This is a genomic window from Flavobacterium sp., from assembly GCF_036405015.1.
In the GTDB taxonomy this organism is placed as follows: Bacteria; Bacteroidota; Bacteroidia; order Flavobacteriales; family Flavobacteriaceae; genus Flavobacterium.
Map to the genome: position 1 here is coordinate 1 of NZ_DASWYK010000263.1, position 57,671 is coordinate 57,671.

Annotated in this window: 51 protein-coding genes and 1 tRNA gene (1 of these 52 running past the window's edge); 33 read left to right on the top strand and 19 right to left on the bottom strand. The window is 31.9% G+C overall.

Annotation, left to right across the window (positions count from 1 at the left end; translation table 11 throughout):
- Positions 1–201, top strand: a 201-nt coding sequence (locus VGE71_RS22900) for a hypothetical protein (protein WP_331140401.1), incomplete at its 5' end; no start/stop codon positions are given.
- Positions 202–258: 57 nt separating this feature from the next.
- Here the strand turns inward: VGE71_RS22900 and VGE71_RS22905 are convergent.
- A tRNA-Val gene (locus VGE71_RS22905) sits at positions 259–333 on the bottom strand.
- 263 nt (positions 334–596) lie between these two features.
- On the opposite strand from VGE71_RS22905, the gene VGE71_RS22910 reads away from it, so the two are divergent.
- Complete coding sequence (locus tag VGE71_RS22910) at positions 597–2,387, top strand: ABC transporter ATP-binding protein (protein WP_331140402.1); 1,791 nt, start codon at positions 597–599, stop codon at positions 2,385–2,387.
- Positions 2,388–2,505: 118 nt separating this feature from the next.
- Here the strand turns inward: VGE71_RS22910 and VGE71_RS22915 are convergent, their stop codons facing one another.
- On the bottom strand, positions 2,506–3,678 hold the full coding sequence (locus VGE71_RS22915; RefSeq protein ID WP_331140403.1) for a proline dehydrogenase family protein: 1,173 nt from the start codon (positions 3,676–3,678) through the stop codon (positions 2,506–2,508).
- A gap of 237 nt (positions 3,679–3,915) precedes the next feature.
- On the opposite strand from VGE71_RS22915, the gene aroB reads away from it, so the two are divergent.
- The 5 genes from aroB (at position 3,916) to recQ (ending at position 10,448) form a co-directional block, all read left to right on the top strand.
- The gene (gene aroB, locus VGE71_RS22920; protein WP_331140404.1) at positions 3,916–4,983 is read left to right on the top strand and encodes a 3-dehydroquinate synthase; all 1,068 of its coding nucleotides are present in this window, start codon (positions 3,916–3,918) and stop codon (positions 4,981–4,983) included.
- Positions 4,984–5,288: 305 nt separating this feature from the next.
- A complete protein-coding gene (locus VGE71_RS22925; protein WP_144212632.1) occupies positions 5,289–6,692 on the top strand; it encodes an arginine decarboxylase in 1,404 nt (467 codons plus the stop codon).
- A gap of 106 nt (positions 6,693–6,798) precedes the next feature.
- Positions 6,799–7,767, top strand: a complete 969-nt coding sequence (locus VGE71_RS22930; protein ID WP_057117936.1) for a deoxyhypusine synthase family protein — start codon at positions 6,799–6,801, stop codon at positions 7,765–7,767.
- Positions 7,768–7,775: 8 nt separating this feature from the next.
- Positions 7,776–8,192, top strand: coding sequence for a DNA primase (locus VGE71_RS22935; RefSeq protein ID WP_331140405.1), 417 nt, complete (start codon positions 7,776–7,778; stop codon positions 8,190–8,192).
- Positions 8,193–8,333: 141 nt separating this feature from the next.
- Complete coding sequence (gene recQ / locus VGE71_RS22940; RefSeq protein ID WP_331140406.1) at positions 8,334–10,448, top strand: DNA helicase RecQ; 2,115 nt, start codon at positions 8,334–8,336, stop codon at positions 10,446–10,448.
- 47 nt (positions 10,449–10,495) lie between these two features.
- Here recQ and VGE71_RS22945 read toward each other — a convergent pair whose 3' ends face one another.
- From VGE71_RS22945 to VGE71_RS22960, 4 genes are all read right to left on the bottom strand, one after another.
- Complete coding sequence (locus VGE71_RS22945) at positions 10,496–11,011, bottom strand: DinB family protein (protein WP_331140407.1); 516 nt, start codon at positions 11,009–11,011, stop codon at positions 10,496–10,498.
- A 29-nt stretch (positions 11,012–11,040) separates the two neighbouring features.
- Positions 11,041–13,626, bottom strand: coding sequence for a phosphoenolpyruvate carboxylase (locus tag VGE71_RS22950; RefSeq protein WP_331140408.1), 2,586 nt, complete (start codon positions 13,624–13,626; stop codon positions 11,041–11,043).
- A gap of 91 nt (positions 13,627–13,717) precedes the next feature.
- Positions 13,718–14,197, bottom strand: a complete 480-nt coding sequence (locus VGE71_RS22955) for an Lrp/AsnC family transcriptional regulator (RefSeq protein ID WP_008468989.1) — start codon at positions 14,195–14,197, stop codon at positions 13,718–13,720.
- Positions 14,198–14,274: 77 nt separating this feature from the next.
- Positions 14,275–15,429 carry a M14 metallopeptidase family protein gene (locus VGE71_RS22960; RefSeq protein ID WP_331140409.1) on the bottom strand — a complete coding sequence of 385 codons (1,155 nt, stop codon included), beginning with the start codon at positions 15,427–15,429 and terminating at the stop codon, positions 14,275–14,277.
- A gap of 311 nt (positions 15,430–15,740) precedes the next feature.
- On the opposite strand from VGE71_RS22960, the gene VGE71_RS22965 reads away from it, so the two are divergent.
- A complete protein-coding gene (locus VGE71_RS22965) occupies positions 15,741–16,184 on the top strand; it encodes a helix-turn-helix transcriptional regulator (RefSeq protein WP_331140410.1) in 444 nt (147 codons plus the stop codon).
- An 84-nt stretch (positions 16,185–16,268) separates the two neighbouring features.
- Here the strand turns inward: VGE71_RS22965 and VGE71_RS22970 are convergent, their stop codons facing one another.
- Positions 16,269–16,820 (bottom strand): 1-acyl-sn-glycerol-3-phosphate acyltransferase, encoded by a 552-nt coding sequence (locus VGE71_RS22970; protein WP_331140411.1) that lies wholly within the window; start codon positions 16,818–16,820, stop codon positions 16,269–16,271.
- 64 nt (positions 16,821–16,884) lie between these two features.
- On the opposite strand from VGE71_RS22970, the gene VGE71_RS22975 reads away from it, so the two are divergent.
- The 6 genes from VGE71_RS22975 (at position 16,885) to VGE71_RS23000 (ending at position 21,630) form a co-directional block, all read left to right on the top strand.
- On the top strand, positions 16,885–17,550 hold the full coding sequence (locus VGE71_RS22975) for a fused MFS/spermidine synthase (protein ID WP_331140412.1): 666 nt from the start codon (positions 16,885–16,887) through the stop codon (positions 17,548–17,550).
- A 4-nt stretch (positions 17,551–17,554) separates the two neighbouring features.
- The gene (locus VGE71_RS22980; RefSeq protein WP_331140413.1) at positions 17,555–18,232 is read left to right on the top strand and encodes a peptidoglycan DD-metalloendopeptidase family protein; all 678 of its coding nucleotides are present in this window, start codon (positions 17,555–17,557) and stop codon (positions 18,230–18,232) included.
- Positions 18,233–18,238: 6 nt separating this feature from the next.
- The gene (locus VGE71_RS22985; protein WP_331140414.1) at positions 18,239–18,715 is read left to right on the top strand and encodes a hypothetical protein; all 477 of its coding nucleotides are present in this window, start codon (positions 18,239–18,241) and stop codon (positions 18,713–18,715) included.
- 9 nt (positions 18,716–18,724) lie between these two features.
- Positions 18,725–19,246 carry a hypothetical protein gene (locus tag VGE71_RS22990; RefSeq protein WP_331140415.1) on the top strand — a complete coding sequence of 174 codons (522 nt, stop codon included), beginning with the start codon at positions 18,725–18,727 and terminating at the stop codon, positions 19,244–19,246.
- A 47-nt stretch (positions 19,247–19,293) separates the two neighbouring features.
- A complete protein-coding gene (locus tag VGE71_RS22995) occupies positions 19,294–19,764 on the top strand; it encodes a nuclear transport factor 2 family protein (protein WP_331140416.1) in 471 nt (156 codons plus the stop codon).
- Between the two features lie 123 nt (positions 19,765–19,887).
- Entirely contained in the window at positions 19,888–21,630 is a 1,743-nt protein-coding gene (locus tag VGE71_RS23000) for an APC family permease (protein WP_331140417.1), read from the top strand.
- A gap of 303 nt (positions 21,631–21,933) precedes the next feature.
- On the opposite strand, the gene VGE71_RS23005 is transcribed toward VGE71_RS23000, so the two are convergent.
- Entirely contained in the window at positions 21,934–23,421 is a 1,488-nt protein-coding gene (locus VGE71_RS23005; RefSeq protein WP_331140418.1) for an aminotransferase class V-fold PLP-dependent enzyme, read from the bottom strand.
- A 182-nt stretch (positions 23,422–23,603) separates the two neighbouring features.
- Between VGE71_RS23005 and msrA the strand changes: the two genes are divergently transcribed.
- Together msrA and VGE71_RS23015 are read left to right on the top strand one after the other, a co-directional pair.
- Positions 23,604–24,137: a peptide-methionine (S)-S-oxide reductase MsrA gene (gene msrA / locus VGE71_RS23010; protein ID WP_331140419.1), complete on the top strand. Its 534-nt coding sequence runs from the start codon at positions 23,604–23,606 to the stop codon at positions 24,135–24,137.
- A gap of 119 nt (positions 24,138–24,256) precedes the next feature.
- Positions 24,257–25,825, top strand: coding sequence for a protein adenylyltransferase SelO (locus VGE71_RS23015; RefSeq protein WP_331140420.1), 1,569 nt, complete (start codon positions 24,257–24,259; stop codon positions 25,823–25,825).
- Positions 25,826–25,906: 81 nt separating this feature from the next.
- Here the strand turns inward: VGE71_RS23015 and VGE71_RS23020 are convergent, their stop codons facing one another.
- Positions 25,907–26,875, bottom strand: a complete 969-nt coding sequence (locus VGE71_RS23020; RefSeq protein ID WP_331140421.1) for a YpdA family putative bacillithiol disulfide reductase — start codon at positions 26,873–26,875, stop codon at positions 25,907–25,909.
- A 1-nt stretch (position 26,876) separates the two neighbouring features.
- Complete coding sequence (locus tag VGE71_RS23025) at positions 26,877–27,350, bottom strand: CYTH domain-containing protein (protein WP_331140422.1); 474 nt, start codon at positions 27,348–27,350, stop codon at positions 26,877–26,879.
- Between the two features lie 186 nt (positions 27,351–27,536).
- Here VGE71_RS23025 and VGE71_RS23030 point away from each other — a divergent pair, with 186 nt between their 5' ends.
- A complete protein-coding gene (locus VGE71_RS23030) occupies positions 27,537–28,448 on the top strand; it encodes an OmpA family protein (protein WP_331140423.1) in 912 nt (303 codons plus the stop codon).
- 20 nt (positions 28,449–28,468) lie between these two features.
- Positions 28,469–29,017 carry a hypothetical protein gene (locus VGE71_RS23035; protein WP_331140424.1) on the top strand — a complete coding sequence of 183 codons (549 nt, stop codon included), beginning with the start codon at positions 28,469–28,471 and terminating at the stop codon, positions 29,015–29,017.
- 95 nt (positions 29,018–29,112) lie between these two features.
- Here the strand turns inward: VGE71_RS23035 and VGE71_RS23040 are convergent, their stop codons facing one another.
- The 7 genes from VGE71_RS23040 to menD all read right to left on the bottom strand — a co-directional run bounded on the left by VGE71_RS23040 (position 29,113) and on the right by menD (position 37,797).
- Positions 29,113–30,147: an o-succinylbenzoate synthase gene (locus VGE71_RS23040; RefSeq protein ID WP_331140425.1), complete on the bottom strand. Its 1,035-nt coding sequence runs from the start codon at positions 30,145–30,147 to the stop codon at positions 29,113–29,115.
- A gap of 100 nt (positions 30,148–30,247) precedes the next feature.
- Positions 30,248–31,483: a hypothetical protein gene (locus tag VGE71_RS23045; protein ID WP_331140426.1), complete on the bottom strand. Its 1,236-nt coding sequence runs from the start codon at positions 31,481–31,483 to the stop codon at positions 30,248–30,250.
- A 216-nt stretch (positions 31,484–31,699) separates the two neighbouring features.
- Positions 31,700–32,377 (bottom strand): metal-dependent hydrolase, encoded by a 678-nt coding sequence (locus tag VGE71_RS23050; protein WP_331140427.1) that lies wholly within the window; start codon positions 32,375–32,377, stop codon positions 31,700–31,702.
- Positions 32,378–32,406: 29 nt separating this feature from the next.
- Positions 32,407–33,369, bottom strand: coding sequence for a 1,4-dihydroxy-2-naphthoate octaprenyltransferase (menA, locus tag VGE71_RS23055; protein WP_331140428.1), 963 nt, complete (start codon positions 33,367–33,369; stop codon positions 32,407–32,409).
- 110 nt (positions 33,370–33,479) lie between these two features.
- Entirely contained in the window at positions 33,480–34,313 is an 834-nt protein-coding gene (locus tag VGE71_RS23060) for a 1,4-dihydroxy-2-naphthoyl-CoA synthase (protein ID WP_012024845.1), read from the bottom strand.
- 818 nt (positions 34,314–35,131) lie between these two features.
- Positions 35,132–35,986: a CvfB family protein gene (locus VGE71_RS23065; RefSeq protein ID WP_331140429.1), complete on the bottom strand. Its 855-nt coding sequence runs from the start codon at positions 35,984–35,986 to the stop codon at positions 35,132–35,134.
- Positions 35,987–36,135: 149 nt separating this feature from the next.
- Complete coding sequence (gene menD / locus VGE71_RS23070) at positions 36,136–37,797, bottom strand: 2-succinyl-5-enolpyruvyl-6-hydroxy-3-cyclohexene-1-carboxylic-acid synthase (RefSeq protein ID WP_331140430.1); 1,662 nt, start codon at positions 37,795–37,797, stop codon at positions 36,136–36,138.
- 176 nt (positions 37,798–37,973) lie between these two features.
- Between menD and VGE71_RS23075 the strand changes: the two genes are divergently transcribed.
- Positions 37,974–39,149 carry a thioredoxin family protein gene (locus VGE71_RS23075; RefSeq protein WP_331140431.1) on the top strand — a complete coding sequence of 392 codons (1,176 nt, stop codon included), beginning with the start codon at positions 37,974–37,976 and terminating at the stop codon, positions 39,147–39,149.
- A 15-nt stretch (positions 39,150–39,164) separates the two neighbouring features.
- Positions 39,165–39,662 (top strand): N-acetyltransferase family protein, encoded by a 498-nt coding sequence (locus tag VGE71_RS23080; protein WP_331140432.1) that lies wholly within the window; start codon positions 39,165–39,167, stop codon positions 39,660–39,662.
- Positions 39,663–39,784: 122 nt separating this feature from the next.
- Here VGE71_RS23080 and VGE71_RS23085 read toward each other — a convergent pair whose 3' ends face one another.
- A complete protein-coding gene (locus tag VGE71_RS23085; RefSeq protein WP_331140433.1) occupies positions 39,785–40,363 on the bottom strand; it encodes a glutathione peroxidase in 579 nt (192 codons plus the stop codon).
- A 945-nt stretch (positions 40,364–41,308) separates the two neighbouring features.
- On the opposite strand from VGE71_RS23085, the gene VGE71_RS23090 reads away from it, so the two are divergent.
- From VGE71_RS23090 to VGE71_RS23100, 3 genes are all read left to right on the top strand, one after another.
- Entirely contained in the window at positions 41,309–41,839 is a 531-nt protein-coding gene (locus tag VGE71_RS23090) for a sigma-70 family RNA polymerase sigma factor (RefSeq protein ID WP_331140434.1), read from the top strand.
- The gene (locus tag VGE71_RS23095) at positions 41,839–42,627 is read left to right on the top strand and encodes an anti-sigma factor (RefSeq protein WP_331140435.1); all 789 of its coding nucleotides are present in this window, start codon (positions 41,839–41,841) and stop codon (positions 42,625–42,627) included. Before VGE71_RS23090 ends, VGE71_RS23095 begins: the two co-directional genes overlap by 1 nt.
- A gap of 106 nt (positions 42,628–42,733) precedes the next feature.
- Entirely contained in the window at positions 42,734–43,468 is a 735-nt protein-coding gene (locus tag VGE71_RS23100; RefSeq protein WP_331140436.1) for a DUF3667 domain-containing protein, read from the top strand.
- Positions 43,469–43,537: 69 nt separating this feature from the next.
- Here VGE71_RS23100 and ccsA read toward each other — a convergent pair whose 3' ends face one another.
- Entirely contained in the window at positions 43,538–46,759 is a 3,222-nt protein-coding gene (gene ccsA, locus VGE71_RS23105; RefSeq protein WP_331140437.1) for a cytochrome c biogenesis protein CcsA, read from the bottom strand.
- A 288-nt stretch (positions 46,760–47,047) separates the two neighbouring features.
- Between ccsA and VGE71_RS23110 the strand changes: the two genes are divergently transcribed.
- From VGE71_RS23110 to VGE71_RS23155, 10 genes are all read left to right on the top strand, one after another.
- Positions 47,048–47,809, top strand: a complete 762-nt coding sequence (locus VGE71_RS23110) for a Rossmann-like and DUF2520 domain-containing protein (protein WP_331140438.1) — start codon at positions 47,048–47,050, stop codon at positions 47,807–47,809.
- Positions 47,793–48,320 (top strand): KdsC family phosphatase, encoded by a 528-nt coding sequence (locus tag VGE71_RS23115; protein ID WP_144212559.1) that lies wholly within the window; start codon positions 47,793–47,795, stop codon positions 48,318–48,320. Before VGE71_RS23110 ends, VGE71_RS23115 begins: the two co-directional genes overlap by 17 nt.
- Positions 48,321–48,448: 128 nt before the next feature.
- Positions 48,449–49,336 carry a geranylgeranylglycerol-phosphate geranylgeranyltransferase gene (locus tag VGE71_RS23120; protein ID WP_414656186.1) on the top strand — a complete coding sequence of 296 codons (888 nt, stop codon included), beginning with the start codon at positions 48,449–48,451 and terminating at the stop codon, positions 49,334–49,336.
- On the top strand, positions 49,329–49,913 hold the full coding sequence (locus VGE71_RS23125; RefSeq protein ID WP_331140440.1) for a Maf-like protein: 585 nt from the start codon (positions 49,329–49,331) through the stop codon (positions 49,911–49,913). Before VGE71_RS23120 ends, VGE71_RS23125 begins: the two co-directional genes overlap by 8 nt.
- A gap of 11 nt (positions 49,914–49,924) precedes the next feature.
- The gene (locus VGE71_RS23130) at positions 49,925–50,455 is read left to right on the top strand and encodes a mechanosensitive ion channel family protein (RefSeq protein WP_331140441.1); all 531 of its coding nucleotides are present in this window, start codon (positions 49,925–49,927) and stop codon (positions 50,453–50,455) included.
- A gap of 104 nt (positions 50,456–50,559) precedes the next feature.
- Positions 50,560–51,660: an AI-2E family transporter gene (locus tag VGE71_RS23135; RefSeq protein WP_331140442.1), complete on the top strand. Its 1,101-nt coding sequence runs from the start codon at positions 50,560–50,562 to the stop codon at positions 51,658–51,660.
- Positions 51,661–51,738: 78 nt separating this feature from the next.
- A complete protein-coding gene (locus VGE71_RS23140; RefSeq protein ID WP_331140443.1) occupies positions 51,739–53,571 on the top strand; it encodes a hypothetical protein in 1,833 nt (610 codons plus the stop codon).
- A 188-nt stretch (positions 53,572–53,759) separates the two neighbouring features.
- The gene (locus VGE71_RS23145) at positions 53,760–54,269 is read left to right on the top strand and encodes a hypothetical protein (protein WP_331140444.1); all 510 of its coding nucleotides are present in this window, start codon (positions 53,760–53,762) and stop codon (positions 54,267–54,269) included.
- Positions 54,270–54,485: 216 nt separating this feature from the next.
- Complete coding sequence (locus VGE71_RS23150) at positions 54,486–56,108, top strand: hypothetical protein (protein ID WP_331140445.1); 1,623 nt, start codon at positions 54,486–54,488, stop codon at positions 56,106–56,108.
- 171 nt (positions 56,109–56,279) lie between these two features.
- A protein-coding gene (locus VGE71_RS23155; RefSeq protein ID WP_331140446.1) for a PIG-L family deacetylase crosses the window boundary here: on the top strand, positions 56,280–57,671 show its 5' portion. 1,140 nt of this gene lie beyond the right edge of the window; only the first 1,392 of its 2,532 coding nucleotides appear in the window; the start codon lies at positions 56,280–56,282; its stop codon lies off the right edge, out of view.

Below are 57,671 nucleotides of genomic sequence, written 5' to 3' on the forward strand. Positions count from 1 at the left end.
AAGTTAGTAGGTTCTGAAAAAATTATCTATTGTGCCGATACTGGCTCAACTGAAATTATAGAGTGTTGGGCAACAGAAGGAATGACGATTGAGTCAGTACTAGATCTTGCCATAACAGAATTTGGAATACCTTCTACAGTAGTGGAGGAAGCAATTGATAAAAGATTTATAATTGAAGATGTTCAAAATCCTATTTATTGAAAAAGTTAAGATAAAAAAAAACTCCAAAATCATAAGACTTTGGAGTTTTGGAATTTGTGGGCGATGAGGGGTTCGAACCCCCGACCCCCTCGGTGTAAACGAGGTGCTCTGAACCAGCTGAGCTAATCGCCCTATTTTACTAGGTTGCTATTGTTTGTGATTGCGAGTGCAAATATACAGCTAGATTTTATATTTACAAGTCTTTTTTTGAAAAAAGTTAAAAATAATTTCATTAGAACATTTAGAAATCTATTTTTCAGCAATTTAAAAATATAGAAAAAAACACGTTTTCTTAATTTTAGTTAAAAATTGAATATAGAAAAGCTATTTCGCAATAAACCTTTTGCAGTAATTTGCTATAATCATACCTTTGCTTACCTTAATTGTATATTCAAATGGCAAGATTTCAAGAAAATGATTTACCAAAAGCTAAATTAAACGCTAACTCTCTTCAAAAAGCACTTCGAATTTTTAAATATGCTAAAAGCCACAAATGGAAATTTTTCCTTGGTTTGATTTTTTTATTTCTAACAAGCGCTACTGCCCTAGCCTTTCCTAAATTAATGGGAATGCTTGTAGATTGCGTTACAAACAAAGATCTTTCTAAAGCAAACGAAATCGCATTGGGATTAATGGCCATTTTAGTGCTTCAGGCCGTTTTTTCTTTTTTCAGAATTTCATTATTTGTAAACTTTACAGAAAATTCCCTTTCAAACATTCGCTTTGCGTTGTATGAAAACCTGATCAAATTACCAATGTCGTTTTACTCTCAAAAACGTGTTGGAGAATTAAACAGTAGAATCAGTGCTGATATTTCTCAATTACAAGATACTTTCAGTACGACAATCGCTGAGTTTTTACGTCAGTTCATTCTAATAATTGGTGGTTTTGTAATCTTAGGAAGCATTAGTCCAAAATTAACTTTAATGATGTTGGCAATTGTGCCTGTTGTAGCGGTTGCTGCCGTAATCTTTGGAAGATTCATTCGTAAATACGGAAAAAAGACACAAGATAAAGTTGCCGAAAGCCAGGTAATCGTTGAAGAAACTTTACAAGGAATCAGCAATGTAAAAGCATTTGCTAACGAATGGTATGAAATTCAACGTTATAAAAACAAAATTAGAGAAATTGTAAAAATTGCTATTAAAGGCGGTCAATACAGAGGTTATTTTGCTTCATTTATTATTCTTTGCCTTTTCGGATGTGTTGTAGCTGTAGTTTGGTACGGAATTACATTAACAATAAAAGGTGAAGTTGAAGGTGTTGGAGATTTGATCTCATTCGTATTATACACAACTTTTATTGGTGCTTCTTTTGGAGGAATTGCCGAAATGTATGCACAGATTCAAAAAGCGGTTGGAGCAACAGAACGTGTTTTTGAATTATTGGAAGAAACTCCAGAGGAAATTAATGCGAAACCTAGACTTACAGCTGTTGAAAAAATAAAAGGGAATGTAGCATTCAAAAATGTTGCTTTCAGTTATCCTTCAAGAAAAGAAGTTCAGGTTTTAAAAGACGTTAATTTCAATGCCGAATTCGGACAAAAAATTGCCATCGTTGGGCCAAGTGGTGCTGGAAAATCTACTATTTCTTCTCTTTTATTGCGTTTTTACGATATCACTTCAGGAGAAATCTCGGTTGACGGAAAAAATATTTATGATTATGATTTAGAAGATCTTCGTGGAAATATGAGTATTGTTCCTCAAGACGTAATTTTATTTGGAGGAACAATTAGAGAAAATATCGCTTACGGAAATCCAAATGCTTCAGAAGAAGAAATTATTGCAGCAGCAAAACAAGCCAATGCTTTCAACTTTGTCGATGGTTTCCCAGAAAAATTCGAAACTTTGGTTGGAGAACGTGGTGTTAAACTTTCTGGAGGTCAGCGTCAACGTATTGCCATTGCAAGAGCATTGCTTAAAAACCCAAGTATTTTGATTTTAGATGAAGCTACATCTTCTTTAGATAGTGAAAGCGAAAAATTAGTTCAGGAAGCTTTAGAAGTTTTAATGGAAGGAAGAACGAGTATTATTATTGCTCACCGACTATCGACGATTAGAAATGCTGATAAAATCCTAGTTTTAGACAACGGAAAAATCTCTGAAGAAGGAACCCATCAAGAGTTAATAAATCTTGAGAATGGTATTTACAAGAATTTAAGTAATCTACAGTTTAGTAACTCTTAATTAAATTCCAAATTTTGAAATTCCAAAATCCAAAACAATAAAAAAACTCCAATCGAAAGATTGGAGTTTTTTGTTCTATCCTGTAAACTGAGACTGAGACTGAGACTGAGACTAAAAACTACTCCTTCCCTTTTCTACGTTTACGTTCTGCTTTAATCATCGATAATTCGCGGCTTGTTTGTCCGGCAACTGAAGTGTTTTCTTCAGCACGACGAATCAAGTATGGCATAACATCTTTAACAGGTCCAAACGGAAGATATTTGGCTACGTTATAACCATTTTCAGCTAAGTTGTAGCTAATATTGTCGCTCATTCCATATAATTGTCCAAACCAGATTCTGTTATCGTTTTTAGCAATTCCTTTCTGTGCCATCATTTCCATAAGTTTGTATGAACTTAATTCGTTATGAGTTCCAGCAAAAATTGACATCGTTTCGATATGATCTAACATATAATTTACAGCAGCATCATAATTATCATCGGTAGCTTGTTTAGAAACACAGATTGGAGAAACATAGCCTTTTTCTTCTGCACGTTTATTTTCTTTTTCCATGTAAGCACCACGAACTAATTTCATTCCGATAAAGAAACCTTCATTTTTCGCAATTTCGTGCAAACCTTTTAAATAATCCAAACGATCCCAACGATACATTTGCAATGTATTGAAGATAATTGCTTTTTCTTTATTGTATTTACGCATCATTTCGGTAACCAAATCATCAGCTGCGTCTTGCATCCAGCTTTCTTCACCATCAATTAACAACGCCACATCTTTTTTGTGAGCCTCGCTACAAACTTCGTCAAAACGTGCTACTACTCTATTCCATTCTTCTTGTTCAGCAGGATTAAGAGTTTGTTTCTCTCCTAATTTTTCATACAATTCAAAACGTCCTAAACCAGTCGGCTTAAATACTGCGAACGGAATTGCTAAACGTTCTTTGGCAAATTCGATAGTTTTTAGGGTCATTTCCAAAGCGGCATCAAACTGCTCTTCCTCTTCTTTTCCTTCAACTGAATAATCCAATACAGACGAAACACCTTTAGTAAACATTTTGTCCACCACGGTCAAACAGTCGTTTTCGTTTACACCACCACAAAAGTGATCAAAAACGGTAGCACGGATTAATCCTTCAACTGGAAGGTGTGCTTTTATTGCAAAATTAGTGACAGCAGTACCAATACGAACCAAAGGCTCGCTATCAATCATTTTAAAAAGAAAATAAGCTCTATCAAGTTCTGTATCACTTTTTAGTGAAAATGCAACCTGAGTGTTATCGAATATTTTTTCCATTAAGTTTAGTTTTTATGCAAAGATAGAGAGTGTTTTGAATATTCTTCACAAAACAGGACGATATTTTTGAGTATCTTTAAATAATAACATAATAAAGCATTCGATTATAAAGCAAATGTTTTATCCTTAATTATAATGTGGATAAATTAGGTACATTTTAAACAAATTAGAGATAAAGTTTGAATATTAATTAGTTTAAAATGCCTTATTTTTGCGCTTTCAATTAACTAAAGAATTATGCAATCTATTCAGGCCAATAATTATCTAGTGCATTTCAACCAAAATGCATACGAAGCTTTAAATAAACATTTAAAAGAGAATAAATACTCCAATATATTTATTATTGTTGACGATCAGACAAACGAATATTGTCTTCCAAAGTTTATTCCGCATTTAGAAACAGATTTAGCGATCGAAATTATTGAGTTTGAAGCTGGAGAAGCAAATAAAAATATCGAAACTTGCATCGAAATCTGGAACATTCTAACAGAGCTTGGAGCAGATAGAAAAACCCTTGTTATTAATGTTGGTGGCGGTGTAGTAACTGATTTAGGTGGTTTTGTCGCTTCTACTTTTAAAAGAGGTGTAGATTTCATCAATGTTCCTACAACATTACTATCTATGGTTGATGCTTCTGTTGGAGGGAAAACGGGTGTTGACTTAGGAAATCTTAAAAACCAGATTGGTGTAATCAATGTGCCGCAAATGGTATTAATTGATACAGAATATTTAGAAACTTTACCACAAACCGAAATGCGATCTGGTTTAGCCGAAATGCTTAAACATGGTTTAATTTACGATGCGCCTTATTGGAGACAGTTTTCAGAGTTAAAATCTATTGTTTTTGATGAATTGGATCAATTGATTTATCGTTCTGTTGAAATTAAAAATGAAATCGTTATTCAGGATCCAACAGAAAAAAACATTCGTAAAGCCTTAAATTTCGGACATACTCTAGGTCATGCTATTGAAGGATATTTTTTAGAAAGTGAAGAAAAAACAACTTTATTACATGGAGAGGCTATTGCTGTCGGAATGATTTTAGAAAGTTATATTTCATTGAAGAAAAATTTAATTTCTGAAGAAGAATACAGAGAAATCAAAACCATTATTAAGGGGATTTATGATGATGTTATTTTTGAAGAAAATGACATCAATCCGATATTAGAATTGCTTATTCATGACAAAAAAAATGAATATGGTTTAATTCAATTTGCGTTGATTGAAGGAATCGGTAAGATAAAAATTAACCAATCCGTTGAAAATAAATTAATTCTAGACGCGTTTCAAGATTATAAATCTTAAACTTTTTTTAATCGAAAGCGTTGCATTTGGTATATTTTATTTTTTACATTTGCCCCATGAAAACAAACAAGCAGCAAAGAAATTTTAGCTCTTATCGAAACCGTCTCAACAGTTCTTTATTAAGAATGTTGAATCGTTTTTACAATAGTAAAAGTCCGCTTTGTTTTGATGTTTTCCAATGTTCAAAAGCCGAGCACGAAAAACTGCCGATTATATTCGCCAATATTAGAGTTTGAATTTAAGATTTAGTACCTTAATATCTAAATTACAAGTAAAAATTACAATCTCTAAAAATTGACAAATAAATGAATACAAAATATTCGGATCTAATAAACCAAACATACTACTTTCCACAAGAGGAATTTAAACTAAACAAAGACAACTTATTGTTTCACAATATCGATTTGATGAAATTGGTTGAACAATACGGAACACCGTTAAAGTTTACTTATTTGCCTCAGATTTCTGAAAACATCAATAAAGCGAAAGCTTGGTTCAGAAAATCGATGGAAAAAAACAAATACGACGCAAAATACTACTATTGTTATTGTACAAAAAGTTCTCATTTTGAATATATTATGAATGAGGCATTTAAAAACAATATTCACATCGAAACTTCATCTGCATTTGATGTAAACATCGTAGAGAATTTGTTGGAGAATGGTAAAATCAATAAAAGTACTTACGTAATCTGTAACGGTTTCAAAAGAGACGAATACATTTCTAATATCGCAAGATTAATCAACAACGGACATAAAAATACTATTCCGATTATTGATAATTATGAAGAGTTAGATTTACTTCAAGCAGAAATTAAAGGAAAATTCAAAATTGGAATTCGTATTGCTGCTGAGGAAGAGCCTAAATTTGAGTTTTATACTTCAAGATTAGGAATTGGTTACAAAAACATTGTTTCTTTCTATAAAAAACAAATCCAGGAAAACGATAAATTAGAGCTTAAAATGCTTCACTTCTTTATCAATACTGGAATCAACGATACATCATATTACTGGAATGAGCTTGTAAAATGTATTAAAGTATACATTGCTCTTAAAAAAGAGTGCCCTACTCTTGACGGTTTGAACATTGGAGGTGGTTTCCCAATTAAAAACTCACTTGCCTTTGAATATGATTATCAATACATGATTGATGAAATTATCAATCAAATCAAAATTGCTTGTGATGAAGCTGAAGTTGATGTTCCAAATATTTTTACGGAATTTGGATCATTTACTGTAGGCGAAAGCGGTGGTGCAATCTATCAGATTTTGTATCAAAAACAACAAAATGATAGAGAAAAATGGAATATGATTGATTCTTCTTTCATTACCACTTTACCAGATACTTGGGCTATAAACAAACGTTTTATTATGCTAGCGGTAAATCGCTGGAATGATACCTACGAACGGGTTCTGTTGGGAGGTCTGACTTGTGATAGTGACGATTATTACAACTCAGAGCAAAACATGAATGCCATTTATTTGCCAAAGTATAACAAAGAGAAACCTTTATATATTGGTTTCTTTAATACTGGAGCTTATCAGGAGACAATTGGAGGATACGGAGGTTTACACCACTGTTTAATTCCACAACCAAAACATATTCTAATTGACAGAGACGAAAACGGAATTCTGGCAACTGAGGTATTCTCAGAACAACAGACTTCAGACGACGTTTTGAAGATTTTAGGATACAAAAAAAAGTTGTAAAAAAACGGCAAATTAAGTAATGGATATCTTTAGAAAATTCTTAATTTGCATTAACATCCAAAAAGGTTAAACTTTTTAATTCAAAAAAAAAACAAAAACAAAAGAAATGAAAGGACCAATCAGTCAGTTTATTGAAAAACATTATTTGCATTTTAACTCTGCTTCATTAGTTGATGCTGCAAAAGCATACGAGCAGCAATTAGCCGATGGTGCAAAGATGCTTGTGAGTATGGCTGGCGCAATGAGTACAGCTGAAATTGGTAAAATTTTTGCCGAAGTAATCAGACAAGACAAAGTACATATTATTTCATGTACTGGTGCGAATCTAGAAGAAGACATCATGAATTTGGTAGCTCATTCTCACTATGAAAGAGTTCCTAATTACCGTGATTTAACTCCGGAAGACGAATGGGCTTTATTAGAAAGAGGATTAAACCGTGTTACAGATACATGTATTCCTGAACATGAAGCTTTCCGTCGTTTACAAAAACACATTTACAAAATTTGGAAAGATGCAGATGATAAAGGAGAACGTTATTTTCCGCATGAATTCATGTATAAAATGTTGTTGTCTGGTGTACTGGAAGAATATTACGAAATTGATTTAAAAGATAGCTGGATGTATGCAGCTGCAGAGAAAAATTTACCGATTATCGTACCAGGATGGGAAGATAGTACAATGGGAAATATCTTTGCTTCATACGTAATTAAAGGAGATTTAAAAGCATCTACCATGAAATCTGGAATTGAATACATGACTTTCCTTGCGGATTGGTATTCTAAAAACAGTTCAAACGGAATTGGATTTTTCCAAATCGGTGGTGGTATTGCTGGGGACTTCCCTATCTGTGTTGTACCAATGTTGTACCAAGATATGGAAATGCATGATGTTCCGTTCTGGAGCTATTTCTGCCAAATTTCAGATTCGACAACCAGTTATGGTTCTTATTCTGGAGCAGTTCCAAATGAAAAAATCACTTGGGGTAAATTAGACATCAAAACCCCGAAATTTATTATTGAGTCGGATGCGACTATCGTTGCTCCGTTAATTTTTGCATATTTATTAGATTTATAAAATAATTTATGAAAAGAGTTATAGTAGACTACGCTAAACTTACCAATGAAATTTTGAACCTTTTGGTGGAGAAATTTCCTGATGGTTACGATGATTCGGATGTAATCCGTTTTAGAAATGCTAAAAACGAATTGGTTGAAGCTGTTGAAGTTCGTACTGAGGATACTATTTATTTAGTAAAAATTAGTACTAAATTGGCTGACAGAATTGAAAACTACGATGAAGATGATGATTTAGATGTTGACGTAGATGCAATTGCACCAGTTAAAGGTATGGATCTTGATGACGATATCAGCGACGATGACGATGATGATGATAATCAAGACAAACCTGATACTGACGGAGGTGATGACGATGACGATGATGATGACAACGATAAAGCAGATACAGATTACGATGATGAAGATGAGGACGATGAAGATTAATTCATTTTCTTAAAATATTAAAAGGAACTCTATTTGGGTTCCTTTTTTTTATTTTGAATTAAACTTTAAACGAAATTTATATTTTTATGTTTTGTAAGATTATTTTTAATTTTATATTTATAACATAAAAATTATACGCCTATGACTTCAGAAATTTTACACGCTACTCTAAAAGAAAACTTTGGTTTTGAGAAATTCAGACCAAATCAGGAAACGATTATCAATACCATACTTTCGGGGCAAGATGCATTAGCCATTATGCCGACTGGAGGAGGAAAATCAATATGTTTTCAACTTCCTGCTTTAATTCTACCGGGAATTACAATTGTAATTTCTCCGCTTATCGCATTAATGAAAGACCAGGTTGATAGTTTAAAAACCAACGGTATATCAGCTTGTTATATTAATAGTTCGCAATCTTCGCAAGAACAGCAATATTATATAGATAATCTAAAATCAAACACTTTTAAATTAGTTTATATTGCTCCCGAAAGTTTATCTTATTTAGATATGGCTTTTAATGAGCTAAATATTAGTCTGATAGCAATTGACGAAGCACACTGTATTTCGTCTTGGGGTCATGATTTCAGACCTGCTTATACCAATTTGGGATATCTCAAAAGTCGCTTCCCTTCTACTCCAGTTTTGGCATTAACAGCTACAGCTGACAAAGCAACCCGTACAGATATTACAAAACAATTAAACTTAATAAGACCTAAAACTTTCATTGCTTCTTTTGATAGAAAAAATTTAAGTCTAGAAGTACGTCCTGCTTTGGATCGAGTTAAACAGATTGTCGATTTTATTGAAGATAGACCTAACGAATCTGGAATTATTTATTGCCTCAGTCGTAAAACTACAGAAGAACTTGCTGAAAAATTAAAGAAAAATGGAATTACAGCAAAAGCATACCACGCAGGATTAGATACTGAAACTCGTGCAAAAACTCAGGATCAGTTTATTAATGATGACTGTCAGGTAGTTTGTGCTACAATTGCTTTCGGAATGGGAATCGACAAATCGAATGTTCGCTGGGTAATTCACTATAATCTTCCAAAAAATATTGAAGGATATTATCAGGAAATCGGAAGAGCTGGACGCGATGGACTTCCAGCAGAAACTGTCCTTTTTGAAAGTTATGCTGATGTAATCCAACTTCAAAAATTTGCCTCAGAAGGATTGAATGCTGATATCCAGCTGGCAAAATTGGATCGTATGAAACAGTATGCAGATGCTGTAAGCTGTCGTAGAAAAATTCTGTTATCTTATTTTGGAGAATTGGTTACAGAGAATTGCGGAAACTGCGATATTTGCAAAAATCCTCCAACTTTTTTCGATGGTACGATTCTCGCGCAAAAAGCATTGTCTGCTATTGTACGTTTAAAAGAATCCGAACCTTTAGCCGTAATTGTCGATTTTTTGAGAGGCTCGAGAAATGCATATATCTACGAAAAAAATTATCAAGAGCTAAAAACGTACGGAATTGGTGCTGATGTTTCTTGGTATGATTGGAATCAATATTTAATTCAGCTCATCAATTTAGGATATTGCGAAATAGCCTTTCATCAACACAACAAAATATTACTTACTCCTTTTGCTAAAAAAGTCTTGTTTGAAGGAGAAAAAGTAAAATTGACAACAGTCGTTAAGAAAACTGTTGATAAAAACGAAATCAAACAAGAGAAAGTCAAAGTGGCTAAAAATTCTCTTTTTGAAACCCTACGAAAATTGCGCTACGAAATTGCTCAGGAAGAAGAAGTTCCTGCTTACGTTATTTTCAGTGACGCTTCGTTACGTCAAATGGAAATTTTAAGACCAATGACAGATGAAGATTTCCTTGCCGTTGAAGGTGTTGGTAAAGCAAAACTAGAAAAATACGGATCAGAATTTATCAATGCGATAATTGAATTTTATAAGAATAAATCGGTTGTCAAAAAAGAAAAAAAAGAAAATACGTATAAGAAAACTTTAGAATTATTTGAGAGCGGAATCTCTGTAGAGGAAATAGCTGAAAGCCGAAATTTAGGACGCACCACAATTATTTCTCATTTAGCGAAACTATATGTTGATGGACACCAGATAGATTTAAGTCAATTTGTTTCGGAAGATGAAATTTCAAAAATTGAAAAAGCACAAATAGAACTTGAAAAACCAGAGACTTTGAGACCTTACTTCGAATATTTTGAAGAAAAGATGTCTTATGATAAAATTAGATTTGGCTTAGCTTTTATTGAACGAAAGAGTCAAACCATCTAAAATAAAAAAATCCTGTGAATCAACTTCACAGGATTTTTTTTTATCTCTTACAAATATCTTTCTTCAAAAACTTTTTGATGATGTTTTTGATGTCCGATTATTACAAAACCTAATGCACGAACAGAAATTTGATTACCAGAAGCAGTTCCAATTCTTTTAAGCTGTTCATCAGATAGACTTTTGTAAAACAATAAATTTGAATGTCTTACAGCAGAGAATTCAGTTAGCAAATCCTGAATACTTCGAGAATTTGCATCAGTATTATCAGCATAATCACTTTCTTCAAAACTTGGCAAAGGTGTTTTATCATTTCTTGAAAAACGTAAAGCGCGGTAAGCAAAAATCCTTTCAGTATCTATTACATGCTGAATGATCTCTTTAATCGTCCACTTCCCTTCTGCGTAGCGATAATCAAATTTATCCATCGGAATATTTTGAACAAATCGGATAAATTCATGAAGAGAAATTTCTAATTCTTCGATTAATTTTCCATCACCAGCTTCTTTAAGGTAAGTGCCAAAATGACCTGCGTATTCGTTTTCTAAAATATCACTGACATTCATATTTAATGAATTTTAAATTTATAATTCGGTTAAGCTGAATTTCTACTAGCATTTGTATTTCCGAAAAGTGATCTAGTTACGATTTTTTCATAAACTTTAATCAATTCTTCGTTTTGAACTTCTTCTTTATTCAATTCATTAATTCTCAATAAAGCATATTGCTGAATCGTCAATAATGGCAATACAATACGCTCTCTAATTTGAATTGAAGCAATACCATCAGGATAATTTTCCATCAAAGTTTTGTGACCTGCAATTTTCAAAAGCAGTCTTTTCGTTTCAGAAAATTCATCGTGAATGATATTCCAGAACTCGCCAAATTCAGGATCTTTACTCATGTAAGCTGTTAATGGCAAGAATGATTTTGCCAATGACATCATACTGTTTTCAAGTAAAGTTTTGAAAAATAATGAATTATGATATAAATCACTTACTTTATCCCATTGTCCGTTTTCTTCAAAATGTTTTAAAGCCGAACCCACTCCAAAGAATCCAGGAACGTTTTGTTTCAATTGGCTCCAAGAACCTACAAACGGAATCGCTCTTAAATCAGCAAAATCTAAAGATTCAGATTTGCTTCTTTTTGAAGGACGGCTTCCAATGTTCGTTTTAGAGTAATATTTCAACGTACTCATCTTTTCCAAATAAGGAATAAACTTTGGATGATTTTTAAAACTTAAATATTTTTGGTATCCTAAGTCAGCTAACTGGTTCAAAATCTGAGTTTCATCAGCTGACAATTCATTTTTATCTTTACTAAAAACCTGATTAGTAACACCAGCAGTTACCAAGTTTTCAATATTATAACGGCAAGAATCTAAAGTTCCGAAATTAGAACTAATTGTTTGTCCCTGAACAGTGATTTGAATTTCTTTGTTTTCAATTTTCGGTCCTAAAGAAGCATAGAATTTATGTGTTTTTCCACCACCACGAGCAGGAGGTCCACCACGTCCATCAAAGAAAATAGCTTTGATTCCGTATTTTCTAGAAATTTCAGTTAAAGAAATTTTAGCTTGATAAATACTCCAGTTAGCCATCAAATAACCACCATCTTTAGTTCCATCAGAGAAACCAAGCATGATAGTTTGCTCATTTCCTCTAGATTGTAAATGTTTAGAATATTCTGGATTAGTATACAACTGCTCCATAATAGAATGTGCATTTTGCAAATCATCAACAGATTCGAAAAGTGGAATAATATCTACTGACGGATTTTCCCAATTGTTCAAACGAATCATGGCAAAAGTCTCCATCACGTTCAAAGCACTTTCGTTATTACTGATAATATAACGATTAGCCCCTTCTTCACCATTATTATGCTGAATTGTTTTAATTGCCTGAACAGATTCTAAAGTAGATCTTGTGATTTCATCTTCAAAATCAGCAGGATTTAAATTTCCTTTTACTTTAGATAAAACATCAATTTTTTGATCTTCTGTTAATTCATAGTAGTTTTTAGGAAAAATATCAGAACCTGCACTTAAGTAATAGTTTACAACATCTTTAAAAACTTTGTTGTGAATTTTACTGTTTTGACGAATATCCAAAGTTGCAAAATGGAATCCGAACAAATTGATTTTTACCAAAAGTGCTTCTAATTCATCTAAATATAAAGACTGATGTTTTTCAATTATGATTGCTCTAATTTTGTTTAATTGAGTCAATAATTCTTCCAAAGTAATAAAAATATCACCTTTAGAATAAAAAACAGAACGGTAAAGTTTATGTTCAAGATCGGCTACTAAAGTATCTACACCTGAGAAAGTTAGCTTACGTTTAAGATTTCTCATTTCAACATAATAACACTTTAAAATTGAAGTACGTAAACGATCTGCAACTTTAAGTGTGATTTCTGTAGTAACGAAAGGATTTCCATCACGATCACCTCCAGGCCAGAAACCAAGTTTGATCAACTGATTTTGAATCTGATTTCCTTCCATAATATTCTTCTGAAGATAATGTACAATTTCTCCAGCTGTAGCGTAGAATACATTCTCTAAAAACCAAATTAAACTCACGGCTTCATCGTAAGGATTTGGTTTTTCATGCTGAATAAAAGGAGTTTTTCCCAGCTGCGCCAATAATTGTTTTATCTGTAATAAATCGTTTTGGCGAATTGCTTCAGTCAAATCATTGATAATTCCTAAAACTGGTCCAGGATAAAATTGAGTTGGATGCGCTGTTAAAACCGTACGAACATTGAAGTTTTCTAAAAACTCTACCAATTCGTCATCTTTTTCTTTAGCATCAGATTTTTCTTTGATGTCACGCAAAGATCCGCGTCCTTCCATGTTATTTACTTCTGGAAATGCAGCATCTTCAATAGCATCAAACAATACAATTTGACGTTCGATATACTGAATAAATCGGAACATTAAATCGACTTTTTCAGTTTCAGAAGCGTTGTTTAAGAATTTATTTGAAAAGAATTCAAAGATTTCTTTTGGTGTTTCTTGTTTTTTAAAGCCCGTTTCGCAAGTTTCTGTAAATAAAGGAAGTAAAACTCCTGTATTATCTATAGAATCAAAAGGTAATGTTATAAAAACACTATTATAAATGTGGTATTTTGAGAGAACGTCTTGATTAAAACGTTCAATTTTTGGCAACGTATACATAATTGTGTTGTAGTTGGTTGGTTAATTAGTCATAAAAAAACCCCAAGAATAAACTTGAGGTATATTTTAATATAGCATTCAAGAAAAGTTCTTACATATTTTTGAAAATAGTATGCATCAAACGCTTCTTATCGTTTATACTTTCCTCTAAAGAGATCATAGTTTCAGTTCTGTACACACCATCGATATCATCAATCATGAAAATAACTTCTTTTGCGTGTTTAGTATCTTTTGCTCTAATTTTGCAAAAAATATTGAATTTCCCTGTAGTTACAGAAGCTACAGTAACGAATGGAATTTGGTTAATTCGCTCTAATACAAATTTTGTCTGAGAGGTATTATTCAGAAATACACCCACATAAGCAATAAATGAATACCCTAATTTATCGTAATCCAAGGCTAAAGAAGATCCCATGATAATACCGGCATCCTCCATTTTTTTAACTCTAACGTGTACCGTACCAGCAGATATCAAAAGTTTTTTTGCAATGTCAGTAAACGGAACTCTCGTGTTGTCTATTAACATATCTAAAATCTGGTGATCTACTTCATCTAAACGAAATTTACTCATAATTGTTTAATTAATATTACTAATTGCTATTACAAAGTATAAAATTATATATAAAAAACAACAAATTCACATAAAAATTAACTTTTTATTAATCCGTTAACAAATTTAACATTTTTGTTTAAATAAAAATTTGCTTTTTGACCCACTTTTGGAAAATTTGAGAAATCATCCGAATATTCTTCGCCTTTTGCGTCATATTCATAATGTCCAAAGAAATTTTCCAACTCACCTACTTCAGCAATGTAAGCGTTAAAATGAATCTTATTTTCGATTAATTCTTCTTTGTATTGAGCGACAAAATTCGTAATAATTTCGATACCATCATAATTTATTTTGACATTTTTATACATAAAATCATAAAAAACCACATTATTTTGTGAAATATTCAAATATTCACCAAATCGATTATCAACTAAATCGTTTTCGGAAATTTGTTTGAAGCTTAAAATTAACGCGAAAAAGATGTATTTGCGTGTAATTTCCCTGTCGTAGTCACCTGGATAATGACCTGCCTCAAATAAGATTGTTGGAACTCCCAAATATTGAAAAGTGTCTCCAATACAATTAATATTGAACGAATCATCAAAACGTCCAACCTGACCTGGAATAAATTCTTGAAGTACTTTATTGATTTCTGCAATAATGTTTATAGCTTTTAATCTATTCTCGTTAACTTCTCTTTCTTCATTATAAGAAGGTGCCAAAAAAGACACTGTTGCAGGTTTTCCTGTAGTTCCAGCACCAAATATAGTACGCTGGTCATGAAGATTGAAACAATAATGAGGTTTGAAATTCTCAAAAACATTACGTAAAACATTGCTTTCAGGCTGTGTTAAATCTTGAGAATCACGATTTAAATCTATTTCATTGGCATTAGCTCTTGTGTATAATCTTGCGCCGTCTGGGTTTAAAATAGGAATAGAAAGAAAGGTAAATGTCTCCAACATTCTTTTAGCAAAATCAGTTTCTCCGTTTAATAAATTGATAAAATCAAATAATGCCTTTGTAGTAGTACTTTCGTTTCCGTGCATTTGTGACCACAAATAAACACGAGTTGGACCAGTTCCAATTTGATAACTATATATAAGTTCACCTAAAACAGATTGCCCAACAATTTGAACCTGTTCGTTAGTATTTAGTTTATCTAAAAGAGGTTGAATATGATCTAAAGTTAGATATCTTCCTGAGATGGTTGTCTCTTTATATTGTGTAAAAAGTTGTTCTAAATTCATTGTGTTTTGATTAGTTTACAAAAGTAAACATCTTTATTTTTACAATTGTGAAAGAGTAAAAGCTTTAACAATTTAATATTGTAAACAAATTTTTAAAACAGAATGATAGGTTTAGTATTGTTTGTGTTTTTAAAAACAAAAAGTGTTAAATTTAATAGCTATTTAATTGTAAATCAAATACTAAAATTGTTTTGTTTAAATTTAAAATTTAAGTAAAAACTGATTTATTATTATACTAAACTAATTGAAATTGCTTTACTATTTCTTTTTGTTTACATTTGTAAATAGCTGATTTTAAACTATTTTTCACAATGGTAAACATAGACGATTTTGTTAAAAGACTTGAAATGGTGCTAGACTATTATGGTTTAAATGCTTCTTCATTTGCAGATAAAATTGGAGTTCAACGTTCGAGTATGTCTCATCTTTTATCTGGAAGGAATAAACCTAGTTTAGATTTTATATTGAAAATTCTGGAAGTTTTTCCGGAAGTAGATTTATATTGGATTTTGATTGGAAGAGGAAATTTTCCTGATAATGATAAAAAAATTGAAAAATTAAAATCTCTATCTCCTACTTCGCATCATTCGAACACAGACGAAAATTTATTATCTCCTATAGAATTTTATAAAGACAAAAAAACTGAAAAGAGTTTTTCAGAATTACAGAACAGGAATATAAATCTCAATGATGACGAAATTGAGAAAATTGTTCTTTTTTATAAAAATGGGACTTTTAAAGCCTATTTGCCGTAATTCAAAAATTAGCGCGTATTTGGAGTTTGGTACAGAAAATTTTCAAATACGCGATTCTCACGCGTTTGAAAAAATTCTCAGATTTTACAATTTGACTCCATTTTCTGGAATTTTCCCCAAAACTCCTTTATAGTGTTTCTTTAAAATTTCGAAATCTGCTTCGTAATTTCCAGTTGGGTAAAATGGTTCGCCAAGATTTACTTCTTTTTTGCCCCAATCAAAAGCTACGGGAACAATTGGTACTTTCGCTTTAAGCGCAATAAAATAAAATCCAGTTTTAATTTCTTTTACTTCTTTACGAGTTCCTTCGGGGGCAACCGCAAGACGAAAGACTTCTTTACGTTCAAAAATGGCAGCAATAGAATCAACTTTATTTAAGCCACCTGAACGATCTAGAGGTTCGCCTCCCACATTTCTGAAATAATATCCAAAAGGAAATCGAAACAATTCTTTTTTTCCAACCCAATTCATTTGCAGTCCAGAAATGCCACGAGTAAAAAGTCCGATATAAAAATCATGATTGCTTGTATGCGGCATTACCATCAAGATACATTTTTTTATTTCGGCATTTTTCAATCCTACTATCTTCCAGCCCATTAGCTTAAAAAATAAGAATTTGTACAATAGTTTTTTCATTAAACACTTATTATTTGGTGCAAAATAAAAGATTTAATGGTAAATTTGAGTAAAAGCATACAAAATGATTCAAAAATTTTTCAGTTATATAATCCCCATAAAAATATTTAAAAAGAAATCTGCAAGAAGCAAAACAATTGAAGTCACATGGGCAAATGGTGAATTAGTTTTAGATACTGAAAATACTAATTATTCGTATGGAAGTCTGCAACGCATATTAAGATATGGACTTCGAAATATTGGCTATGATAACATTTTAAAAATGGATCATATTTTGTTGTTGGGTGTTGCTGGCGGAAGTGTAGTAAAAACGCTGGTTGATGAAATTAACTATAAAGGGAAAATTACAGGAGTCGAAATTGATCCTGAAATGATTCAGATAGCCAATCAATATTTTAATCTCAATCAAATTAAGCAATTAGAAGTTGTTATTGATGACGCGTTTGAATTTGTTTTAAAAACCAAAGACAAATACAACCTTATTATTATTGATATTTTTGAAGATACTAATATGCCTAACTTCTTGTTTGAAAAGTTTTTTTTGGATAGAATTTGCACTTTATTAAAAGAAGACGGATTTATCTTATTCAATACTATGATTTTGGATGAAGCGCATAACGTAAGAAATCGAAAGTATATTTCTGAAGTAAATAATGCATTGTTTACTAGCAAAATGTTGCCTCGAATAGAAGTGCACAATGAAATAATAATTATAAAAAAAGTAGCCTAGTTTTATGAAGCCCCTCACCTCAATATTAAATGCCTTACCACCTACTAAAATAATTGATGAAACAATTCCTGTTTCACAATATACGCCGTTGAATCTATCGGTTTCAAATGAGGAATTAGTTGCTCAAAAACTTGATACATCAGAAGATTTCGAAAAATATATTTTTAGTTATCTCAAAAAGAATAAAGCCAAAGTTGCTTTTGGAGGTTACATAGAAGGTCGTTCCTTATACCAAAGAAGCACTATTTTTTTTAACGAATCGAAACCGGAGCGTAATATTCATATTGGTTTAGATTTATGGACAAAAGCCGGAACTGCGGTTCTTGCTGCTTTAGATGGTAAAGTGCATAGTTTTAAAAATAATATTGGTTTGGGTGATTATGGTCCAACTATAATATTGGAACATGAAGTCGAAAAAGAAAAATTTTATACTTTATATGGACATTTGTCGTTAGAAAGTATAGAAAACTTAACGATCGGAGACAAATTTAAAAAGGGAGATAAAATTGCTGCCCTTGGAAATGCCTCAGTAAATGGAGATTATGCGCCACATGTCCATTTTCAAATTATTCACAAAATTGATGATTATTGGGGAGATTATCCAGGTGTCTGCAATGCAAAAGACCTAAACTTTTATATAGAAAATTGCCCCGATCCTAACTTATTATTAAAAATTACTTAAATAGTTATGAAGAAAGCAGGATTGATTATATGTTTGTTATTATTAATTGGATGTAAATCTAAAATAGTAAGCCGAGATACAGAAGATTTAAAAATTAAGAAAGTTTCTGGTGCCGAAATAAACTCAAGTCAACAGCAAAAAGCTTATGATTTAGGAAAAAGAGTTTTACTAACTTGTAATACTTCAAAATTTAAACCTTTTAATGAAACTGAAGTAACCAAATCGGTAATGGAAAATACGACCGAGGAACGTTTAACCAAGACCTGTCAAAGGTTTAGACAATATTACGGAAGTTTTATAGATTTAAAATTGGATGGAGTTTACAAAACAAAGCATGAAGTAATTTATCGTTATCACGCTTTATACACTAAGAAAGTCGCAAACAAAGAATTACGAATTTTTGTAAATGATGAAAATCTCATTTCTGCAATAAAATCAATGGATTGGGATGAGAAATTTGATGCTAAACTTACGAATCAATAAATTAAAAATATGAATTTAAAATTATCACTTCTTATCCTATTGTTTATCTCGACTTTTGCAAATGCGCAGCAAACTATAACGGTAAAAGGCTCTAGCTTTCCGGCAACACAAGAGTACACTTTTATCTGCGAAAAATATGCGTTTTCAGGTGAAGCCAAAATTCAGATTGCTAAAACAGATAAGGGAGGTATTTTAAAAATAACTATTACAACTGCAAATGATAAAGCCAGAATTGCTGGCGGATTATATGTGGATCTGACAAATGCCGACGTTATTGCCTGTACAGACAAAAATGTAAAAGAATCTGCAGATGGTACAACAACTTCATATTATTACTTTACTCCTGCAGAATGGCTGAAATTAAAGAAAACTGATATTTACGCAGTTCGCTTTATAATCGCCGGAGGGCCAGATACTTTTGGAAACCAAACAGGTTATTTTACGGCATATAGTAAAATGAATTATTTTTCGACAGCATTTGATAAATCGAAAAAAACATTTGATACAGCAAAAGAAATTAGTGTTTTGTAGTGATTTTTTAGTCGAATAAATCTTATATTTAACATTAAAAATTTCCTATGAATCCTAATGAATCCTTAATAACAAAATTTTATACTGCCTTTGCTAACGCCGATGCTAAAACGATGAGTGAATGTTATCATCCAAAAGTTCATTTTATAGATCCGGCTTTTGGTTTACTTAAAGAAGAACAGGTTTCTAAAATGTGGGAAATGCTCTTGTCAAAAAGTAAAGGGAATTTAAAAATAGAATTTTCTAATGTAAAAGCCGACGATTCGACAGGATCTGCAAATTGGATTGCTACTTATAATTTCAGTAAAACAAACAGAAAAGTAGTTAATAAAATTAGAGCTGAATTTGTCTTTCAAGACGGATTAATTATCAAACACACTGACAGTTTTGACGTTTGGAAGTGGTCTAAACAAGCTTTTGGCACAACAGGTTATTTGCTTGGTTGGACAGGTTTTTTTCAGAATAAAGTTCAAAAACAAGCTTTATTGTCGCTGCAGAAGTTTCAGGAATCCAAATAATAATAAATTAGAAATCTACATAGCGCTTTTGAGTTGGTTTCAATTTATATATCTGCCTTTTAACTGATTATAATTATTTGTTACTTTATTGTTTTGTACTAAAAGTGTTAATCTCGACTACTGATGAAAGAAATTGTACACAAGAAATTAAATCAATTACAGGCAACAGCAATTTGCGGAAATGACATTAGCTCTTCTTGTCTTTATGTTTCTGCTTTAACCATTTTATATGCAGGACAATATGCTTGGATTTCACTTTTAATTGTTGCTGTAGTATTATTTCTCTTTAGAAAAATTTATGGTGAAGTTGTTGGGGCAATTCCTTTAAATGGAGGTGCTTATAATGTTTTATTAAATACTTCTACAAAGAGATTGGCTTCTTTGGCAGCAACTCTTACCGTTTTGTCCTATATGGCGACAGCCGTTATTTCAGCTTCTGAAGGAATGCACTATTTACACGGTATTTTTCATGGATTAAACGTTACGATCGCCACTGTTATTGTCTTAATATTATTTACAGGTTTAGCGATTTTAGGAATTGGAGAATCGGCATTTGTGGCTGTAATAATTTTTCTAACCCATATTGGAACGCTAAGTTTACTAGTATTAGCTTCAATTTGGTTTGTGTTAACGCATGGTTTAGAAACTTTTCATATCAATTGGCATACACCGATAGCTTATGAAAGCATAAAAACAGCACTTTTCCTAGGATTTTCTGCGGCAATGCTCGGAATTTCAGGATTCGAAAGTTCTGCCAATTTTGTTGAAGAACAAGAACATGGTGTTTTTCCAAAAACACTTAGAAACATGTGGGGTATTGTTAGTTTCTTTAATCCTGTTATTGCTATTTTATTAATAAGCGTAATTCCTCTTACAGAAGTAGGTGAAAATAAAGAATCACTTTTAGCCCATTTAGGACAAACAACTGGTGGTTCATGGTTGGCTTGGCTCATTTCTATTGATGCCGTTATGGTACTCTGTGGTGCAGTTTTGACATCATTTGTTGGTGTCTCGGGACTTTTAAACCGAATGACTTTAGATCGAATTCTACCTAATTTTTTCCTGAAACAAAACAACAGGGGATCACATTATAGAATCGTAATCAGCTTTTTAGTGCTTTGTATTTCAGTGCTTTTTGCTACAAACGGACATTTAGAATCTTTGGCTGGAGTGTATACTTTTTCATTCTTAGCTGTAATGGCCTTATTCGGAATTGGTAATCTGCTTTTAAAATACAAACGCAAAAAGTTACCAAGACCAGAACGTGCCAGAGGAATTGCCGTTGTTGCTGCAGTTCTTTTTGTCATAGCTGCATTTATTGGAAACGTAGAGTTGAATATCAATTCGTTTTATACTTTCCTGCAATATATGGTTCCGGCTTTGATCTTTATTGGAGTTATGTTAAATCGCGTTATTTTAATTCGTTTGCTAATTGAAGCTTTAGAATATTTCTATCAACCACTCAGAAAAATGGTAATTGTTAGTAATCGTTATCTGCAGAATCTTAGTGCACAGATTAATTCTCAGGAATTTGTCTTTTTTACAAAAGGGGATGATATTACTATTCTAAACAAAGTTTTGCAGTACGTAGAAGATAACGAAACCACTAAGAAACTTAAAATTGTTCATGTCAAAAACGATTCTACCAATAATGAAGCGCTCAAAAAAGATCTGGAAGTTTTAGATCGCGCTTACGATGGACTCGATATCGAATATCTAGAAATAGAAGGAATTTTCGGCCCGGAAATAATCGATGAACTTTCTCAAAAATGGAAAATTCCGAAAAACTTTATGTTTATTGGTTCGCCTGGAAATAAATTTTCTTATCGAGTTTCAGATCTTGGTGGAGTACGATTGATTATGTAATTTTTTAGAAGCAGAGATATTCGTTTTTTCAAGAAGTGAAGTCCCGCTATACATTCCAATCTTTTATGGTGAACCCCACCATAAAAGGATTTCCATTTCTATCGGGGCTAAAAAAGAACAAATCATTTTCATAAGAAAAGATAAATAACAACAAAAGAATAAACCTGACAGGTTTTAGAAACCTGTCGGGTTTAATATTTTAAATAAAGAGCAAATAATAAGCTTAGTAATCTCTTTAAAGACTCCTAATCATAAAACTGAAAAAACTCTACGAAAATCCTCAGTGTTCTTTGAGTAAAAAGACTAAGATTTAAACCAGCTTTCAACTAATTCATCTTCAAAAGAAGTTGCATTTTTATGAATAAACTCATTTCTGTTTTTATCATAAGAATAATCAAGAGCCCAAGATTCATGATTTGCAGCTAGTTCTTTAATACTTTTACAAACAAAAGCAATCTCTTCGTCTGTAGTCGTTGGGTGAATTGACATTCTAATCCATCCTGGTTTTTTGATTAAATCACCAATTGTAATTTCGTTTACCAGTTTGTTAGACGTTTCCTGATCAACGTGTAATAAATAATGACCATAAGTTCCTGCACAACTACATCCTCCTCTAGTTTGAATTCCGAAACGATCGTTTAGAATTTTTACTCCTAAATTAAAATGAAGATCATCAATAAAAAACGAAATTACACCAAGACGTTCTTTATGTTGTCCTGCCAAAATTTTAATATTCGAAACAGGTTCTAATTCACTGAAAACATAATCAACGATTTCATGTTCACGCTGCATGATGTTTTCAATTCCCATTTCTTCTTTCAACTCAATTGCAAGAGCTGTTTTTATAACCTGAAGAAAACCTGGAGTTCCACCATCTTCACGATCTTCGATATTATCTATATATTTATGTTCTCCCCAAGGATTTGTCCAACTTACGGTTCCACCACCAGGACAATCAGGAATCATATTATTGTATAGTTTTTTATTAAAAATTAAAACACCAGAAGTTCCAGGTCCGCCTAAAAATTTATGAGGTGACATGAATACGGCATCCAAATAAGCTTCTGGATCAGCAGGATGCATATCAACTTCTACGTAAGGTCCTGAACACGCGAAATCAACAAAACATACACCATTGTACTGATGCATTAATTTTGCAGCTGCATGAAAAGGAGTTCTCAATCCTGTTACGTTTGAACAAGCAGTAATAGAAGCAATTTTTATTGTTCTATCATTATATTTTTCTAGTAAAGCTTCTAAATTTTCTAAATTGAAAAGACCTTTTTCACAAGATGGAATAATCTCAACATCTGCAATCGTTTCCAACCAAGACGTTTGATTAGAATGATGTTCCATGTGTGAAATAAAAACAATAGGTTTCTTTTCTGCTGGAACATTTGTAAAGTTCTTCAAATTTTCAGGAACTTTTAAACCTAAAATACGCTGGAATTTATTAATAACTCCCGTCATTCCGGTTCCGTCCGTAATCAAAACATCATCATGATTTGCATTGGCATGACGTTTAATAATATGTCTCGCGTGATGATAAGCTTTTGTCATAGCAGTACCAGAAACAGTAGTTTCAGTATGCGTATTGGCTACAAAAGGGCCAAATTCATTTAATAATTTTTCTTCAATCGGACGATATAATCTTCCGCTGGCAGTCCAGTCAGTATAAATAATAGATTTTCTGCCATAAGGTGACGTAAATTCCTGATTTATACCGACAATATTTTGTCTGAACTCCTGAAAATAAGTTTCTAGGGTGATGGTACTATTTTTGCTATTCATTGGTTGTGTCTTGTGTTTGAATGCAAATATATCGTTTTTTTATAAAATTGCGAATTTATCAATACTAAACTTCAAACATTACATTCCTATTGGGTATCTTTAGTTAAAAGAACTTTTTTTTAATAAATTATCATAATATCCTATCGAATTAATAGACAATAAACTAATAGAAAGTATTATTTATGGGAAATTTATCAGTAGCTACCTTTGGTGGCGGTTGTTTTTGGTGTATCGAAGCTGTGATTCAGCGTTTAAAAGGTGTAGAATCCATAAAATCAGGTTACTCAGACGGATTTATTAAAAATCCAGCATATAGAGAAGTTTGTACCGGAAGAACGGGACATGCAGAAGTTATTCAAGTGACTTTTAATCCTGACATAATTTCATATCACGACTTAATATTTATATTCATGACAAGTCATGATCCAACAACTTTAAATCGTCAAGGAGGTGACAGCGGAACTCAATATCGCTCGATTGTTTTGTATCATAATGACGAACAAAGAGAAATTGCAGAAAAAGTATTTGAAGAAGTTCAACCTGCTTATGCTGATCCGATTGTGACTCAATTAAAACCTTTTGAAGTGTTTTATGAAGCGGAAGATTATCATCAAAATTATTATAATGAAAATCAAGAAGCTGGATATTGCCAAGTGGTAATTGATCCTAAAATTCAAAAACTTAAAAAAATGTATGCTGATAGGTTAATCGGCTAAAGATTTTTGCCACAGATTACACAGATTAAAAGCATTTTTACTGTAGTTATAAATTAAATCTGCAAGATAAAATCATTAAAATCTTTTTAATCTGTGGAAAAAAAAGAAAGAACTTTAAAATGAAAAATTTAAAAATAAACAATCGATTTACAGCCGAATTACCGGCAGATCCTGATTTAACTAATGAAGTTCGTCAGGTTAAAAATACGTTGTTTTCGTATGTAAATCCAACAAAACCTTCAGATCCAAAACTGATTCATGCTTCTGAAGAAGTTGCAGCATTAGTTGGAATTTCAAAAGAAGAAATTCAATCAGAAGAGTTTGTAAATGTTTTTTCTGGAAAAGAAATTCTTCCAGAAACTCAGCCTTATGCCATGTGTTATGCCGGACATCAATTTGGCAATTGGGCAGGACAACTAGGTGATGGACGAGCTATTAATTTAACTGAAATTGAAAACAATAATCAGTTTTATACGCTTCAATTAAAAGGTGCAGGAAAAACTCCTTATTCAAGAACCGCAGATGGCTTGGCTGTTTTACGTTCTTCTATTAGAGAATATCTTTGTGCAGAAGCTATGCATTATTTGGGTGTTCCCACTACCCGATCACTTTCACTGATTCTTTCAGGAGATCAAGTTTTGCGAGACATTTTGTATAATGGAAATCCAGCATATGAGAAAGGCGCTGTGGTGTGCCGTGTGGCTCCTTCTTTTATTCGTTTTGGAAGTTATGAAATGCTCACTGCAAGAAATGAACTTAAAAATCTAAAGCAGTTTGTAGAGTTTACCATTAAACATTATTTTCCTGAAATTAAAGGAGAACCCAAAGAACAATATATTCAGTTTTTCCAGAAAGTTGCAGATACAACACGCGAAATGATTCTGCATTGGCAAAGAGTCGGATTTGTACATGGTGTTATGAATACGGATAATATGTCTATTCACGGAATTACGATTGATTATGGTCCGTATGGTTGGTTAGAAAATTACGATCCGAATTGGACACCAAATACAACTGACAGTCAAAACAGAAGATATCGTTTCGGAAATCAGCCTCAAGTGGCGCAATGGAATTTGTTTCAATTGGCCAATGCGCTTTATCCTTTAGTAAATGAAGCAGCTCCTTTGGAGAAGATACTGGACACTTTTATAACTGATTTCGAAGAAGATTATAAAAACATGTTTTTAAGTAAATTAGGAATATTTACTTCAAGTGATACTGATGATAAAATTGTGAAAGGTCTAGAAGAAATTCTACAATTATCAGAAACCGATATGACTATATTTTTTAGAAATTTAAGTCAAATCAAAAAAGAAGATTCAGTTGAACAAGCATTCGAAAAGATTGAATACGCTTTCTATTTACCAGAAGAAATAAAAGAAAATATTTTGAATGCCTGGCAAAAATGGCTTGCAGTTTATTTGAAACGATTAAGTATTGAAAACTTTTCAGACGAAGAACGTTCCCTTAAAATGAACTTGATAAATCCAAAATATGTGCTCAGAAATTACATGGCACAATTGGCCATCGATGAAGCGGATAAAGGAGATTATACCTTAGTTGATGAATTGTTTCAACTTCTAAAGAAACCTTATGATGAACAGCCAGAATCTGAAAAATGGTTCGCCAAACGTCCAGACTGGGCACGTTCTAAAGTAGGATGTTCAATGCTCTCTTGTAGTTCTTAAAAAGTGTTCTTTGCCACGAATTTCACGAATTGACACGAATTTTTATTTGTTGAAATTAGTGAAATTCGTGGCTTAACAATATTACTTCGAAATGTAATCTACTATTAAATTAGCATGAACTCTTGAATTTTCAATAAACCATTTATGAGTCTGCATTCCGCCGCAGACTACTCCTGCAAGGAATAATCCTTCTACATTGGTTTCCATAGTTTCTGGATTGTAAACTGGAATTTTTAACTCGTCATTAGAAAGCTGAATTCCCATTTTTTCTAAGAAACTCAAATCTGGTTTATAACCTGTCAAGGCCAAAACAAAATCATTTTCAATAGTAATTTTTCCGTTTGGAGTTTGTATTTCTACTTCATTCTCTCGAATTTCAGTAATATTCGACTCAAAATAAGCTGTGATACTTCCTTCAGCGATACGATTTTCAATATCTGGTTTTACCCAATATTTTACACGGTTATTAATTTCATTTTTACGAATCACCATAGTTACATCGGCTCCTTTTCTCCAGCATTCCAAAGCAGCATCAACAGAAGAATTATTGGCTCCTACAACCAAAACTTTTCTAAAAGCATATTCATGCGCTTCTTTATAATAATGACGTACTTTTGTTAAACTTTCGCCAGCAACATTCATTTCAATCGGAATATCATAAAATCCTGTAGCTATAACTACATATTTAGATTGGTATTCAGATTTGTCTGTTTTTAACTGAAAAACATTTTGATCGTTCTTTTGAACATCAAGAACTTTTTCAAACAAATTAATATTAAATTTAAAGTATCTGTGGATATTTCTATAGTATTCCAAAGCTTCCTGACGACCTGGTTTCGGTGCCAGACAATTAAAAGGAATCTCTCCAATTTCTAATCTTTCTGCAGTTGAAAAAAAAGTCATATATAGCGGATAGTTGAAAATACTATTCACTATTGCACCTTTTTCTATAATTAAATATTTTAGTTTTTTCTTTTCGGCTTCAATGGCGCAGGCAAGACCAATTGGCCCTCCGCCAACTATAATAAGGTCAAATATTGTTTCTGTCATTTTATTTTTGCCACTCTTTAAAAGGATTTTTACTTAAATAGGCGTTGTAATATCTTTCGTCATTTGTCACTTCTTCTCCAAGCCAATCTGGTTTTTCGAAAGCTTCTGTTTCCGAATTTAACTCAATTTCAGCCATTATTAAGCCTTCATTTTCTCCGTAAAACTCATCAACTTCATATACATGAATTCCTGATTGTATTTCATATCGGGTCTTTTCAATTTTACCTTTTTCACATAATTTCAAAAGTTCAATTGCTTCGTCTAACGGAATTTGGTTTTCCCATTCAAAGCGGGACATACCACCACTCTGACTTATTCCTTTTATAGTTATAAATCCTTTATCGCCTTTAATTCTGACTCTTACAGTTCGTTCTGGAGCAGAACTCAAATATCCTTGAGCAATTTTATTTTGAGTAAAAGCTTGATTTTTGAAGTCGTCAGATTTTACAAGAAATTTTCTTTCTATTTCGACCATTTTAATTCTAAATTATTTTTTTATGCAAGTTACTCATTTTAATCAAGCCTTCGAAAATTTAAAAAATCAAAAAAATGTTAATTTGAGTTTTGTTTTTCAAATCAGAAAACATTAAAATAACTGATTATTAATATATTACGTGTTATTTTTTTAGTTAAATTTGATTGAATCTTAACTTCATCATCTATGTCTAAAAAAGCACTTTATCTATTAGGCATTGCAATAACCATAATTTTAGGGGCTTATTTATACCTAAAATTCTGCTGCAATTGCTCTGAGAAAATTACAACGGATGATACTCCAAAAGCAGCAGTCCCAACTGTCCAAGAGCCAAATTTTGTTCCGTTTGTATTAAATGGTCCGGGAATTGAATATCAAACTAATGATAATCTCAAGTTCCTTAAAAACAGCGCTACTTTAATAATGCCAGTAAGTGATTCTGTCATTAATGGTATTCAAAAATTAAAGTCTTTCTTGGTTTCCAATCCTAAGCAGAAAATTGTCATAACAGGTTATGCTACATCAGATGAAACCAATTCCACAACTTTTGAGAATTTAGGTCTGGCGAGAGCAAATGAGGTAAAGAATTATTTTGTTTCTGAAGGATTATCGGAGAAACAGTTTTCGACCAAAGGAGAAATCATTGATAAATGGAAAATGAGTGCGGATACACTTCTTGGTCCGTCAAATTATACATTTGAAACTATTGATTCTACTTCAACTTCTACTGATGAATGGACTGCTTTAAAAGATAAAATAAATGCAGATCCACTGGTTCTACATTTTAACACCAATCAGTCCCGCGAGACGCTTACCAGTCTTGAAAAGCAGAAAGTTGCAGATATAGTAAAATATACTGAAAATGTAAAGGATGCAGTTGTATTGGCTGTAGGTCATTCTGATAATGTTGGAAATCGTGATTCGAATATTGTTTTAGGACAAAAAAGAGCAGAATTTTCTAAAAATTATCTTTCTAAAAATGGTATAGATCCGGCGAGAATTGAAACACAATCTAAAGGTCCAGATGAACCAATTGGGGATAATAATACCTCAGAAGGAAAAGCATCAAACAGAAGAACCGTAATTACAATTAAATAACTAATCAAAAACATACGATCATGAATATACCTTGTATCTTAATACCTGTGCTAGTGGGATTAATCTGTGGAATTTTAGGTTACTTACTAGGAAAAATGAATTCAAAAAATGATGATTCATTGGCATTATCACTTCAAGCTGATTTGGATGCATGCAAAGCCAATACTCGAAATTTAAATGCTAGGATTTCTACTTTAGAAGCTGATTTAGCTGCAGCAAAAGCAAATCCGGCGCCACAGTCATTTACAGCAACAGCACCAATTTTAATTCCGTTCAACGGCGAATTGGCAGCAACTGTTCTTGGAAAAAAAATAAAAGAAAATGATCTAAAAGTGGTAGAAGGAATCGGACCAAAAATAGAAGCTTTGTTTAACGATGCCGGAATAAAAACGTGGTATGATCTTTCTCAAGCTTCAACTGAAAAATTACAATCTATTTTGGATGCTGGAGGAGAAAATTATGCGATACACAATCCAAGTACTTGGGCCAAACAAGCTTTGATGGCTTATCAAGGAAAATGGCAGGAATTGAAAGACTGGCAGAATAGTTTGCTAGGAGGAAAAGAGTAAAAAAATAGGTTCAGAGGTTCAAAGTAACAAAGGTTCAAAGGTTTTTCTAGAGGTCTTTAAAACTTTGAACCTTTGTTACTTTGTCTCTTTGAACCTTAAAAAAAAGAATCCCATTCTTTTTCCAAATTATACCAAAGCTGTCCATTTTTTACTTCTAATGGACAATCTATATTATTAGTATATAATGCACCAGTTCCTAAACCTTGTGGCATATTTGAGTTTTGAAGAAATGTCCATTGTGCTATAGCATTAAGACCAATATTACTTTCTAACGCAGATGTAATCCACCAACCAATATTGTATTTATCTGCAAGCGAAATCCATTCTTGAGTTCCTCTAAAACCACCTATAAAACTTGGTTTTAAAATAATATATTGTGGCTTTATTTTCTTTAATAACTCTTCTTTTTCTTCAAAAGAAAATACGCCAATTAATTCTTCATCCAAAGCAATAGGAAAAGGCGTTTCTAAACACAGTTTAGCCATTTCTAAAACATTTCCTTGTCTAATTGGTTGTTCGATACTATGAAGCTGAAATTGATTTAATTGATTTAATTTGTCTAAAGCTTCTGTTGAAGAAAAAGCTCCATTGGCATCTACACGAATTTCGATTTCTTCAGGAGAAAAATGATTTCGGATAAACTGTAATAATTCAAGTTCTTTCTTAAAATCGATGGCTCCAATTTTAAGTTTGATACAATTGAATCCGTTGGCTAATTTATCTTCAATTTGCTCTTTCATAAAAGCAGATTCTCCCATCCAAACTAAACCATTTATAGTTATAGATTTGGTGTTTTTTGTAAAATCTGAAGGAAATAAAAGATAAGGATTTTCACTTCTTAATGATTGAAAAGCCATTTCAATTCCGAATTGAATTGACGGAAATTCTAATAATAATTCCCAAAGTGCAGTTTCACCTAAATGAATATTATCGCAAGCCCATTTTAGTTTTTCTTCATAATCTTCACGATCATCTGCGCTCAAACCACGAAGTATACCACACTCTCCTATTCCTTTTTTACCATTTTCTTCTAAAATAATAAACCAAGTTTCTTTCTCGGTCATAATTCCTCTAGAAGTACCTGAGGGTCTTTTAAATTCTAGTAAATATTTATGGTAAGATGCGTTCATTTTTTTTAAAGGTGCTAAAGGACTGAGGTGCTAAGCTACTAAGGCATTAAATAGACTGCAAGAAATACTCAGAACCTTAGTAGCTTAGTAACTTAGTGCCTTAATTAAATAATTTTAAGATTTTTTCAAAATCTTTTGATGGAAGTCCTACTTTTTGAAAAAGTAGAAAATCAGATTTTGTTTTGTCTTTCCAACTTAAACTATCGGTTACATTTTGATCTTGATACTTCTTATAGATTGCTTTTGCATCGCTATAATTATCACTAATCAAATAAGCATGCGCTAAATTTAATTTGACTAATAATTCAGTATCGTCTAATTTCTCTCCTTCATGCAGTGTTTTCAGTGCTTTTGTGTATTGTTTAGTCAAAATATAGCAGTAACCAAGCGAACTGTAATCTACTGCTGTTGCTTTTCCTTCGTTAATAATGGTATTTAATTTCGGAATAGCCTCATTGTATTTTTGAGTTTTGATTAAAGAAGCTGCTTGTGTTCTTAAATCATTAAAAACATTTTTAGAAATATCAGCATCTTTATAACATGCATTTCCAAAATCTTTATAAACTTTTGTTTTTTCAACCGCTAATAATTTTTGAAATTCATCGTAACGATATTGTTTCATGATTTTATTCAAAATACAAACACAGAAATCGTCAGAATTGGCCATTTTTTGAGCCATTGTCGATGTTTTGCAAAGACTTATAATTTCGTTTTTATTGTCTTGATTCCAACCGCGGTTTAATTTAGTATCAACCCAAGGCACTACTTCTAAAACCACTTTCTGGCTTAAAATCCAGTTTTTGCTTTCAAAGCCAAACCAAATAGTATTTATGTTTTCTTTTAAACAAGACGATTTTCCAACAGATAAACGTTTAGCATCTTTGCTTACGGGTTCTGCCTGAGAAAAACAGGCTTTATCAATTTTTCCGTCTGCAACGTATTTCTTTGCATTTTCATTTGAAGTAAAAATGGAATAAGTACATTCATCATCTCCAGAGATTTTAGACATTAAAAAAACCGCTCCTGCTGATCCCTGACTGACTCCTGTAGGATCTGGAATGGCTTTTAATAAGGAAACCAGACTATTTGTCAATTCCTGATTTTTGTCTAATAATGTAATTCGGTAAACGATTTCGGTAGTTCCAACTGGCAAGTCTTCTGTTGCGATAGAAATTCTATCACGTGCCGGAACCATTATCTCTTTTGTAGTAGCTCGTTCTTTGTCCCAGTAACCATCTTTTTGAGCAAAAAGACTTAATGAAAAGATAAGAAATAGAGATAGAATTGTTTTTTTGAAAGTAGTTTGAAATGATGCTTTAATTGCCACAGATTTCACAAATTAAAATGATTTTTTACTTTAAAACTCGATTATTGAAATAACATAGATTGTGCCAAATAACTTTCTTATAAAATGAGTGCCCTAGCCCCGATTACTTCACTACTATTTTTATTTTAATTGGAGTTCAGTGAACTTCGTTTAAGGCGGTATCCTTTTTTAGGCAATTTTTCTTTGCCTAAAAAAGATATAGCCGAAAGCGGGATTAGCTCCTTATTATAATTCTATAGATTCTCCGATTGCTAAAAGCATTAAATCTTTTCCTTTATCAAAGAATTTACGAATTGATTCTTCATGATCGATTTCGATGTAACCAAAAGTATCAAAATGATAACCTAAAATTTTATCACATTCCACAAAATCTGAAGCGATAATAGCATCTTCAACGTCCATAGTAAAGTTATTTCCAATTGGAAGAATAGCTAAATCTAATTCTGTACGAAGCGGAATCAATTTCATATCGTAAGTTAGAGCTGTATCACCGGCGATGTAAATATTTTTATGTTCGCCTTCAATTACAAATCCACCAGGATTTCCTCCGTAAGATCCATCTGGAAAACTACTTGAGTGAATAGCAGTCACGTATTTTACATTTCCAAAATCGAATTTCCAGTTTCCTCCGTGGTTCATTGGGTGAGAATTGAAACCTTTATTGGCATAATAACTTGCAATTTCTGCATTTGAAACAATAACGGCATTCGTATTTTTCACAATGGCTTCCACATCTAAAACGTGATCTCCGTGAGCATGTGTCAACAAGATATAATCTGCTTTTAATGTGTTAATATCGATTGCAGCTGCTTGTGGATTTCCTGTAATAAATGGATCTACAATAATATTTTTCCCTCCTACTTCAATTCCTAAAGCAGCGTGTCCGTAGTATGTGATTTTCATTTTTTTTTCTATTTAAAAGTTTAATAAAATTATCTACCTCCTAAAAACAGGTTTACAATGATATCTGAAATTAAAGAAATCATACAAACTGTCAATAATATAGAAAGTAAAAATGTACTTAAAGCCAGTTTTTTTAATTCTGGATCTAACAATTTAGGATCCTGATTCTTATAAACTGTGATTAAATGTTTAGTTAAAGGAATATAAGCCAATAAAAATAAGTACTGATCAAAATTGTAATCACTCAAAATGGCAAAAACAACTACCAAAACCATTGCAGTAATAATTAAAAAGAAATGGTAATTTTTAGCTTTTTGAGCACCCAGTTGTACTACAATTGTATTTTTGCCTGCTTTTTTATCCGATTCCTGATCGCGCATATTATTAAGATTCAAAACTCCAACGCTCAATAATCCGATTGAAACTGCTGGTAGAATTAATAGTGGATCTATTTCTTTTGCATATAAAAAGTTTACTCCCAATGTGCTAACCAATCCGAAGAAAATAAAAACGAATAAATCTCCAAATCCTTTGTATCCATAAGCTGAATTACCAACTGTATAACGAATAGCCGATACAATTGCAGCGATTCCTAGCAATAAGAAAAAGATGGAATAACCAAAATTATCTCTTCCAAATGCAAAATAGATTAATACAATAGCTGATAGTAAAGTCAATAATGAAGTAATGATTATTGCTTTTTTCATTGCTTGAGGTGTAATAACACCGCTCTGAATAGCACGTTGTGGTCCTACTCGATCTGCATTATCTGTACCTTTTACACCATCTCCGTAATCATTAGCAAAGTTTGATAAAACCTGTAAACCTAATGTTGTTAGCAATGCAAATCCAAAAACTTTCCAGCTAAATACTTCAGTTGGTGTATTGATCGTTTCTGTTGGATTTGATAAAGCATAAATACTTCCAACTATAATTCCGGAAACTGATAAAGGTAATGTGCGCAGTCTTGCGGCTTCAATCCAATGTTTCATTATTTATTATTTAAGATTTTATAATGTAGATTTTAGATTTATTTTTAATTCTGATTTTTAGATTGCTTGAATATCAAATCTAAAATCTAAAATCAGAAATCTACAATTTATTATGGTAACCACTTATTTTCACCGAAGTTTGGTTTTCTTTTTTCCAAGAAAGCGTTTCTTCCTTCTTTAGCTTCTTCGGTCATATACGCTAGACGAGTTGCTTCTCCTGCAAAAACTTGTTGTCCGACCATTCCGTCGTCTGTTAAGTTCATTGCAAATTTTAGCATTTTGATAGATGTTGGTGATTTTTGAAGAATTTCCTGTGCCCACTCATATGCAGTAGCTTCCAGTTCATCGTGAGGAATTACAGCATTTACCATTCCCATTTCAAAAGCTTCCTGAGCAGAATAATTTCTACCTAAAAAGAAAATTTCACGTGCTTTTTTCTGGCCAACCATTTTAGCCAAATATGCCGATCCGTAACCACCATCAAAACTTGTTACGTCTGCGTCTGTTTGTTTAAAGATAGCGTGTTCTTTACTGGCAAGTGTCATATCGCAAACTACATGCAAACTATGTCCACCACCAACAGCCCAACCAGGTACAACTGCGATAACTACTTTAGGCATAAAACGAATTAAACGTTGTACTTCCAAAATATTTAAACGGTGCTGACCGTCATCTCCAACATATCCTTGGTGTCCGCGTGCATTTTGATCTCCTCCACTGCAAAAAGAGTAAACTCCGTCTTTTGTTGAAGGTCCTTCAGCAGAAAGTAAAACTACTCCGATTGAAGTGTCTTCTTGTGCATCATAAAAAGCTTGGTATAATTCTGAAGTAGTTTTAGGACGGAATGCATTTCTAACATTTGGTCTGTTAAAGGCTATTCTCGCTACTCCATTGCATTTTTTATAGGTTATATCTTCAAATTCTCTGGCTGTAATCCAATCCATTTTGATTTTTTTATTTTAATAATTATAGTGTAAAAATAAGGCATTTTTACTATTTTACCTACTCAAATCGCCTTAAGTCTTTGTGAAATTGAGCTGCAATGTTAACAATTGGTATTTACTTACAAAAAATAACATATTTTAACATTACTTTAGAAAAATAATAATTAATTTTACACCCTAGAAATCAATGAGATACATTTTATTTCAAAGGTTTCAGATTGATTTTCTTTCACTGATTTATTAACCTAAAAAATGATTTTTTTGAGAAAATTTAAAAAATTTGTCGCTCATTTTTTTAGGGTTTTAAGTAACAAACCTGAATTAAAAGAGCAAATGATTTATGTGTTTGTCGAAACTTCAAAAAGAAAAAAGTAACACCTAAGGTTAAATGTTAGAATTGTATCTATAATTAGTATATGAATGATAACGAAAAGAGGAAAAAGTACTAATTCACACTTTCTAAAAGTTATTTATAAACCAATGGATTAGCCGTGAAATTCTTTTTTTGCTTTTAAGATAGGTACATCGATTATTTAAAAGACATACCCATCAATGGAATGATTTCTAAAATTCGTAAAGCTGTTATTCTGAGATGGATTCGAATTATTTTATTTCTGTTTTTTTTTAATTACAATTTTTTTTAAAACTAGAATAAAAAGCGAAAGGCTGCCTAAATAGGCAGCCTTTTGTGTTAAAAAAATTCCTGACGGAATAATTTTCAAATTTTTTAAATTCCAAATCCCAAATTATAGACTTCAACATTAATTGGAATTTGGAATTTATATATTGGAATTTCTAAGATTAGAATTTTAAAGCTTTTAATCTTTTACAAGATAAATTCCGTCATCCTTAATTTCGATTAGTTTTTCTTTATATAAAGAACCTATCGCTTTTTTGAATGACTTTTTACTCATCTTCAAAACGGTCTTAATATCTTCGGGATGTGAATTATCATTTAAACGAAGAAAACCTCTGCTGGCTCTTAATTCACTAAGAATTTTTTCGGCATTAGGTTCAATACTTTCAAATCCTTGCGCTTGAATAGCAACATCTATTTTGTTGTCAGGACGAATATTTTTAATAAAACCACGCATTCTGTCCCCCGTTCTAATTGAGTCGTCATAAACTTCGTCTTTGTATAAAAGACCTTTATGGCGTTCGTTGATGATCACATTAATTCCCATATCGGTAATATGAGAAACAATTAAATCAACTTCTTCTCCTTTTTCGACCGTTAATTGATCATTGCTTAAAAATTGGTTTGTTTTACTCGATGCAACTAAACGATTAGTTTGTTTATCCATGTATAAATAAACCAAATAACGCTTTCCTTTTTCCATTGGGCGTGCTTGTTCTTTAAACGGAACCAGAATATCTTTCTCCATTCCCCAATCCATAAAAGCACCAACGTTATTGATATAATTTACACGCAAAAGTGCAAATTCATTTAATAAAATATAAGGAACCAAAGTTGTAGCAACTGGTCTTTGTTCGTGATCTAAGTAAACAAAAACGATTAATTCTTCGCCAATTTCAAATTCTTTCGGCACATATTTATTGGGTAATAAAACATCGTGAACTCCTTCAGGATCATTTTCGGGATTTCCTAAAAACAAACCAACTTTGGTGTCACGTAATATAGTAAGAGTATTGTATTTTCCTATTTCTAGCATTTTCTTTGTATTCTAAGTTGATAAAACAACTAAGTTTTGAGGTGCAAAGGTACGAAGTTTGAAAATGTTAAATCAAAAATGTTTTGCATAAAATAAAAAGTGCCGTTAAACGACACTTTTTATATAGAATTCTCTATTATAAAAATCCCTTAATTCAAATTTTTAAAATATTGTTTTAGAATAACATCATTTTCTGTCGTTGGTGTAAAAATCTCTAAAATTGCAGGAGCATCATTTGTCTCATACAACGATTTTATACCTTTATCTAATGATTCTGAGTCATTTGCTGTGTAATAATTACATTGGTACATTTTTGCTAAATGTTCGGCCGTTAAATGATGGGAGGTTTCAAAATAAGTATTAAAAACTGGTTTTTCTTGATGTCCTGGCAGAATCCTGAAAATTCCTCCACCTCCATTATTAACTAATACTATTTTAAAATTCTTTGGAATATAAGAATTCCACAAAGCATTACTATCGTATAAAAAACTGATATCTCCCGTAATAAATACAGTTTGTTTTTTATTTCCAACTGAAGCCCCAATAGCTGTAGAAGTACTTCCGTCAATACCACTCGTCCCTCTATTGCAAAAAACTTCTATTGATTCGTCAATATCGATCAGTTGTGCATAACGAATTGCTGAACTATTACTAATTTGAAGCAAGCTGTCTTTAGGAAGTGATGCAATTACTTTTTCAAAAACTTTAAAATCTGAAAACCTAATCTCGTTTAAATATTCAGTTCGTTTTGCCAATCTCTTTTGGTAAACTGCATCAATATTTTTAAAATAATTGCTTTTTACAAAAGTTGTTTTTGAGAACAAATCTTTGAAAAAATAATTTGGCTGCATTTCAAAATGTTTGGTCAAAGCTCCAAAAGTATCATATGCACGTAATGTATCGATATGCCAATGTTGTTTTGGTTTATACTTTCTCAAAAAACCTTTTATTCTTTTAGAAACTACCATTCCGCCAAAAGTCACTAAAATTTCTGGATTAAATTCTTTAAAATCAGAATCATCAAAAGGTGTAATTAAAGTATCTATTGAATTGATAAAAGTTGAATGATGAAGATTTGAAGTCGTTTCAGTTAAAACTACAACAGAAGGATCTGAAGCTAAATTTTCTATCACTTCCTGATCAATTACATTAGATTCGTTAACTCCAACTAAGATTAATTTACGCTTCGCATTATTCCAAACTGAAACAATTTCGTCACTATTTTCAATTTCTTTTGAAAAAGTTTCAGGTTTCAGATTTGTGATTTTTGGTTGAACAGAAAGCTCTTCAGTGGTTTCATACAAAGGTTCTTCAAAAGGCGCATTGATATGAACAGGGCCTTTTTTAAGAATAGCTGTTTCAATAGCTAAATTGATTTTTAAATCATTTTCCTCTGAAGCTTCTTCGGTTAAATTAGCATTGAAAACAGAATGATTTAAGAAAACATTCTCCTGACGAATCGTCTGACCATCACCAATATCTATTTTGCTCTGAGGACGATCGGCAGAAATTACAATAAGCGGAATCTGACTGTAAAATGCTTCTGCTAAAGCTGGATAATAGTTTAATAAAGCAGATCCTGAAGTACAAACAATTGCGGCTGGCTGTTTAGTTTGCTGTGCAATTCCTAAAGCAAAAAAAGCGGCGCAACGCTCATCTGCAATGCTATAACACTTAAAATTCGGATTCTGAGCAAATCCTATCGTTAATGGCGCATTTCTAGATCCTGGAGAAATAATAATATTGTTAATGCCTTTGGCTGATAAAATTTCGATAATGCTTTGTGCAAGCGCTATTTTGGGGTAAATCATTACGGTCGTGTATTACTTTTTTAAGAAAATTTTCTACTTAGAATTTCCTCTATCTTGCATACAAAGTTACAAACTTCGCAGTTGATTTATGTTATAATTAGGAATATATTAAGGCTCTTTCCCGAAAAAGGAAATATATTTGTAAAATCGAATTATTAATAAAAGCCTGACTTAATATGCGTTTCTTATTTGTGCTCTTTTTAACTGTTACTTTTCAAAGTGTAATTGCTCAAAATAAATTTATTCCTGTTGATATTCCATACAAAACGGCGTTGGAAACTGCTAAAAAAGAAGGAAAACCACTCTTTGTAATGCTTTATGCCGATTGGTGCCCACATTGTAATTTGATGAAAAGCGAAGTTTTGAGCGATCCAACGGTTATCGATTTTTTAAATAAGAATTTTGTTTGTACTTATAAAGACATTGAAAAAGAAGAAGGAATTGCTTTAAAGAATAAATTCAGAACAAAATCACTTCCTACATTTTTATTTATTGATACTAACGAGACTTTGATTTATGCTTTAAAAGGAGAATGGAAAAAAGCTGATTTTCAAAATGAGCTTCGTTATGCTTTAAACCCTAAAATGCAATTGCCTTATTTAGAAAAGGAATTCTTAGCCGATCCAAGTAATTCAGATAAGTATTTCACTTATTTAAATACCCTTAAAAAAGGAAAAGATAGAACCGAATTATCTCCAGCAACTCACACCTATTTAAATACTCAATCTGATGCACAATTAATTAGCGAATTAAACTGGCGTGTTATTGCAAATGGTGTTACGGATATTAAATCGAGAGAATTTCAGTATGTTTTACAACATCAAAAAGAGTTTGCTGCCGTTGCTTCTCAAAGTAGAATTGACAAGAAAATTGAAAACATCGTAAATGAATTACTTCGTCCTTTGGTTGATAATTTAGACACCATCAATTACTATAAACAGAGAGAAATTGCAAAATCTATTCGTTTACAGAAAACAGACTCTCTAGTTTTTAAATATGATTTAACTTTGGCAGAAAGAATCGAAAAATGGGATTTTTATAAAAAAGTTACTTTAGAAGACACTCAAAAATTAGTTTGGAATGATGCTAGTTTTTTAAAAGATATTGGAAACACCTATTTCAAACATATTACTGATACCGAAAGTTTGAAAAAAGCGATTTTCTGGGTAAACCATTCTTTAGAATTAAATGATTCTTATGATGGGAATTTACTTGAAGCTAAACTTTATAATAAAATAAAAGATAAAAAGAAAGCTTTAGAATATGCTAAAGAAGCCAAAGCCGTTGCAAAAGAAATGGGCTGGGATGCTAAAGAAGCAGATATTCTTTTAGCTGAATTAAACAAAAAATAACCACAATAATTACCAATGAGCATCATTTTAAGACCTGCAACTGAAAACGATTTGCAAAAGATTTTAGAAATCGTAAATCACTCTATTTTACATACAACAGCCAATTACAGCTACGAAATTCAGACTCTAGAAGTACAGCAAAAATGGTTTGAGGATAAAAAAGCTAAAAATCTTCCGGTTGTTGTTGCCGATTTAGATGGCGAAGTCGTTGGTTTTGGAAGTTACGGACAATTCAGAGAAAAAATCGGTTATCAATATACGGTCGAACATTCTGTTTATGTCGTGGATAATATTATAGGAAAAGGAATTGGCTCTAAACTTTTAACTGAATTGATTCGTTTAGCAAAAAAACAAGGCTACCATGTTATGATTGGCGCAATCGATGCTGATAATGCAGGAAGTATTGCTTTTCACGAAAAATTCGGATTTGTAGCAACAGGAACCATTCGTGAAGTGGGTTACAAATTTGATGACTGGCTGGATTTGGTATTTATGCAACTTATTTTGGTTTAATCTTAAAACTTAAACGCAAAGACGCTAAGAATTACGCAAAGTTCGCAAACTTATAAAATACAAAACCCGACAGGTTTTAAAAATATGTCGGGTTTATTATAAATATTTATTTTTTTGTGTAATTAGCTTTTAATCCAATTAATTACTTCTGGATCTGTTGGTAAAGTTCTTGGTTTGATAACTTTTACTAATTCTCCTTTTTCATTAATTAAGTATTTTTGAAAATTCCACTCTACTTCAGAATCTTGCAAACCATTTTTAGATTTTTGAGTTAGGAATTTATATACTTCACACATATCATTCCCTTTTACTGAAACTTTGTTCATCATTGGAAAAGTCACACCATAATTCTGCTGACAAAAACTTTCGATTTCTTTCGCAGTTCCTGGTTCTTGAGAAGCAAAATTATTTGCTGGAAATCCAACAATTATGAAACCTTTATCTTTGTATTCTTTATAAATAGCTTCAAGATCTTTGTATTGTGGCGTTAAACCGCATTTTGAAGCGGTATTTACAATCATAATTTTTTTGCCTTTTAAAGATGCGAAATCAAAAGTATCTCCAGACAAATCTTCTACTTTAAACTGATAAATATTTTCTTTTACCATAATTTCTTTTTTTGGTTTAAGACTCGTTTGAGCCTGAACTTGCGATGCGATCATAAATAATGCGCTGCAAACTAAAATTGCTATGTTTTTCATCTGATAATTTTTTATAAAATTAGCTAAAATCCGTTTTATTAAAACTATTTTCTTTCTTTAAATTTTGCCAATCAAAAGTTAAATAAAAAATGAAGCCTAACGTTAATCAGACGTTAGGCTTCCCCCCATACAAACAAATCAAACCATGAATTAATTATTATGCAATCTTTTATTATAAAATAATATATGTTTTAAAATTATAGTTGATGACCCGGTTATATTGAATCTTTTTATTCCCCCAATGTCTCACGTACTTTCAAAATATTTTTAAATGGCTTGTATTGTATCTACCTGAATCTTCACATCATCGTTTCGACATAATAAAAAGTCTTCGATTTGGAAGTCCGGGTACATCAACTATACTATGTTTTATTTTTCACTTAGAGAACGTCACTACTTTTACTGCTTATAAAGTTTTATGAACACTACAACAAAAACTAGTAAACTGAATAATTCTACAAAATCCATAATCTTAAAAGTTTATTATTTATAATGAATTCGTCAATCTCCACTACATTTTCAATTGACTTATAACAGCTTCTTTTCTAAAGTCGTTCTTTGTAAAAACTGTCATTGCTAACACAGTGGTCAATCCAACGATCAATATTTTTATTATATGCTTGCTATCCATATTATTGTTTTTTAAGAACGACTTTATATTTTAAATCCAATGATTCCTATTTCTGGTTTATACATTAGGCTATTAATTCGGCATCGACTTAATTATGATCTTTTTCTTACCTCTTCTAAAATCATTTACGTAATTGGATTGTTTTTGGTTTTAAAAAAAAGTAAAAAAAATCATCTTTTTTTTGAAATCCCTTTATTTTCCTAGGTTTAGGACTACAAAAAAAAATAAAAAAAATCCAAAAAAAATAATTTACCTTTATAACAGTTACCACTAAATGTCTAAAATTTTATTTCCAAACTTAAAAATCCCAATCTATGAGTCAAGAAGAATTGTTAGTTTTAATTTATAAGAAAGACGAAAAAGCTTTTACGCACTTGTACGATATGTACTCTAAAAGTTTATTTTCTGTAATTCATGTTCTAATCAAAAATCGAGAAGAAGCAGAAGATGTGCTCCAAGATGTCTTCGTGAAAATCTGGAAAAACATCGATTCTTATAACGAAAGCAAAGGCCGATTTTACACCTGGATCCTTAATATTGCTCGTAATACATCGATTGACAAGCTTCGTTCTAAAAATTTTAATAACAGTCAAAAAAACCTTTCCTCAGATAATTTCGTAAATCTGTTAGATGACAGTAATAAATTGACCAATAAACTTGATGCAATCGGAATTCAGGAGTTTGTAAAAAAACTGAAACCAAAATGTATTGAAATTATCAATTTATTATTCTTTAAAGGATATACCCAGCAAGAAGCTTCAGAAGAATTGGCAATGCCACTGGGAACTATTAAAACACAAAACAGAAACTGTATTAACGATTTACGTAATTATTTAAAAATCTAATGGAAGCACAAGAATATATAGAATCAGGAATTCTGGAGTTATACGTTTATGGCTTATTAAGCGAAAAGGAAAACCTGGAAATAGCTGAACTGGCAAAAAAGAACCCTGAAGTAGATCAGGAAATTATCTCAATAGAAAAGGCTGTGATTGCTTTATCATCAAGCTTCTCTCCTTTCCACTCTGTAGAGAATTTCGAGAAAATTAAAGCTCGTCTGGAACTTAAACACGGTAAAGTAGTCGACATGAAACCAGCTTCAAATTGGTCTCAATATGTAGGCTGGGCAGCTGCAGTACTATTATTGCTAGGTCTAGGGTATCAAACTTTAGAATTGACAAAAACAAAAGAAGCTATTTCTACTGTTGGAAATGAAAAAAATAAAATCCAAAGAGAATATGCATTTTTAGATCAGCAGAATAAGGAAACTGAGGAAAATTTGAACATTGTAAGAGATATTAAAAATACTGGTGTTACCCTTGGCGGACAAGCCGTATCACCAACGTCTTTTGCAAAAGTGTATTGGAATCAGCAGACTAAAACAACTTATATCGATGCTGCTGGTTTGCCAACGCCACCAAAAGGAATGGTCTACCAAGTTTGGTCTTTAAAATTAAGTCCGGTTCTTACGCCAACAAGTATTGGTTTACTGGATAATTTTGAAGGAAATACACAGAAAATCTTTGCTGTGAGCCAAACAGATTCTGCTGAAGCTTTCGGAATCACTTTGGAACCAGCTGGTGGAAGTCCAACTCCAACAATGGAACAACTTTATACTTTAGGAAAAGTCTAAAAGCTAATCTTATAAAAATTGAAAACGCATATTTAATCTAATATGCGTTTTTTTATTATTTTTAATTGAAACAATTTCTAACTAACAACTTATAATTGAGCATCTAATGGAAGTAATGTGCAAAAATTGTCATCAGGTTTTTAGAGGTCATTATTGTAGTAATTGCGGTCAATCTGCTGAGACGCACAAAATAAATGCTCATTTTTTATGGCATGATATTCAACATGGTTTACTACATTTCGATAACGGAATTTTATATTCTTTAAAACAATTATTTACTCGGCCTGGACATTCTGTTCGGGAATTTATTGAAGGCAAAAGAGCCCGACATTTTAAACCACTATCTTTAGTTGTAGTTCTGGCAACGCTTTACGGTGTTTTGTATCACTATTTTCATATCAATTATTTTATAGAAAGTGATAGTGAAAGTTTAAATTATGAAAATGTAAATGAATGGATTGCTACTCATTTCTCTTGGGTCACAGTGGCTACAATTCCGTTATATACTATTGGTACTTATATTGTTTTCAAAAATCAAGGGTATAATTTTTTCGAATATTTTGTTTTAAATACATTTAAAGCTTCTCAACGCTTATTTGTTCAGATTTTGACATTTCCAATATTGTACGCTTTAAATGGCACGTTATACATGCCTAAATTTTCACTTGTAACTTATTTAATTGGATTGTTTTTAGTTTTTTGGACAAATGTTCAGTTCTTCAATAAAATGTCTAAAACAAAAGCAATAATATTATCACTAATAAGCCACGTCATCTTTTTATTTTGCTTTACAATTATTTTAATAGTGATACTTCTTATAACAGGAAATTATTCAAATTGATAATATGAAAATAAAAAGGTTCGACTTGTGTCGAACCTTTTTTATATGAATTAATAATTACCTGAATTATTACTTTTTCACTTTTTTAGTTTTATAATACTTATTGTACTTAGGATAAGTTATAGCTCCAATTAAAGTAATTGTTCCTAAACAATAATAAATCCAATTTAATGAATGTGCTTCTCCACTTGCGTACGAGTGTAAACCAACTAAGTGGAAGTTTACTCCGTAATACGTAAATAAAATAGATACAAATGCATACATAGTCATTAAATTAAAGAACCATTTTCCTCTTAAAGCTGGAACAAAACGTGCGTGAATTACAAACGCATAAACCATAATTGAGATTAAAGCCCAAGTTTCTTTTGGATCCCATCCCCAGTAACGTCCCCAGCTTTCGTTTGCCCATTGTCCTCCAAGGAAGTTACCAATTGTCAACATGATAAGACCAATTGTAACTGCCATTTCGTTAATGTAACTTACCTCTTTCAGATGTAAATCCATTTTGGCTTTGTTTTTATCATTCGTAAAGAAAATCAATAGTAATGCAACAAAACCTAAAATCATTCCTAAAGCAGTTGGACCATAGCTTCCTACAATTACTGCTACGTGAATCATTAACCAATAAGAATTTAAAACAGGTTGTAAATTCGCAATTTCTGGATCGATCCAGTTTAGGTACGCCGCCATCAAAATCATTGCTGTAACAAATGCTGACGAAGCAACTGTTAGTTTTGATTTTCTATCAAAAGCCAATCCGAAGAACATGGTTGACCATGCTACATAAACGATAGATTCATAAGCATTACTCCAAGGTGCGTGACCAGAAATATACCAGCGAGCTATTAATCCTATTGTGTGAACAACAAACAACAATCCTACAAAAATATGGAATCCATTTACAACATAACGAAGCCATTTTTTCTCAAAAAAGATATTGATCATTGTAAACATCAACATAAAAATCGAAACTGTCATATACCAATAAGGCAAAACCTTGAAAACATCATACTTATTATATGCAATTTCTGCATCAATTTTTTGTTCACTTGGTCTTACTTTAGCTCCAAACTTCTTTTGGAAACCATTAATACTTTCTACTAAATTATCGGCTGTATCAAAGTTTTTCGCGATAGAACCATTATTTAAAGCACTAAAGTATAATGGTAAAATTTGTTTCACATAAGTAGAATCCATTCCTTTAAAACCTGCACCTTCTCGTTCTAAATAAGAAACCCATTTATGATTAGGATCGTTTGGAACAGGAAATATTTTTAAAATACTTCCACTTAATGCCGATTCCATTAAGTTTACTTTTTTATCTGTTTCAATAAAATCTTTTTCAAAACTATTTGGATTTCCTGCTTTATAAGCGGCATCTAAATAAGGAGATAGTTTATAATTTCCTTGCTCATCAAAGAATTTTACAAATGGAGCAAATTTATCTTTAGAATCGATTCCGATAATTTTACGAATACTATCATTTTTAGTATTAATATAAATTATTGGAACTTGAATCCAAACCTGAGCATATTGTGTCATCGATAAGAAAACCTGATCAGAATTCATTCCGTTATAATTATCATCATGACTTACTTTACGAAGTAATTCAGATGAAAAAGTGTTAATCGGTTTCATTCTTCCACCAGCATCCTGAATAATCAAACGACCAAATTTTGCTGCGTGTGCTTCTGGAGCTTTATAAATATTTAATAAAGAATCTAATTGTTTTTTGCTTGGTGGAGCTGTAACGTGATTTGCATGATCGTTTGGATCTGCTGAATGCGCGTGATCATGTTCGTGGTCGTGTGAATGTACATGAGGTGTTTGTTGTGCAAAGCCATTTAAACCAATCAATAAAACTAAAATTGTAATTAGTTTTTCTTTTTTCTTTTGAATAGCTTCTAATTTCTTTTTCAAGTCACCAAAACGAGAATGTTTTGTAAACATAATAGCCATTAAACCAATGTATAAAAGGAAATATCCTAAATAAGTAATGTTTGTTCCCCAGAAATCGTGGTTTACAGAAAGTACGGTTCCTTTTTCGTCTGGATCAAATGAAGATTGGAAGAAACGGTATCCTTTATAGTCTAAAACGTGATTCATAAAGATATCAGCATCAAAAGTTTCTGTAGAATCCTGAACAGTTACTTTACTTTTAAATGCAGAATAACTTTTTTCTGTTCCTGGATATTTGTCAGCAATAAAGTCATTTAATTTTACTTTGAAAGGCAAAATATAAGCTTTACTTCCGAAGAATAAAGAATATTCAATATTTCCAATTTTAACCGTTTTAGCTTCTCCAACTTGTCCTTTAGAACCAAAAAGCATTACTTCTTTTTCCTGTCCTTCCGCTTTAACTTTAACAACCAAAGCATCTGTATGAGATTTAGCCTTATAATCATTATTTGATTCATATTCTACTTTTCCTTTCATTGCAGGATCTGGGAATACAATTCTAATATCACCAATACTGTATAATGAACGCATCATTAAGGGCTGTACATCGTCTTTTGTGACTTTACCTTTCATTTGATCCGCCATTCTCATAAATTCTCCTTCAAAAGGAGTTTGAATCGTATATTTTTCGCCAGTCGTATTAATATTAATAGCGCCATCAGTTGGTTTATTCAAAGCAAATAAAACATTGTGAATGTTCTGAACTTCACCTTCTTTAAGATAATGTTCTTCACGACCGCCAGCACCAGCTTCAACTAATTTAAGGTATAAAGTTCCATTTGGATCTTCTTTAACGACCTCTTTCGCTCCCATTATATAATTAGAATACGAAACCTCAAATGGAGTCTGGTCAAATTTTCCGCTAAGAGAAAAATCATTATTAGTTGCAGGAGAAAGCAAAAGACTTTTGTCAAAAACTCTTCTTTTCATTTCTCCTTTATATTCACCGTCAACAAAAACGGTTAAAAAAGTTTTGTCTGAATATACCTGATTTTCTGCCGCTCCTTCACGAATTGGCATCATTCCTTCATAACTAATATATCGAGTAATAAAAGCTCCTACAATGATAAAAATAAAGGCTAAGTGAAGTAACAAAGTTGCCCATTTTTCTTTTTTAAGTAGTTGATAACGCTTGATGTTTCCAAAGAAATTGATCACAAAAACAAGCATTATAGCTTCAAACCACCAAGTATTATAAATTAAAATTCTGGCTGTGTCGGTATTGTATTTACTTTCGATAAAAGTTCCAATACCCATTGCTAGTGCAAATGTTAAAAAAAGAACGGCCATTAATCGTGTAGAAAACAAAAAAGAGAATATTTTTTTATCCATTTCTTAGGAATTACATTGTATAAAAGTGCGACAAAAATACTTAAAAATGTTGATTAGCAGGCTCAGCCTTTTGTTAATAAAAACCAAAAATCAGGACTATTTTTTAAACAAATTGATAATGAAGAAAGTTTAAACTTACAAAATAAATGAGTTTTTAATAAACAATGATATTGATCAAGAAAGTGTTATAAATGAAACAAAAAATGAGAACCATAAAAAATTCAGAAAACCATTATGAATAGTTTTGTATTCACTTTTCATTAAAAAAATAATACTAATTTTGCTCTTATGATTCAAATAACAATAATCGGTTCCGGCAATGTTGCACAGCACTTGATAAAAGCTTTCAGCAAAAGTAAAACAGTAGAAATTAAACAGGTTTTTTCGCGAAAGAAAGAAACAGTTCAGCATTTAATTGATTTTGAAAAAATTGTAACTGAGTATAACGAAATACAGACAGCAGATCTTCATATCATTGCAGTTTCAGATAATGCTATTGCAGGAGTTTCAGAACAATTACCTTTTAATAATCAACTTGTGGTTCATACTTCAGGAACATCTTCTATTGAACTTCTAAATGGCAAAAATCGTCGTGGTGTGTTTTATCCACTTCAAACTTTTTCTAAGAGTAAAAGCCTAGATTTTTCTGTAATTCCTTTTTGCCTGGAAGCCGAAAACACAGCCGATTTTAAACTTTTAGAAACGGTTGCTAAAAGTGTTTCAACTGCCGTTTATTCTATTAGTTCAGAACAACGAAAAGCACTTCATGTTGCGGCTGTTTTTGTGAGTAATTTTACTAATCATCTTTATCATTTAGGTCAGGAAATTTGTGAAGAAAATCAACTTCCATTTGCCATTTTAAGGCCTTTGATTCAGGAAACCGCAGATAAAATAAATACACTTGATCCTGTTGATGCACAAACAGGACCTGCCATTCGTCACGATTCTAATACAACCGATGCGCATTTGGCATTTTTACAAGACAAAAACAAAAAAAATATCTATAAAATCTTAACACAATCTATACAAGATAATGGCAAAAAGTTATAAAGAAATAATGAATGACATCACAACGTTTGTTTTTGATGTAGACGGCGTACTAACAGACAGTTCTGTTTTTGTAACCAATGAAGGCGAAATGTTAAGAACAATGAATATTCGTGATGGTTATGCTCTTAAAGCAGCAATTGAAAGCGGTTACAACGTTTGTATTATTTCTGGTGGAAGCAACGAAGGAGTTCGAATTCGTCTTAATAATTTAGGCGTTAAAGACATTCATTTAGGAACTCCAGACAAAGTAAAAACTTTTAAAGAATACACTGAAAAGCATAATATAAAACACGAAAATGTGTTATACATGGGAGATGATATTCCAGATTTTCATGTAATGAAATTAGTAGGTCTTCCAACATGCCCACAAGATTCTACTCCAGAAATTAAAAATATTTGTCGTTACATTTCGCACGTAAAAGGTGGTCGCGGTGCCGCAAGAGATGTTATCGAACAAGTAATGAAGGTGCAAGGAAAATGGATGGAATATTTTAACGGACAACACGATTAAGTTTTCAGTCTCAGTGGCAGTGACAGTCACAGTCGCAGTACTTAGTTAGATAAAAACCTTTGTTCCTCTGAACCTTTGTAGCTCTTAAAATGAAATATCTTAAACTTATTCGATATAAAAATTTATTAATGCTTGCATTTATGCAGCTTCTTTTTCGTTATGCTTTTCTAAAACAGCAAAACATTCCTTTAGCTTTGTCTGATTGGCAATATCTCTTGTTAGTTTTAAGTACAGTTTTACTGGCAGCAGCAGGTTATGTTATTAATAATATTAATGATGTAGCAACCGACAGTATAAACAAACCACAAGATGTTGTTGTTGGTAAAGGAATAACAGAAACAGCAGCTTATAATATTTATATCGCTTTGAATATTTCGGGAGTCGCAATAGGTTTTATTTTATCTAATATTATTTTAAAGCCAAGCTTTGCTTCGGTTTTTATTTTAATTGCTTCTCTCCTATATTTTTACGCTACTTCCTTAAAGCAAATTATGATTTTGGGAAATTTTGTTGTAGCGTTACTTCTAGCTGTAAGCGTTTTAATTATCGGGGTTTTCGATTTGTTTCCTGTAACTACTGTCGAAAATAAGGCTCAAATGGCGAGTCTTTTTTCAATTTTAGTTGACTATGCCCTATTTGCTTTTATGATTAATTTTATTCGTGAAATAGTTAAAGATATCGAAGATGTAAACGGCGATTACAATCAAGGAATGAATACTTTACCAATTGCCATTGGAATTAATAGAGCTGCTAAAATTGCTTTAGGATTTGCTATAATTCCATTTATTTTATCAGCTTTATATGTTAATACTTATTTTATGAAAAATAAGCTTTACATAGCTGTCTTTTATGCTTCTGCAACTGTTTTGGCACCTCTTTTATACTTCATTGTGAAGATATTCGACGCTAAATCACAAAAAGATTTTAATCATTTGAGTACCATTTTAAAATTAATTTTATTCTTCGGAATTTTATCTATTCTGGTGATCTCCTTAAATATCAAATACAATGCTTAAAGAAAAACTAAAAAAATATAAAATTATCCTCGCTTCTGGTTCACCAAGAAGACAACAGTTTTTTAAGGATTTAGATCTTGATTTTGAAATTCGTCTAAAAGATGTGGAAGAAATTTATCCACCAGAATTAAAAGCCGTAGAAATTACAGATTTCCTTGCTGAACTAAAAGCCAATGCGTTTGAAGGAGAATTAAAAGAAAATGAAATTCTTGTTACAAGTGATACAATAGTTTGGCATCAAAACAAAGCTTTAGGAAAACCAAAAAGTGCAGAAGAAGCTTTTTCGATGATTAAATCAATGTCTAATACCACTCACGAAGTTATTACTTCAGTTTGTTTTAAAACTGCAAAATCTTCTACTCTATTGCATGACATTACGAAAGTAACTTTCAACGATTTATCAGACGAAGCTATTTTATATTACATCGAAAACTATAAACCGTACGACAAAGCTGGCGCTTATGGCATTCAGGAATGGTTTGGTTTTATGGCAGTTGCAAAAGTTGAGGGTTCTTATACCAATGTTATGGGACTTCCGACAGCCAAAGTCTACGATTTTTTGACTACATTAGTGTAAAAAATTAATTTATGTTTTCTTTTAAAGAGTATAGCCGCGAGATAATCGCTACAATTGTCCTTATTGCAATTTTGATTGTTTTACGAATGATAATAGCAAAATTGGTAAAACAATTTGCAGCAACAAGCCAATTATTTGAACACAGAACCAATTTGGTAATAAAGTACATCAATATTTTGATGAATATATTGGTGACGACAACCCTAATTTTGATTTGGGGAGTTAAGACTGATGATATTTTTGTTACGGTTTCTTCTATTGCTACAGTTATTGGAGTTGCCATGTTTGCACAATGGTCCATTTTGAGCAATATTACCGCGGGGATGGTTTTATTTTTCTCTTTTCCTTTTAGAATTGGTGATACTATTAAGATTCATGATAAAGATTTTCCTATTGAAGCTGAAATTGAAGACATTAATACTTTTCATGTAAGCTTAAAAACCAAAGAGGGCGAAAAAATAGTTTTTCCGAACAATTTATTACTGCAAAAAGGAATTTCAATAATTCCTGCGAAATACGAAGAAAGAGAGTTTTTTGACTAAAATCTGAATGGGAATTTTATAACGGGCAGAAAAAAAGCTAGAACAGAAAAAGACAAATAAAGTATAATATTTGTTTCATAAATCTAGCTAAAACCTTATAAAAAATGACTCGTCCCGTAACTTTACCTTTTTACGCAAAACTCGCATTTATTCTTGTTACTTTAATTTGTTTTGCTTTCATATTTTGTACTGGAAAAGATATTTTAACACCAGTTTTAATGGCATTTTTATTTGCCGTTTTATTATTACCCATGTTTACTTTTTTAAACACAAGAGTAAAAATACCAAGACATTTGTCTGCTATAATTTGTCTTTTAATTTTTCTCTCGTTTATAATCGGAATCCTGATTTTTATTTCCTATCAGGTTACTTATATGGCCAATGATTTTGATACAATAAAGAAAAATGCAAATTCTTTTATTGTTGAAATTCATAAATTTATACAAGACAATTTCCAGGTCAGTATTGGCGATCAGAAAAAATATCTGGATTCAATGACGAAAGATTCAGTCAAAACGGGTCAGGCAAAATTAGGTTCTTTTATTATATCAATAAGCGATGTTCTTTTAGACAGTATGATTATAATTGTTTATACATTTTTGTTTTTAATTTATAAAGAACATTTTAAACTGTTTTTGGCAAAATTAATCAAGAAGGAAAATCATCCCGTGTTGATGGATATTTTATCGCAAGTTAAAGTTTCAATAAACAATTACATTGTGAGTTTGATTATCGAAATGATTGTTGTTTCTGTGCTAACAGGCTTAGGCTTGTGGATTATTGGAATTAAATATTTTATTTTATTAGGATTGATTACAGGAATCTTAAACTTAATACCTTATATCGGAATCACAATTGCCGGAATTATTACTGTTCTGGCATCTTTAACTGGATCTGCAGAAATGTCAATCATTTTAGGAATATTGATTGTAAACATTATTGTCCAGTTTATAGATAATAATTTACTTGTACCTTTAATCATTAATTCTAAAGTAGAAATTAATGCTTTTGTTTCTATTATGGGAATTATAATCGGTGGAGCTGCAGCAGGAATTTCAGGAATGTTTTTGGCGATTCCGCTTTTAGCAATTTTGAAAATCATTTTTGACCGAATTGACTCTCTCTCTCCTTGGGGCTATTTAATGGGCAATCATGTTCCAAGAAAATTTGCCTGGAGAAAAAGAAAAGTTGCAGCAGAAAATTAAAAAGAGCGTTATTTTCTAAAACCTCATGTTTAATCCTTATATTCATAAACAATAAAATTATTAGACGAAAACTACCGAATGTTATTAAACAAAAAAATACTGTTTTTCATTTTACTTTGCTTTTGTTTACAAGGCTTATACGGTCAGGTAGATAACACAAAAAAAGAACCTAAATCCAAAAAAGACAGTACAGAAATCTATAATAAGATTCGTAATTATTCTAAAAAGAATAAGTTTACTCAGACCATGCACAAATTGTTTTTCAGGTCAAAAAAAACAAAGAAAAAACAAGAATTACTAGTGCCAATTGATTCTACTCATTACGATGGAAAAATTATTCGTAATATAAATATTATCACTTTAGATCCTTTTGGGCACTCTGTTGCTGATACTACACAGGTGCCCAAAAATTGGGGAGAAAGAATGGGAAACAGACTTCATTTGAAAACCAAAAAAATTGCGATAAAAAACTTGTTGCTCTTTAAGAAAAACACTCCTTATGACACCTATAAAGTTCTAGAGACAGAACGTTTAATTCGTGCACAACGCTATGTTACTGCTGTTAGAATATCTAATCAATCTGTCGGCTCAGCAAGAGATTCTGTAGATATTACCATTCGAGTTTTGGATTCTTGGAGTACAATTCCGAGATTTTCTATTTCGAGTAATCAGGTTTCTCTTGGTTTTAAGGAAAAAGATTTTTTTGGTTCTGGACAACAATTAGAATATCGTTTTACTAATCGTTTTGATGATGGCCGAAACGGTAATGAAGCTACTTATACGGTACCAAATATTAAAAACACTTACATCGGTACAGTTCTCCATTATAAAATGGATTTAGATAATAATTATATAAAAAGTATTGATGTAGAGCGCGACTTCTACTCTCCTCTAACAAAATGGGCTGGAGGTGTTTATGTAGATGAATATTTTAGAAAAGATACACTGCGCGCACCAGATTTTTCATATGATTATCAACCTGTTAAATATACTTCTCAAGACGTTTGGGCTGGTCGCGCTTTTAAAGTTTTTGAAGATGAACATGAAGCTATAACTAATCTGGTTACAACAGCTAGATTTTTGAATGTAAACTATACCGAATCTCCAACTGCACTTTACGATCCGGATCATTTTTATTCTGATGAAAAATTAATTCTTAGTGGTATCGGACTCAATACACGAAAATTTATTAAAGACAGTTATATCTTCCGAAATGGTCAAACGGAAGACGTTCCAATAGGTCGTATTTATGGTGTTACATTTGGTTATCAATATAAAAATACATTTTGGAGACCTTATGTTGGTGCGCAATTTTCTTTTGGAAATTATTACAGACTTGGTTTTCTAAGTATGAATTTTGAAGCGGGAACTTATTTTCATCAATCTAAAACCTATAGAACGGCATTATTGTTTGAATCTAATTATTTTACAAAACTATACAGTATTGGAAATTGGAAATTAAGACAATTCGTAAATCCTAAACTGGTTATTGGAATCAATCGTGACGATGTTATTGGAGATCAATTAAACATAAACGGACTAAATGGTTTGGCCGGTGTCAACTCAGCGTTATACGGAACCAGTAAGGCTGTTTTATCACTTCAGACACAAACTTATTCTCCGCATGCTTTATGGGGTTTTCGTTTAAATCCTTTTTTTAATTATTCAATTGCAGTTTTAGGAAGTCCTGAAGTTGCGATGACCAAAAGCAAACCCTACTCTAAAATTACATTGGGACTACTTGTAAGTAATGATTATCTTGTTTTCAGTTCCTTTCAGCTTTCTATTTCTTATTACGCTAGTATTCCTTATCAGGGCGACAATGTATTTAAAACAAATACTTTTGAAACTACAGATTACGGACTGCAAAGTTTCGAACTGGCGAAACCAAGAATTGTGGATTATAAATAATTTTTTTTCTTTTTTTTGAAAAAAATCAATCTTAGCAAAATACATTTAAAATCAACATTTTACACATTAAACAAAACTAAAAACAATTCGACGAAATGCATTTTTTACTCGACAAAATACATCTTCATTTTTTTTGGCACAGTATATGAATATCCCTAAACAAGAATAACATTAAAAAAATGAAAAAGATGAAAACGATAAAATTAGCAATCGCCGGATTATTTCTAATGGTTGCAAACGCCACGCAAGCCCAAGTATCGATTAACGTCAATATAGGAACTCCACCAGCTTGGGGACCTGCAGGATATAGTGAAATGGAATATTATTATCTTCCTGATATTGAAGCCTACTACGATGTACGTGCTGCACAATTTATCTATTATGGAAGAGGTAAATGGGTAAGAACAACATACTTACCAAGACAATATAGAAACTATGATTTGTATGGAGGTTACAAAGTTGTTTTGACAGACTATCATGGTAGAACACCTTATACTTACTTTGATCGCCATAGAGTAAAATACTATAAAGGATACCACGGAGCGCCTCAAAGACCATATAAACCAAGACCGGTTTATGGATATAATGATCGTAGAGATTACAAACGTTATGACAAACATGATAAACACCATGATAAACATGACAGACACGATGATCACCGTCATGACGACCGCGATCACGGACGTGGTAGAAGATAAATGCTAAATATTTAATTTTCAATACAAAGAGAGTATCAATAAAATGGTACTCTCTTTTTTTTGCATTTTTCATTTTGAAATTTTTCTCAAAAATTGTAACTTCAACATAAATGTCTATTAAACAAGTGTTTAAACTAAGCTATTTTAAAAATTAACCTTTGTTTAATGTGATATTGATATATATTTGCACAAATTTCAAACTCAAATCTCAATCCTATGAAAAAGAATGTTTATTTGATTTCATTTTTAACGATGTCACTATTAATAGGATGTGACAACAATGACGACAACAGAAACAACCAATCGTCAGATGCCATTACCATTACTTCAGATCAAGATGCTTTAAACAAAAGACTTGATTATACAAATTCTGGAGTAATTTCAGTCGAAAACGCTTCTCAAACTGGTAAAACCGGAGAAAGCACAGTAACGAACTTTCCACTTGTTCAAATTGCAGAAGTAAAACCTCCAGTTGATGCTAATGGAAGAACCTTACAAGCAAGCCACGTTACAGTAAACGGAAACTATGCCTACGTATCTTATATCACTAGAGGTGATGTATATTCTGGAGCAGTTGATGTTATTGATGTTACAGACCCTTACAAACCAAAATTGGTTACTTCGGCTTTGATTCCGAATACAGATATTACTTCTATCACTTATGCTAATGGAAACTTACTCTTAGGAGCAGCAAAAGATGTTGATAAAGATCCTTTGTTAAAAAATAATCCTGCTGTAGCTTACATTATGCCTTTAAGTTCTGGTCTTCTTACAGATAAAACAACTGCTAATTACTTAGAAAGCAGAGTTACAACAGATGTTGCTGCTAATACTTCTGACTATTTTGCTGTAACTGGAGATAACGGAAGTTTATTTAAAATTAATGCTTCAACAAAAGCAGTAACAGCTAAAGCTGCAATGGCAGATTTACGTTCTATTGCCTTAATTTCTGATAAAGTTGTTACTTTAAGTGGAACAAAAGGAGTTAATGTTTACAATCTTTCTACTCTTGCTTTACAAAAAAGTTTTGCAACTTCAGTAGATGTGAGCGGAGCAAAAAGAACAATGGATATTGACGGAACAAAACTTTTAGTTTCTGAAGGTCCAAACGGTCTTGGAGTTTATGACATTAACAGCGGTGCGAAATTACAAACTATTGCTATCCCAACTGCTGCAGAAGATAATGTGACTAATGCGGTTTCTGTTAATGATGGTTACGCATTTCTTGCAAATGGTGCTTTAGGATTAAATGTTTACCAATCTGGAACTCAACTTAGTTTATTAGGATCTGTTGGAATTGCAGGTTCATCAAACTACGTTAAATCAAGTGGAAACTATATTTATGTAGCAAGTGGAACAGGTGGTTTGAAAATCATTAAAATGGAAAAACCAAGTACCACATTTGCAAGTTGTTCTTCTTATGGTTTGTATAACCAAGGAAAAGATTTGATCCTGAATTCAAATGATATTAAATCTTACCAAGGAGCAACAGCAATTAATTCTGCAATCGTGAATTCTGGAGCTGTTTTAACTCATTGTGGTTCTATCGCAGTTTTAAGTAATTTAACTTTAAACAGTGGCGGTATATTTAATATGAGAGGAAGTTTATCTCAAGGTAAATTCCTTCAAACAAATCCAACAGTACTTACCATCAACAGTAATGCAAAATTGGTTGTTGAAGGTTCAGTTGTAATCTGGGGAGATTTGTTATTAAACAGCGGTGCTAAAATTGAATTCGTTGGTAGCACTTCTTCAATTACAATCTACGGAAAAGTTACAAAAGGAAGTGGTGTAACTATTACTGGAAATTATACTGATACAGAAAACAAATTGAAATAAGATTTCAAAGTTAAAACATGAAAAAGCCGTTAGAATATTTCTAACGGCTTTTTTTATACATTCCTTTCTGTTTTAAGGTACAATTATTGTGCGTTAACATTTCATTTAAATAATCTTCCATAAAATAATTAGTATTTTTGGAACAATTCTAAAAAACATCTAACTCTTACCATGCGAAAAATACAGGTTCACATCTTTCTTTTGTTTTTTTTAGGTTTTCAGATTTCGTTTGCACAACAGCCACAAAAACCAAATTCAGTTGAAATATATAATCAAATCAAAAAATTAAACTTTTTAGGTTCCGTATTATATATTGCTGCCCATCCTGATGATGAAAATACTAGAATGATTTCCTATCTCGCTAATGATATGAATGCCAGAACTGGTTATTTGTCTCTAACCCGAGGTGATGGAGGACAAAATTTGATTGGATCACAACTGCGTGAATTGTTAGGAGTTATTAGAACTCAGGAATTAATTGAAGCTCGAAAAATAGATGGCGGAGAACAGTTTTTCTCACGCGCAAATGATTTTGGTTTTTCAAAAAATCCAGATGAGACTTTAGATATTTGGGATAAAAATAAAGTTCTCGCGGATGTAGTTTGGACTATCAGAAAATTTCAGCCAGATATTATCATCAATAGATTTGATCATCGTTCTCCAGGAACTACTCACGGACATCATACATCATCAGCAATGCTAAGTGTTGAAAGTTTCAAATTGACTAATGATCCTAAAGTTTATCCTGAACAATTAAAATATGTAACTCCTTGGCAGGTAAAAAGACAGTTTTTTAATCCGTCATGGTGGTTTTACGGAAGTCAGGAAAAATTTGATGCAGCCAATAAATCCAAATTCACAAAGTTAGAAACAGGGGTTTATTATACCGGAATTGGAAAATCTAATCAGGAAATTGCTGCTTTGAGCCGAAGCCGTCATCAATCGCAAGGTTTTGGAAGTACGGGAGTTCGTGGTGATGAAACAGAATATCTGGAACTTATTAATGGGGAAACTCCTAAAGAAAAAGATAATCTGTTTGATGGAATTGATACCAGTTGGAACCGTGTAAAAAACGGAAAACCAATTGGAGATTTGATTTCTTCAATTATTTCAAAATATAATTTTAGTAATCCATCTGCTAGTATTCCCGATTTAGTTAAAGCTTATACGATGATTGAAGCTTTAGAAGATACGCATTGGAAAACTCTTAAATCGGCAGCAATAAAAAATATTATTGCTTCTTGTTCTGGTTTGTATTTAGAAGCAGTTTCAAATGAACAGGAAGCAACTCCCGGAAGTACTATTAAACTAACTCTTGAAGCAATCAACAGATGTTCTGTAGATATGGAATTAGTGAGCATTACTACTTTGCCAGACAATAAAACTACAGCTCAAAATAGTATTTTAAAAAATAATAATGATCAAAAGATCAATCTTCAGTTACAACTTCCAGCGGATATCGAATATACGCAACCTTATTGGTTAAAAGAAAAAGCAACTGTCGGAATGTATACTGTTTCTAATCAGGAAAATATTGGTATTCCAGATATCATAAGAGATACC

Excerpts from the sequence above, each read along its gene's own strand:
- VGE71_RS22910 (WP_331140402.1), top strand. The coding sequence starts at position 597 with ATGGCAAGATTTCAAGAAAATGATTTACCAAAAGCTAAATTAAACGCT.
- VGE71_RS22915 (WP_331140403.1), bottom strand. The coding sequence starts at position 3,678 with ATGGAAAAAATATTCGATAACACTCAGGTTGCATTTTCACTAAAAAGT.
- aroB (WP_331140404.1), top strand. The coding sequence starts at position 3,916 with ATGCAATCTATTCAGGCCAATAATTATCTAGTGCATTTCAACCAAAAT.
- VGE71_RS22925 (WP_144212632.1), top strand. The coding sequence starts at position 5,289 with ATGAATACAAAATATTCGGATCTAATAAACCAAACATACTACTTTCCA.
- VGE71_RS22930 (WP_057117936.1), top strand. The coding sequence starts at position 6,799 with ATGAAAGGACCAATCAGTCAGTTTATTGAAAAACATTATTTGCATTTT.
- VGE71_RS22935 (WP_331140405.1), top strand. The coding sequence starts at position 7,776 with ATGAAAAGAGTTATAGTAGACTACGCTAAACTTACCAATGAAATTTTG.
- recQ (WP_331140406.1), top strand. The coding sequence starts at position 8,334 with ATGACTTCAGAAATTTTACACGCTACTCTAAAAGAAAACTTTGGTTTT.
- VGE71_RS22945 (WP_331140407.1), bottom strand. The coding sequence starts at position 11,011 with ATGAATGTCAGTGATATTTTAGAAAACGAATACGCAGGTCATTTTGGC.
- VGE71_RS22950 (WP_331140408.1), bottom strand. The coding sequence starts at position 13,626 with ATGTATACGTTGCCAAAAATTGAACGTTTTAATCAAGACGTTCTCTCA.
- VGE71_RS22955 (WP_008468989.1), bottom strand. The coding sequence starts at position 14,197 with ATGAGTAAATTTCGTTTAGATGAAGTAGATCACCAGATTTTAGATATG.
- VGE71_RS22960 (WP_331140409.1), bottom strand. The coding sequence starts at position 15,429 with ATGAATTTAGAACAACTTTTTACACAATATAAAGAGACAACCATCTCA.
- VGE71_RS22965 (WP_331140410.1), top strand. The coding sequence starts at position 15,741 with ATGGTAAACATAGACGATTTTGTTAAAAGACTTGAAATGGTGCTAGAC.
- VGE71_RS22970 (WP_331140411.1), bottom strand. The coding sequence starts at position 16,820 with ATGAAAAAACTATTGTACAAATTCTTATTTTTTAAGCTAATGGGCTGG.
- VGE71_RS22975 (WP_331140412.1), top strand. The coding sequence starts at position 16,885 with ATGATTCAAAAATTTTTCAGTTATATAATCCCCATAAAAATATTTAAA.
- VGE71_RS22980 (WP_331140413.1), top strand. The coding sequence starts at position 17,555 with ATGAAGCCCCTCACCTCAATATTAAATGCCTTACCACCTACTAAAATA.
- VGE71_RS22985 (WP_331140414.1), top strand. The coding sequence starts at position 18,239 with ATGAAGAAAGCAGGATTGATTATATGTTTGTTATTATTAATTGGATGT.
- VGE71_RS22990 (WP_331140415.1), top strand. The coding sequence starts at position 18,725 with ATGAATTTAAAATTATCACTTCTTATCCTATTGTTTATCTCGACTTTT.
- VGE71_RS22995 (WP_331140416.1), top strand. The coding sequence starts at position 19,294 with ATGAATCCTAATGAATCCTTAATAACAAAATTTTATACTGCCTTTGCT.
- VGE71_RS23000 (WP_331140417.1), top strand. The coding sequence starts at position 19,888 with ATGAAAGAAATTGTACACAAGAAATTAAATCAATTACAGGCAACAGCA.
- VGE71_RS23005 (WP_331140418.1), bottom strand. The coding sequence starts at position 23,421 with ATGAATAGCAAAAATAGTACCATCACCCTAGAAACTTATTTTCAGGAG.
- msrA (WP_331140419.1), top strand. The coding sequence starts at position 23,604 with ATGGGAAATTTATCAGTAGCTACCTTTGGTGGCGGTTGTTTTTGGTGT.
- VGE71_RS23015 (WP_331140420.1), top strand. The coding sequence starts at position 24,257 with ATGAAAAATTTAAAAATAAACAATCGATTTACAGCCGAATTACCGGCA.
- VGE71_RS23020 (WP_331140421.1), bottom strand. The coding sequence starts at position 26,875 with ATGACAGAAACAATATTTGACCTTATTATAGTTGGCGGAGGGCCAATT.
- VGE71_RS23025 (WP_331140422.1), bottom strand. The coding sequence starts at position 27,350 with ATGGTCGAAATAGAAAGAAAATTTCTTGTAAAATCTGACGACTTCAAA.
- VGE71_RS23030 (WP_331140423.1), top strand. The coding sequence starts at position 27,537 with ATGTCTAAAAAAGCACTTTATCTATTAGGCATTGCAATAACCATAATT.
- VGE71_RS23035 (WP_331140424.1), top strand. The coding sequence starts at position 28,469 with ATGAATATACCTTGTATCTTAATACCTGTGCTAGTGGGATTAATCTGT.
- VGE71_RS23040 (WP_331140425.1), bottom strand. The coding sequence starts at position 30,147 with ATGAACGCATCTTACCATAAATATTTACTAGAATTTAAAAGACCCTCA.
- VGE71_RS23050 (WP_331140427.1), bottom strand. The coding sequence starts at position 32,377 with ATGAAAATCACATACTACGGACACGCTGCTTTAGGAATTGAAGTAGGA.
- menA (WP_331140428.1), bottom strand. The coding sequence starts at position 33,369 with ATGAAACATTGGATTGAAGCCGCAAGACTGCGCACATTACCTTTATCA.
- VGE71_RS23060 (WP_012024845.1), bottom strand. The coding sequence starts at position 34,313 with ATGGATTGGATTACAGCCAGAGAATTTGAAGATATAACCTATAAAAAA.
- VGE71_RS23065 (WP_331140429.1), bottom strand. The coding sequence starts at position 35,986 with ATGCTAGAAATAGGAAAATACAATACTCTTACTATATTACGTGACACC.
- menD (WP_331140430.1), bottom strand. The coding sequence starts at position 37,797 with ATGATTTACCCCAAAATAGCGCTTGCACAAAGCATTATCGAAATTTTA.
- VGE71_RS23075 (WP_331140431.1), top strand. The coding sequence starts at position 37,974 with ATGCGTTTCTTATTTGTGCTCTTTTTAACTGTTACTTTTCAAAGTGTA.
- VGE71_RS23080 (WP_331140432.1), top strand. The coding sequence starts at position 39,165 with ATGAGCATCATTTTAAGACCTGCAACTGAAAACGATTTGCAAAAGATT.
- VGE71_RS23085 (WP_331140433.1), bottom strand. The coding sequence starts at position 40,363 with ATGAAAAACATAGCAATTTTAGTTTGCAGCGCATTATTTATGATCGCA.
- VGE71_RS23090 (WP_331140434.1), top strand. The coding sequence starts at position 41,309 with ATGAGTCAAGAAGAATTGTTAGTTTTAATTTATAAGAAAGACGAAAAA.
- VGE71_RS23095 (WP_331140435.1), top strand. The coding sequence starts at position 41,839 with ATGGAAGCACAAGAATATATAGAATCAGGAATTCTGGAGTTATACGTT.
- VGE71_RS23100 (WP_331140436.1), top strand. The coding sequence starts at position 42,734 with ATGGAAGTAATGTGCAAAAATTGTCATCAGGTTTTTAGAGGTCATTAT.
- ccsA (WP_331140437.1), bottom strand. The coding sequence starts at position 46,759 with ATGGATAAAAAAATATTCTCTTTTTTGTTTTCTACACGATTAATGGCC.
- VGE71_RS23110 (WP_331140438.1), top strand. The coding sequence starts at position 47,048 with ATGATTCAAATAACAATAATCGGTTCCGGCAATGTTGCACAGCACTTG.
- VGE71_RS23115 (WP_144212559.1), top strand. The coding sequence starts at position 47,793 with ATGGCAAAAAGTTATAAAGAAATAATGAATGACATCACAACGTTTGTT.
- VGE71_RS23120 (WP_414656186.1), top strand. The coding sequence starts at position 48,449 with ATGCTTGCATTTATGCAGCTTCTTTTTCGTTATGCTTTTCTAAAACAG.
- VGE71_RS23125 (WP_331140440.1), top strand. The coding sequence starts at position 49,329 with ATGCTTAAAGAAAAACTAAAAAAATATAAAATTATCCTCGCTTCTGGT.
- VGE71_RS23130 (WP_331140441.1), top strand. The coding sequence starts at position 49,925 with ATGTTTTCTTTTAAAGAGTATAGCCGCGAGATAATCGCTACAATTGTC.
- VGE71_RS23135 (WP_331140442.1), top strand. The coding sequence starts at position 50,560 with ATGACTCGTCCCGTAACTTTACCTTTTTACGCAAAACTCGCATTTATT.
- VGE71_RS23140 (WP_331140443.1), top strand. The coding sequence starts at position 51,739 with ATGTTATTAAACAAAAAAATACTGTTTTTCATTTTACTTTGCTTTTGT.
- VGE71_RS23145 (WP_331140444.1), top strand. The coding sequence starts at position 53,760 with ATGAAAACGATAAAATTAGCAATCGCCGGATTATTTCTAATGGTTGCA.
- VGE71_RS23150 (WP_331140445.1), top strand. The coding sequence starts at position 54,486 with ATGAAAAAGAATGTTTATTTGATTTCATTTTTAACGATGTCACTATTA.